The 57,671-nt window shown below is 58.0% G+C and carries 42 protein-coding genes (1 of these 42 running past the window's edge); 17 read left to right on the top strand and 25 right to left on the bottom strand.

Annotated features, from left to right (window positions below):
• The 4 genes from PKY88_11100 to PKY88_11085 form a co-directional block, all read right to left on the bottom strand.
• Window positions 1–156, bottom strand: part of the annotated coding region (locus PKY88_11100; GenBank protein ID HOQ05748.1) for a hypothetical protein (this coding region is incomplete at its 3' end). Its footprint begins 412 nt before the window's first position; 156 of its 568 annotated nt are in view.
• 10 nt (window positions 157–166) lie between these two features.
• Window positions 167–487, bottom strand: coding sequence for a hypothetical protein (locus PKY88_11095; protein ID HOQ05747.1), 321 nt, complete (start codon window positions 485–487; stop codon window positions 167–169).
• 30 nt (window positions 488–517) lie between these two features.
• Complete coding sequence (locus tag PKY88_11090; protein HOQ05746.1) at window positions 518–1,273, bottom strand: RHS repeat-associated core domain-containing protein; 756 nt, start codon at window positions 1,271–1,273, stop codon at window positions 518–520.
• Window positions 1,173–1,613: a hypothetical protein gene (locus PKY88_11085; protein ID HOQ05745.1), complete on the bottom strand. Its 441-nt coding sequence runs from the start codon at window positions 1,611–1,613 to the stop codon at window positions 1,173–1,175. Before PKY88_11085 ends, PKY88_11090 begins: the two co-directional genes overlap by 101 nt.
• A 616-nt stretch (window positions 1,614–2,229) precedes the next feature.
• Here PKY88_11085 and PKY88_11080 point away from each other — a divergent pair.
• A complete protein-coding gene (locus PKY88_11080; protein HOQ05744.1) occupies window positions 2,230–3,813 on the top strand; it encodes a hypothetical protein in 1,584 nt (527 codons plus the stop codon).
• 50 nt (window positions 3,814–3,863) lie between these two features.
• On the opposite strand, the gene waaC is transcribed toward PKY88_11080, so the two are convergent.
• On the bottom strand, window positions 3,864–4,928 hold the full coding sequence (gene waaC / locus PKY88_11075) for a lipopolysaccharide heptosyltransferase I (GenBank protein ID HOQ05743.1): 1,065 nt from the start codon (window positions 4,926–4,928) through the stop codon (window positions 3,864–3,866).
• Between the two features lie 270 nt (window positions 4,929–5,198).
• On the opposite strand from waaC, the gene PKY88_11070 reads away from it, so the two are divergent.
• The 4 genes from PKY88_11070 (at window position 5,199) to PKY88_11055 (ending at window position 8,793) form a co-directional block, all read left to right on the top strand.
• Window positions 5,199–6,272 (top strand): hypothetical protein, encoded by a 1,074-nt coding sequence (locus PKY88_11070; GenBank protein ID HOQ05742.1) that lies wholly within the window; start codon window positions 5,199–5,201, stop codon window positions 6,270–6,272.
• A gap of 253 nt (window positions 6,273–6,525) precedes the next feature.
• Window positions 6,526–7,422, top strand: coding sequence for a phosphoribosylaminoimidazolesuccinocarboxamide synthase (locus tag PKY88_11065; GenBank protein ID HOQ05741.1), 897 nt, complete (start codon window positions 6,526–6,528; stop codon window positions 7,420–7,422).
• A gap of 4 nt (window positions 7,423–7,426) precedes the next feature.
• Window positions 7,427–8,209: an ABC transporter ATP-binding protein gene (locus PKY88_11060; protein ID HOQ05740.1), complete on the top strand. Its 783-nt coding sequence runs from the start codon at window positions 7,427–7,429 to the stop codon at window positions 8,207–8,209.
• A gap of 5 nt (window positions 8,210–8,214) precedes the next feature.
• A complete protein-coding gene (locus PKY88_11055) occupies window positions 8,215–8,793 on the top strand; it encodes a hypothetical protein (protein HOQ05739.1) in 579 nt (192 codons plus the stop codon).
• Here the strand turns inward: PKY88_11055 and PKY88_11050 are convergent.
• The 3 genes from PKY88_11050 to bioA are packed head-to-tail and all read right to left on the bottom strand — an operon-like array spanning window position 8,788 to window position 12,262.
• Window positions 8,788–10,137 carry a DUF1080 domain-containing protein gene (locus PKY88_11050; protein HOQ05738.1) on the bottom strand — a complete coding sequence of 450 codons (1,350 nt, stop codon included), beginning with the start codon at window positions 10,135–10,137 and terminating at the stop codon, window positions 8,788–8,790. The two genes, PKY88_11055 and PKY88_11050, sit on opposite strands and share 6 nt — an antisense overlap.
• Window positions 10,138–10,154: 17 nt before the next feature.
• Window positions 10,155–10,895 carry a dethiobiotin synthase gene (gene bioD, locus PKY88_11045; protein HOQ05737.1) on the bottom strand — a complete coding sequence of 247 codons (741 nt, stop codon included), beginning with the start codon at window positions 10,893–10,895 and terminating at the stop codon, window positions 10,155–10,157.
• A complete protein-coding gene (gene bioA, locus PKY88_11040) occupies window positions 10,892–12,262 on the bottom strand; it encodes an adenosylmethionine--8-amino-7-oxononanoate transaminase (GenBank protein HOQ05736.1) in 1,371 nt (456 codons plus the stop codon). The genes bioD and bioA overlap by 4 nt, the downstream gene beginning before the upstream one ends.
• Before the next feature lie 172 nt (window positions 12,263–12,434).
• Here bioA and PKY88_11035 point away from each other — a divergent pair, with 172 nt between their 5' ends.
• Together PKY88_11035 and PKY88_11030 are read left to right on the top strand one after the other, a co-directional pair.
• Window positions 12,435–15,578 carry a glycoside hydrolase family 2 TIM barrel-domain containing protein gene (locus tag PKY88_11035; protein HOQ05735.1) on the top strand — a complete coding sequence of 1,048 codons (3,144 nt, stop codon included), beginning with the start codon at window positions 12,435–12,437 and terminating at the stop codon, window positions 15,576–15,578.
• Between the two features lie 145 nt (window positions 15,579–15,723).
• A complete protein-coding gene (locus PKY88_11030; protein ID HOQ05734.1) occupies window positions 15,724–18,288 on the top strand; it encodes a glycoside hydrolase family 2 TIM barrel-domain containing protein in 2,565 nt (854 codons plus the stop codon).
• 5 nt (window positions 18,289–18,293) lie between these two features.
• On the opposite strand, the gene PKY88_11025 is transcribed toward PKY88_11030, so the two are convergent.
• Genes PKY88_11025 through PKY88_10985 form a run of 9 tightly spaced genes read right to left on the bottom strand, consistent with a single transcriptional unit; the run spans window position 18,294 to window position 30,835 of the window.
• A complete protein-coding gene (locus PKY88_11025; GenBank protein HOQ05733.1) occupies window positions 18,294–19,886 on the bottom strand; it encodes a hypothetical protein in 1,593 nt (530 codons plus the stop codon).
• 37 nt (window positions 19,887–19,923) lie between these two features.
• Complete coding sequence (locus tag PKY88_11020) at window positions 19,924–21,192, bottom strand: L-rhamnose isomerase (protein HOQ05732.1); 1,269 nt, start codon at window positions 21,190–21,192, stop codon at window positions 19,924–19,926.
• 14 nt (window positions 21,193–21,206) lie between these two features.
• Complete coding sequence (locus PKY88_11015) at window positions 21,207–22,307, bottom strand: class II aldolase/adducin family protein (protein HOQ05731.1); 1,101 nt, start codon at window positions 22,305–22,307, stop codon at window positions 21,207–21,209.
• Window positions 22,300–23,766 (bottom strand): rhamnulokinase family protein, encoded by a 1,467-nt coding sequence (locus PKY88_11010; GenBank protein HOQ05730.1) that lies wholly within the window; start codon window positions 23,764–23,766, stop codon window positions 22,300–22,302. The genes PKY88_11015 and PKY88_11010 overlap by 8 nt, the downstream gene beginning before the upstream one ends.
• Window positions 23,767–23,776: 10 nt before the next feature.
• Window positions 23,777–25,444: an alcohol dehydrogenase catalytic domain-containing protein gene (locus PKY88_11005; protein HOQ05729.1), complete on the bottom strand. Its 1,668-nt coding sequence runs from the start codon at window positions 25,442–25,444 to the stop codon at window positions 23,777–23,779.
• A gap of 14 nt (window positions 25,445–25,458) precedes the next feature.
• Window positions 25,459–26,541 (bottom strand): SDR family oxidoreductase, encoded by a 1,083-nt coding sequence (locus PKY88_11000; protein ID HOQ05728.1) that lies wholly within the window; start codon window positions 26,539–26,541, stop codon window positions 25,459–25,461.
• A gap of 8 nt (window positions 26,542–26,549) precedes the next feature.
• Window positions 26,550–27,821 carry a hypothetical protein gene (locus PKY88_10995; protein HOQ05727.1) on the bottom strand — a complete coding sequence of 424 codons (1,272 nt, stop codon included), beginning with the start codon at window positions 27,819–27,821 and terminating at the stop codon, window positions 26,550–26,552.
• A gap of 10 nt (window positions 27,822–27,831) precedes the next feature.
• Complete coding sequence (gene lpdA / locus PKY88_10990) at window positions 27,832–29,262, bottom strand: dihydrolipoyl dehydrogenase (protein HOQ05726.1); 1,431 nt, start codon at window positions 29,260–29,262, stop codon at window positions 27,832–27,834.
• Window positions 29,263–29,275: 13 nt separating this feature from the next.
• Window positions 29,276–30,835, bottom strand: a complete 1,560-nt coding sequence (locus PKY88_10985; GenBank protein HOQ05725.1) for a 2-oxo acid dehydrogenase subunit E2 — start codon at window positions 30,833–30,835, stop codon at window positions 29,276–29,278.
• Window positions 30,836–30,973: 138 nt separating this feature from the next.
• Here PKY88_10985 and PKY88_10980 point away from each other — a divergent pair, with 138 nt between their 5' ends.
• Both PKY88_10980 and PKY88_10975 read left to right on the top strand, forming a co-directional pair.
• Complete coding sequence (locus PKY88_10980; protein HOQ05724.1) at window positions 30,974–31,753, top strand: DeoR/GlpR family DNA-binding transcription regulator; 780 nt, start codon at window positions 30,974–30,976, stop codon at window positions 31,751–31,753.
• Between the two features lie 16 nt (window positions 31,754–31,769).
• Window positions 31,770–34,241, top strand: coding sequence for a thiamine pyrophosphate-dependent enzyme (locus tag PKY88_10975; protein HOQ05723.1), 2,472 nt, complete (start codon window positions 31,770–31,772; stop codon window positions 34,239–34,241).
• 34 nt (window positions 34,242–34,275) lie between these two features.
• Here the strand turns inward: PKY88_10975 and PKY88_10970 are convergent, their stop codons facing one another.
• The 3 genes from PKY88_10970 to nfi all read right to left on the bottom strand — a co-directional run bounded on the left by PKY88_10970 (window position 34,276) and on the right by nfi (window position 39,203).
• Window positions 34,276–36,123, bottom strand: a complete 1,848-nt coding sequence (locus tag PKY88_10970; GenBank protein HOQ05722.1) for a rhamnogalacturonan lyase — start codon at window positions 36,121–36,123, stop codon at window positions 34,276–34,278.
• Between the two features lie 16 nt (window positions 36,124–36,139).
• A complete protein-coding gene (locus tag PKY88_10965) occupies window positions 36,140–37,891 on the bottom strand; it encodes a hypothetical protein (GenBank protein HOQ05721.1) in 1,752 nt (583 codons plus the stop codon).
• A gap of 637 nt (window positions 37,892–38,528) precedes the next feature.
• A complete protein-coding gene (nfi, locus tag PKY88_10960; protein HOQ05720.1) occupies window positions 38,529–39,203 on the bottom strand; it encodes a deoxyribonuclease V in 675 nt (224 codons plus the stop codon).
• A gap of 135 nt (window positions 39,204–39,338) precedes the next feature.
• Here nfi and uvrA point away from each other — a divergent pair, with 135 nt between their 5' ends.
• The 7 genes from uvrA to PKY88_10925 all read left to right on the top strand — a co-directional run bounded on the left by uvrA (window position 39,339) and on the right by PKY88_10925 (window position 49,838).
• Window positions 39,339–42,200, top strand: coding sequence for an excinuclease ABC subunit UvrA (gene uvrA / locus PKY88_10955; GenBank protein ID HOQ05719.1), 2,862 nt, complete (start codon window positions 39,339–39,341; stop codon window positions 42,198–42,200).
• A 108-nt stretch (window positions 42,201–42,308) separates the two neighbouring features.
• Window positions 42,309–43,496, top strand: a complete 1,188-nt coding sequence (locus PKY88_10950; protein ID HOQ05718.1) for a 1-deoxy-D-xylulose-5-phosphate reductoisomerase — start codon at window positions 42,309–42,311, stop codon at window positions 43,494–43,496.
• Window positions 43,496–45,739, top strand: a complete 2,244-nt coding sequence (locus PKY88_10945) for a site-2 protease family protein (GenBank protein HOQ05717.1) — start codon at window positions 43,496–43,498, stop codon at window positions 45,737–45,739. The genes PKY88_10950 and PKY88_10945 overlap by 1 nt, the downstream gene beginning before the upstream one ends.
• Window positions 45,740–45,745: 6 nt before the next feature.
• On the top strand, window positions 45,746–46,792 hold the full coding sequence (locus tag PKY88_10940; GenBank protein HOQ05716.1) for a glycosyltransferase family 2 protein: 1,047 nt from the start codon (window positions 45,746–45,748) through the stop codon (window positions 46,790–46,792).
• Window positions 46,789–47,814, top strand: a complete 1,026-nt coding sequence (locus PKY88_10935) for a glycosyltransferase (GenBank protein HOQ05715.1) — start codon at window positions 46,789–46,791, stop codon at window positions 47,812–47,814. Before PKY88_10940 ends, PKY88_10935 begins: the two co-directional genes overlap by 4 nt.
• Complete coding sequence (locus PKY88_10930; GenBank protein ID HOQ05714.1) at window positions 47,811–48,797, top strand: glycosyltransferase family A protein; 987 nt, start codon at window positions 47,811–47,813, stop codon at window positions 48,795–48,797. Before PKY88_10935 ends, PKY88_10930 begins: the two co-directional genes overlap by 4 nt.
• A 6-nt stretch (window positions 48,798–48,803) precedes the next feature.
• Window positions 48,804–49,838 carry a glycosyltransferase family 4 protein gene (locus PKY88_10925; protein HOQ05713.1) on the top strand — a complete coding sequence of 345 codons (1,035 nt, stop codon included), beginning with the start codon at window positions 48,804–48,806 and terminating at the stop codon, window positions 49,836–49,838.
• On the opposite strand, the gene PKY88_10920 is transcribed toward PKY88_10925, so the two are convergent.
• Genes PKY88_10920 through PKY88_10905 form a run of 4 tightly spaced genes read right to left on the bottom strand, consistent with a single transcriptional unit; the run spans window position 49,835 to window position 55,249 of the window.
• Window positions 49,835–50,977 (bottom strand): glycosyltransferase family 4 protein, encoded by a 1,143-nt coding sequence (locus tag PKY88_10920; protein HOQ05712.1) that lies wholly within the window; start codon window positions 50,975–50,977, stop codon window positions 49,835–49,837. The two genes, PKY88_10925 and PKY88_10920, sit on opposite strands and share 4 nt — an antisense overlap.
• Window positions 50,974–52,131 (bottom strand): glycosyltransferase family 4 protein, encoded by a 1,158-nt coding sequence (locus tag PKY88_10915; GenBank protein HOQ05711.1) that lies wholly within the window; start codon window positions 52,129–52,131, stop codon window positions 50,974–50,976. The genes PKY88_10920 and PKY88_10915 overlap by 4 nt, the downstream gene beginning before the upstream one ends.
• A gap of 8 nt (window positions 52,132–52,139) precedes the next feature.
• Complete coding sequence (locus PKY88_10910) at window positions 52,140–54,260, bottom strand: hypothetical protein (GenBank protein HOQ05710.1); 2,121 nt, start codon at window positions 54,258–54,260, stop codon at window positions 52,140–52,142.
• 5 nt (window positions 54,261–54,265) lie between these two features.
• The gene (locus PKY88_10905; GenBank protein HOQ05709.1) at window positions 54,266–55,249 is read right to left on the bottom strand and encodes a glycosyltransferase family 2 protein; all 984 of its coding nucleotides are present in this window, start codon (window positions 55,247–55,249) and stop codon (window positions 54,266–54,268) included.
• Window positions 55,250–55,389: 140 nt separating this feature from the next.
• Here PKY88_10905 and PKY88_10900 point away from each other — a divergent pair, with 140 nt between their 5' ends.
• Window positions 55,390–56,463, top strand: a complete 1,074-nt coding sequence (locus PKY88_10900) for a DUF4056 domain-containing protein (GenBank protein ID HOQ05708.1) — start codon at window positions 55,390–55,392, stop codon at window positions 56,461–56,463.
• A gap of 77 nt (window positions 56,464–56,540) precedes the next feature.
• Here the strand turns inward: PKY88_10900 and PKY88_10895 are convergent.
• The coding region (locus PKY88_10895; protein HOQ05707.1) for an ATP-binding protein at window positions 56,541–57,671 on the bottom strand (1,131 nt) is incomplete at its 5' end.

Genomic DNA, 57,671 nt, shown 5'->3' with positions numbered 1-57,671 from the left:
AAATGAATAATACAATAGAATCCCACAAATCACCCCAATGAAGGGCAAATCAACATAACCAGCAGTTGCAATTCGTATCGATCCTATTGTGACCTTATGCACCTTCATAAGCGATATTTGCTGCCATTCATTGAGAGAGAGAATCCCCCATTTCATTCAATAGGATTCAAGGAACCAATATTTTATCGGCATTTTCAATTAGTTCATAGCCTCCAATTTTTTCTTTGAGATATTTTAACTTTTCATCGGACAATCTTTTTTCATACATACGAAACCTGCAAACATGCTCGCGAGCTCTCATTACGATTCCCTCTCTTACTATATCGTATTTACTTTCATCTAAATTTTTCAATAGTATCAAATGAAACACTGCCATTATATAGTCGTGTCGAGGATCTATTAGGACTTTTCTTTTCCCGAAAGAATAGCCAGCTCCAAAAGACAACAAGCCGGTTATTGTGACTAAAAAGAAAATTATTGTAATCATCTTTTCCCTTTTTTGTTTAATTTGTTTAAGCTATGCACTTCCATAACCACATTTGATTTTTGCATAGATTCTGAACGTTACATAAATGGTACTGCCGGATAAAAGTATTAATAAAAAAATGTCATCGTTTACTCCTCCGGGTCCGTTGAAGTAATCCTTGCCTTTTTGTATGGCTTCACATGCAGTCGCATGTTCAAAAACAACAGCCGTCCAACAGGTAGCTTCAGCTTCGCTACAGATCTTGAATGCAGCGGGACTGCCTTCCATGGCTTTCATGCATGGATTGAAAACGAAGAGACGACACAATTCCTCCGCTGTGTAATGTATTAATCCCGAGGGATCGACCCATTTGATAGGATTATTTATGCAATATATATAAGCATTCAGAAAATCTGGAGATAACCGATTATACCATACAATTGTTTTGCCAGAAATACCTTTGAAGACAGGAAACTCAGGCAACAATAACGGATCCCTTGAAATGAATCTTCCCGTTCTGAGATCGTAATAGCGGGCGCGGAGGAAAATCAGGTTGTCCGCCTCGGTGAGCTGGCTTTCGCCCGTGAAGCCGTAGGGATTGTCGGCTGTCCCTGAAACCGCCCGCACATTGCCGAACCCGTCATACATATAGGATACCATACGCTGCCCGAAGGCATCCGTCAACTGCCGCACCGACCCCAGGCCGTCATAGTGATAATACGCATTGACGCCCGAGCGATTCACCGAAATCAAGCCATTTCCGTAGGTATATACCGCCTGCGGATTCCCGACCCCATCCGTCTCCATCAAGACCTCCACCAGCGGAAGGGCAACATCGTTGACATATCTTGTCTGGATTCCATTTTGTATCTTCCTGACCCGATTGCCCTCGCCGGCCGATTGCCCATACCATACCGGCATTGGCATCCTCCGCCCGGTCCAGAAGCCAGTTGAAATACACACACGCCGTCGCCGGCCGACCGCGAGCCAGATTTATTTCCCCCAGCCGCATCGCCGCATACAACGCCCCCCGATCGTCCGGATACCGCTCAAAGACCGTCTGATAGCCCCACTCCATCACGGCCTCGGCCTCTTCCGCCGAAACAGCCCCGTCGGCTTTTAGGTTCTCATAACAAACTCCGATCATCCAGTGCAGCGAACCGGCACAACCTGTTCAGAAAGGCCCTGGATGCATAGCCGAACTTCTTTTGTAGATAGACTCCGTCCCTGTCGGCTGCAAGGTGGGGGATAACTCTTACGCGAAGGACTCCTTATCCGTCTGTCTTGCCCTGATTCTCCTGCCTAATTTTTTTATTTTTTCACCGACGGCCCTGATGCTTGCCTTTTGACGCTGATTGTAAATATTACCCCTTCCCCGTTTGTCTTTGTCAAGAAAAAACAAAAATTCGAGCCGCTTTGAGACAATCAGGAACAATCCCTGCTCGTTTATCCGTATTTTCCCTGATAAAAACAAACAGATTCTCTATCAGGCATTGCGGCCCAATTTGCACACACAAGTTTTTCCTTGACAATTCCCCGTATCCGTGAAATACTTCCGTTATAGTTTGAAATTGCCCTAATTCACACCGATTGACCTGCCGAAGCGGTAATTTCAAGGAGGCGATTTTTACGACCATCAAGGAGCAAACAGCGTGTTGGGTGGCCAATTGCTCAAAATGCGGACGCCCTCTTTCCATGCATTCCGTTTTGCATCCTAAGTCGGCGTAAACAATACCGTTTCCTTTTTTATGGAGGGTACAAGTATGAAACACTGGCTGTGGATAGGGATCCTGTGCGCGCTGGGGCCGATGCTCTTTGCAGAGCCCTACTTCCTGCTTGATTCCCAAACCGAGTGGGAGGAAGCGCTGTACGGCACCGCCCCGGAGCAGAACAAGATTAAGCCCGCAATGCCTCACGAATGGACGGAGTATATGTTCCAGCGGGAGGAATATCTGGTGGAAGGAGAACTTCCCGCACCGAGCATCTTTCTGCCGCCGGAACTGCATGTTTATGACGGCGGGGGCGGAGGCGGCGGGGGAATCTGGCCCGAAGAAGCCTGTCTGGTCATGGCCTGGGGTGAACCGAGTCTGCCCGAGAACAATTACGCCTCCGCCTGGAAATTCGAATACGGTCTTGACCCCGACCTTCGCAACTGCACACTCAAACTGACCGTTCATCCGCCGGCGGCCATCGTGATGGTCTCCTTCGGTCTGACCGATATCAACGGCAACCAATGCTCGTGGACCTGGAACAATCCGGCCAATATCCCCACGGCCCCGCCGGCCACCACCATCACCATCAACACCGCCAATGTCCCCGGCCTGGGCCTGAACTCTTCCAATCCGCCGGCGGCGGCCTTCGCCTTCAATCCCAATTTCGACATGAGTCAGGTCGCTTCGGTCTTCATCAGTGAAACCTTTCACAACACCCCCGGCGTCTTTCCTCCGCCTGTTCCCGGCGGCTCCCAGTTTTTCTACTGGAACGCCTGGGACAATATGCAGGTGACACCCAATAACGGCGGAGGCGGCGGACTGGTCAACACCAAATCCTTTGTCAAGTACAGCCAGCCGCCGGTCGAAATGGCAGACGGCATCATCCTCGGCTGGGATGAGCCGTCCGTTTATATTCCCCCTCGAATGATTATGGCCGACGACTTCGAATGCAAAGACGAACGGCCGATTACGGATATCCACTGGTGGGGCTCGTTCCAGGGCTGGACGCAGCCGACCATCCCGGCATGGCTTCTGCCCAAGGCCTTCCACATCGGCATCTGGACCGATGTGCCCAAGGGCGCGGACCCGCAATTCCCCGGATTCAGCCACCCGGGAACGCTCGTATGGGAAAACTACTGCGATAATTTCGTCTGGAACTTTGCGGGCTATGACAAGGACCCCCGCGGCCAGATGGAAAACGAGGCCTGCTTCCAGTTCAATCAGCTGCTCAGTCAGGATGAGTGGTTCCGCCAGCCCCCGCTGGATGACCCGCAGCAGCCGCGCATCTACTGGCTGAGCATTGCCGCAATCTACGACCCGCAATATCCGCCGATGTACCCGTGGGGGTGGAAGACCCGCGAGCATTTCTTTATGGATGATGCCGTACGGATTCTGCAGGTGCGTCATCCGGACGGCTCCCTCTGGCCGCCCAATCCCCTGCAGGTCGGCAAATCAGTATTCGCCTTCGGCCAGCCCCTCGAGTTTCCCATCGGCGTCAGCTGGGATTTGGCGTTCGAACTGACGACCAATCAGGCCCCGCCCTGCTCTTCGCTGTCGGCAGACCTCAACCGCGACTGCAAAGTAGATATGCCTGACCTGGCGATCTTTGCTCAGCAGTGGCTGATGACCGAATAAGACAGCCATTTGAAAAACCCGAAAGGCCCTGAGTTTTCGCTCGGGGCCTTTTATCGTTTCAGAAGCGATTGAACAGCTCGGAGAACCTGTTCGACCGTGATGTTTTCAATCCGGTACTCAGGCTGCGGATTGTCAATCGACCGGCCGCGTCCCCACGGATTGACCGCCGCAATCGCACAAAGGCCGCTGCGCGGGAACAGCCGAGCCGGATTGGTCGGCCCAAACATCATCACCGTCGGCACATTCAGCGCCGCTGCCAGATGCGTCGGCCCGGTATCGTTGCCGATGACAATCGCCGCCCGCTCCAGCAGGGCCGCCAGCTGCGGGATGCTCGTGCGTCCGACCAGCACCGCCGCCGGCACACCCGACGCCTGCTGAATTCGCTCTGCCAAAGCCCGCTCGCCCGCCGTGCCGACGAGCACCGCGGCCAGCCCCGCCTCCCGATGCAGACAGGCGGCAACCCGGGCAAACCGCTCCGCGGGCCAGCACTTGCGCCCATGCGCCGACCCGGCCGCCAGCACCGCATACCGCCTGCCTGCAAGTCCCTCGGCCTTCAGCAAAGCATCCGCATCCTGACGGGCCTGCTCGCCGACCCGCAGTCCAAACTCAAGCGGCTCTATCGACATCCCGAGCATCTTCAAAAGAGCATCATAGGCATCAAAAATATGCGCCGATTCCGGCATCGGGGCTGTATGCGTATAAAACAGCCGGGCTCCTTCCCGTGCCTCCTGAAGCCCCAGCCGCACCCGACAGCCGCTCAGCCAGGCAAACAAACCGGACCGAAGCAAACCCTGCAGGTCAAGCACAAGGTCATAGCGTCCCTGCCGCAGCCGCCGGAGAAACGCCGCCGTTTCCCGAACGCCCGCCGCCGTCCACCAGCGGCCCATCGTCCGCCGGTCAAACAAAATCAGCTCATCGACGCCGCTTACACACTCAAAAAGTCCGGCCAGCTCCGTCCGCACCACCCATGAGATATGCGCCTTCGGACGTGCCCGCCGCAGCGCCGCCAATACCGGCAGGGCGTGCACAATATCTCCCATCGACGACGGCTTGAGAATCAGCACGCGTTTATTCCAGTCCGGCTGCCGGATGAATTGCAGTAAATCAGCACACATAGTCCGTTCATTCTACGCCGTTTCCCCCTTTTTTAAACCTCAAATCGCTCCTTACCCGGAAGCAACACTGGAAAAAATCGCTTCCTCAGGGCCGTTTTTAAAAAAACGAACACATCCTTCCCTTTTTTGCAACTACAATCTCATCAAAACCTTACGTCCTTCTTGGTCCGATAAACCCCTCAGACGCGAGTGCAAAAAGTTTCCAATTTTACAAAATTTTTTGTATAACTTTAGACAAAGGGTAAATCTGTTCAATCGGAGAAAGAGGCGATGATGAAGAAAACAATGACAGCGGCTCTGTTGTTTCTGGCAGGAATGGTTTCCGCAGGCGTTTACAGCGGGGGAGGCGACGGCACGGAAGAGAATCCTTATCGAATAGCCGCGCCCGCGGATTGGCAGGTCCTGATGGCCACGCCTCAGGATTGGGACAAGCACTTTCAGCTCACCGGAGATTTGGATTTGGCAGGAATCGCCCTTACACCGGTCGGCACCGTCACTACAAAGTTTACCGGTGTCATTCACGGAGAGGGATGGTCCATCAGCAATGTCCAGCTCAGCCGGCCGACGGAGGACAACGTCGGACTCTTTGGATGGCTTGCCGGAGCCAGAATCCGGGACTTGCGCATTGAGAATGGATTTGTCGAAGGCCGGTTCTGGGTCGGCGGACTGGCCGGACGCGCAGAGTCGTCCACTCTCGAGAACTGCGGCTGGACCGGAAGCGTCAAAGGAATCGCCTACGTCGGCGGAATTGCCGGATGCAGCATCGCTCCCCAATCAGCCCTGCTCGGATGCCGGGCGATGGGAACCGTAACCGGCAGCCGTTATGTCGGCGGGGTAACCGGCTATCTTGCGGACGCGGTGCTTTACTACAGTTATTCACAGGCCTCCGTAATCGGCGTCCTCGACTCATTGGGCGGTACAGCGGAAATCATAGGCGGCCTGGTCGGCTGGACGGCCGGTTCAGCCACCCTGACCGCCAAGTGCTACGCGGCCGGACTCGTCCAGCCGCCGAGCACAAGCACCCCGAATGTCGGCGGCCTGGTCGGCCTTAATAGCAGCGCCGTCATCACCAATTCCTTCTGGGATACGCAGGTCAGCGGGCAAACCGCCAGCGCCGGAGGCACCGGCAAGACAACCGCTCAAATGAAGCAAAGCATGACCTACATCGACGCCGACTGGGATTTCATTCATCTGTGGGACATTGGAGAACACCAGACCTATCCGTATATCCGAAACCGTCCCTCGGCGGATTTGAACCGGGACGGCCGGGTGGCTCTGGAAGACCTGTCAATCCTGGCTGAACAATGGCTCACGGAAGACATTCAGGCCCCCTCCGAGCCGTAATTGTCCTGCAAATGATTCTCCGTTCTCTGCGGCGGCTTCATTCATAAACACCGAACAGGACAGACCAATGGCGCTGCCCCGCAGAAGAACCCTGCGCAAAAGACAGCCCCGCGCTCAGACCCTCACTCTTCCCTCCTTACTGAACACTGATAACTGTCGACTGCATTGTACGAATTGCGGCATTTGTGTTGACGAACGGGTTCGAACCCCCTACTATGTCTGCCGAAAACCCTCAAAAGATAGGATAAACAATATGGCCAAGGTGATTTTACAAACGGATATTCCCGGCGCATCAGCTCGGCGGGGCAAGGTGCGGGACATTTACGATCTGGGCGACAAACTGCTGATTGCCGCCACCGATCGAATCAGCGCCTTTGATGTGATTATGAAGACCGGCATCCCCTATAAGGGGCAGGTGCTCACGCAAATCTCCAAATTCTGGCTCGACTTTCTCGGAAGCGACGTGGAAAACCACCTGATTTCGATGGAAGTTCAGGAGTTTCCGGAGCCGTTTCGAAGTCATCCTGCGCAGCTGACCGGCCGCTCGATGCTCGTCAAAAAAACCCGCGTCCTGCCGGTTGAATGCGTCGTGCGGGGCTATCTGGCCGGCTCCGGCTGGAAAGAATATCAGCAGAGCCGAACCGTCTGCGGAATCCGGCTGCCGGAAGGCCTCCGACAATGCGACAAACTGCCGGAGCCGATTTTCACCCCCGCCACCAAGGCCGAACAGGGACAGCACGATGAAAATATCTCTTTTGAGCAATGCGTAAAAATCCTGGGCCGCGACAGGGCCGAGTATGTGCGAACCAAAAGCATCGAAATCTTCCGCAAGGCAGGTGAGTATGCCCGTTCACGCGGCATCATCCTGGCCGATACCAAATTCGAATGGGGTGAGCTGGACGGTCGGATTATCCTGATTGATGAAGTGCTCACGCCCGATTCGTCACGCTTTTGGCCTGCGGACAAGTATCAGCCCGGCCGCGATCAGGAAAGCTTCGACAAGCAGTTCGTCCGCAACTATCTGGAGGACATCCGTTTTAACAAATCCGGTCCGGGGGTGGAGCTGCCCGAAGAGATTGTCGCGAAAACCTCCGCCAAATACATCGAAGCGTATGAGCGGCTGACCGGACGGCCCTTCCGCCGAATGTAACTTTATGGATTCCGTCATTCAGCTCGAAGAAGTTTGCTTTTGCCGGAAGAACCGGACGATTCTGGACGGAATCAGCTGGCAGGTCCGGCGGGGCCAGCACTGGGCCCTGCTGGGGGCCAACGGCTCCGGCAAAACCACGCTGCTGAAAATCCTGGCCGGCTATGAATGGCCGACCTTCGGACGAGTTGTCGTCCAGCAGCAGACCTTCGGCGCTACGGACATCCGAAAACTCCGCCGCACCATCGGGCTGGTCAGCTCGACGCTGCAGCAGCGGCTGCCCGCTCAGGACAAGGCGATTGAGGTGGTTGCCTCCGGGCTGGATGCCACGCTCGGGCTGTACCGCCGGCCCAGTCCTGAAGAAATGGAGCAGGCCCGGACAGCCCTGGCGCATCTTCGGGCGGATGCGATTGCAGAACAATCCTACCAGACCCTCTCTCAGGGCGAACAGCAGAAAGTAATGATTGCCCGGGCCCTGGTCTGCCGGCCGACGCTGCTGATTCTGGATGAGCCCTGTTCCGGACTGGACCCGGCGGCGCGTGTGCGGTTTCTGAAAGACATCGAATTTATGGTCTCCCAGCCGGACGCTCCCTCCATCCTGTTCGTGACGCACCATATTGAAGAAATCGGCCCGTGGATTTCGCACGTGCTGCTGCTCAAAGACGGCAAAGTCCTGGCCGCCGGCACCCAAGAGGAAATCATCACCTCCGAAAATATGGCCGCGATGCTCGGCTGCCGATGCGAGGCCTATTTCGTCCCGCCGCGCTGGCACCTGCTCATTGAGGAGTAAACACAATGTCTATACCAAAGAACTGCTTGCGGACGATTGTCTTAGGGGTCTTTCTGACAGCCCTGTCGGGCTGTTCACCCAGCCGACCCGAGGAGAATGCTATGGTTTCTCAAGACCGCCGCTCGGCCGGCTTTTTTCCAACCGTGACCGGCCGGAATCTGACCGGTCAGTCGTTCACGTTTCCCGACAATCTGCGCAAGGATTACAATCTGATTGCCGTGGCGTTTCTTCGGCAGCAGCAGGCCGATGTGGATACCTGGATTGCCCAAATGGAGCCGCTGGAGGCGCAGCTTCCGTCGTTTGCTTTTTTTGAGGTGCCGACTATCCGCAAAATGAATCCGTTCTCGCGATGGTTTATTTATCAGGGGATGCGCGGAGGAATTCCCTCTCAGGCGGCTCGTCAGCGAACCGTGACGCTGCACATTGATAAGGAGCCGTTTAAGAAGGCCCTCGGCATTGAGTCCGAAGAAACCATCTATCTGTTTCTGACCGACCGAACGGGAAAGATTCTCTGGCAGACATCAGGGTCCTGGTCCGAGGACAAACACCAACAGCTGCTGGCGGTTCTGAATCCTTCCTTATAATCGCCGCAGCTTGATGTTTTTGAACGAAACCTGGTTGCCGTGGTCCTGCAGCAGGATGTGTCCGGAATCCCATTCGGCAAAATCCGGCCAGATTTTGTATTTGCTCTCCTGCACCAGCTTGCGGAATTCCGGCGTTTTGCGTTCATATTCGAGGACCTTGCGGCCGTTGAGCCAGTGCTCCACGTGTGTGCCTTTGGACATGATGCGGGCGTGGTTCCAGCGTCCGATGGGCCGCAGGTCTTTGTTGTCGGCGGCAATTAAGTCATACAGAGAGGCCAGCGTCCGGCTGCCGGGCTGACTGCCCGCCTTGGCATCCGGATGCCGCAGGTCATCGAGCAGCTGGTATTCCAGACCGATGGCTGAACCGGGGCCCTTGTTCAAGTCCGGCTGGACGAAGTATTTGATGCCGCTGTTGGCTCCGGGGGACAGTTTGAACTCCAGCTGCAGCTCGAAATCGCTGTAGCGTTCGATGGTGATGATGTCGCCGCCGGCGGCGGACTCCTTGCCGCCGCTGTCCAGCACCGTCAGTACGCCGTTTTCAATCACCCAGCCCTGTTTGGGAAAGTCCGGCCCGCGGGCACTCCGCCAGCCGGTTGGGGTCTTGCCGTCAAACAGATAGATCCAGCCCTGCGGGGCCTCCAGATTGCCCAGCTGATAATCCATCGACGTCAGCGGCAGCGGCATGGGCTTCAGATACGCGGCGGCATTTTCGTCGATGATGCGGATGTTGCGCCAGCGGACCTGAATGCCCTCTTTGGCTTTGTCGGAGCCGACGGTGTGAACCTGCAGGGCAATGAAGCCGTTGGGAGTGAGCGAATCGGACAGATGGGCCGCCGGCACATCGTTGATCCACGTGCGGATGACATCCCCGACGGCTTCGATGCGCAGGTGATTCCATTCGTTCTGCCGGAAGGCCGCACGGGCCTGCGGGTTGTTTTCGAGGGTAGCCAGCCAGCCGCGCCGCGCCTCGTCGTAAATCCCCGCCGTCCAGGCCCGGTCCGACGGGTCGATTTCGACCTGATAACCGTGCACCCGACCGTTGTTATACTCCGGGACGCTGTGGGAGCGAATTTGGATGCCGGAATTGAGCTTGGGATCCACTTTGAACTCCAATTCGAGAATAAAATCGGAATAAAACTGCTGCGTACACAGAAAGCTGTTGGGTGTATCCAGCACGGTTGTGCCGACAATAACTCCGTCCTCTACAGTGTACACGGCCTGACCGCCCTTCTGCTGCCAGCCGGTCAGGTCTTTGCCGTTAAAAAGCGGCTTCCAGGGCTCCTGGGCCGATGCAAGAACAGAAACCATGCAAACCCATACCAAACCGACCGCCTGCTTAATCATTTGCGTTTCCTTTCCATTCAGCACTGAATCAGCGATTTCCAATCCCATATAGACAGGGCCCGGAGGGCGGCTGTTCCCAGCCGGCCTTCTTCGACGGACGCCTGCGGGTCATAGTCCACCACGCCGAACAGGGTCGTCTGACCCACCTGAGCAATCACATCGGGGCTGGTCTGCTCGGCAATATCGGCCTGCGCGGCATTATACCCGCTGATGACGACTCCCGCCAGCGGCAAACCGGCATCGCGGACGGCCTTGATGGTCAGCAGGGTATGATTAATCGTGCCCAGACGCGGACGAGCCACAATCAGGGTCAGCAGGTCAAACTCCGCCGCCAAATCGAGGACTGTTTCGCCCTCTGTCAGCGGAACCATCACCCCGCCGATGCCCTCGACGATGACGGCGTCGGCCTGTTCACACAACTGCCGCCAGGCCCAGCTGATGCGCCCGTAATCCAGAAAGCGGTTTTCCAGACGGCTGCACACAATCGGGGCGGCGGGAATCTCAAAGGCAGCCGGATTGACCACCTCCAGCGGCCAGTCGGCCTGCGAACAGGCGGTCAGAAACTCCGCATCCGTGCTCACCAGCCCCTGCGGGGTCCGCCGGCAGCCGCTGGCAACGGGTTTAAATACACCAACCCGAAGTCCCTGTTCGGCCAGCAGACGGGCGATCGCCCCGGCAATGAGCGTTTTGCCCACGCCGGTATCTGTGCCGGTGATAAACAGACCGGGTTTTCGCGGCAGATTCAGAGACAGCGTCATGGTTCAAGACCTCGAACGATTTTCGGGACATCATCCCGAATGGTTTCTTCCACGATGTCCAGCAGCGTCTGCAGGGTCGGCAGGTCCATTGCCGGAGCGGGCATCAGGACAATCACATTGCCCAGCGGACGCATCATCGCTCCTTTGGGCCGCATCGCCGCACAGACTTTGGCGCCGAGCGTATGCTTATACGCAAAGGGCTCCTTGGTTTTTTTATCGCAAACCAGTTCAATCCCCGCCATCAGGCCGCACTGACGGACATCGCCGACATAGGGCAAATCCTGAATCCGCTGAAGGGCGGCGCGGACAGCGTCGATTTTCGGAGGCATCCGCTCCAGGACCTGATGCTTCTCGAACAGCTGCAAAGACGCCAAGGCCGCCGCACAGGCCAGGGCATTGCCGGTGTAGGTGTGGCCGTGAAAGAAGGTCTTGAACTCCTCCGGACGGCCCAAAAAGGCATCGAAAATTTTCTGCGTCGTCAGCGTGGCTGCCAGCGGCAGATATCCGCCGGTGATGCCCTTGGCCAGACACATCAGGTCCGGACAAACCTGTTCATGTTCGCAGGCGAACATCCGGCCGGTGCGCCCGAAGCCCGTAGCCACCTCATCGGCAATCAGCAGCACATCATAGCGGTCGGCCAGACGGCGGACCTCCGCAAGAAATCCGGACGGATGGACGAGCATGCCCGCCGCCCCCTGCACCAGCGGCTCCAGGATAATCCCCGCAATCTGCCCCGGATGACGCCGAAGCAGAAACTCCAGATTCTCCAGAGAAAACTCCGCACACTGCTGCGGCGTGCCTTCGAAGCGGTACGGATGCGGACTGGGAACAAAATAGGTCTCAAACAGAAGCGATTTAAAGATGCCGTGAAACAGCTCCATTCCGCCGACACTGACCGAGCCGATGGTGTCGCCGTGATAGGCCTCCTGGACGGCAATAAAGCGGGTTCGTTCTTTGCAGCCGAGATTCTGCCAGTATTGATAGGCCATCTTCAGGGCGATTTCGACAGCGGTGGCGCCGCTGTCGGAATAAAAAACCTTGCAGAGGCCTTTGGGGGCAATCTGCACCAGTTTTTCAGCCAGTTCAATCGAACGGGTCTGCCCCAGCCCCAGCAGGGTGCTGTGGGCAATCTGCTCCAGCTGGTCTCGAATCGCCTGATCAATTTCGGGGACGCGGTGGCCGTGCACATTGCACCAGAGGGAACTGACCCCGTCGATATACCGGCGGCCCTCCGTATCCATCAGGTAAAACCCCTCGCCCTGTTCAATAATAACCGGTTCGCCGGCAAGCCAGACGCTCATCGGCGTAAACGGATGCCACAGGTATTGTTTGTCCAATTCAATCCAGTGTTCTGTCCTGCTGTTCATAGGGTTGATTGTATCGAAAAATTTTTTTTCCGAAAGAGCAAGTCTTTTCGAACCTCCGAAAAGATTGACATCCGACGCCGGGCCGGATATAGTCCCTTTCCGTGGTTGCGGGTTTGTTTGAAAAAAGGGAATGAACCATCAAAAGACCGCCGAACGGTCAGGGAGAATCACAATGAATCATTTCACAATCATCCGGAAACTCACCCTTTTGAGTTTGTTTGCTTCCGCCTGGGCTTTTGCCGAAGAAGCCCTGCCGGACTGGGAGAATGCGGCTGTTTTCCGAATCAACAAAGAGCCGGCTCATGCGACGCTGATGCCGTTTGAGAAAGCCGAACAGGCACGCACCCTTGACCGGGCCCAGAGCCCGTATTATCATTCGCTGAATGGCAAATGGAAATTTCACTGGTCCCCGGACCCGCAGAGTCGTCCGGCCGACTTCTACAAGCCGGAATTTTCCGTGAACGACTGGAATGAAATCCCCGTGCCGTCCAATTGGCAGATGCAGGGATATGACGTGCCGATCTACACCAACGTCACCTATCCGTTCCACAAAGACCCGCCCCGTGTGATGGGCACACCGCCGCAGCATTTCACCACGTTTAAAACGCGCAACCCCGTCGGGTCGTATCGGACAACCTTCACAGTCCCCGACGAATGGAACGGGCGGGAAATCTTTCTGGTTTTCGACGGAGTGGAATCGGCGTTTTATCTGTGGATTAACGGGCAAAAAGTCGGCTACAGTCAGGACAGTCGAACCCCCGCGGAGTTCCGCATTACGCCTTATCTGAAAAAAGGAGACAATATCCTTGCCGCCGAGGTGTACCGTTTTTCCGACGGTTCTTATCTGGAAGACCAGGATTTCTGGCGAATGAGCGGCATCTTCCGGGATGTGTACCTGTATTCGACTCCGACCGTTCACATCCGGGACTTCTTTGTCAAGACCGAGCTGGACAGTGAATATCGGGACGCCGTCCTGAAAGTCACGGCATCGATTATCAACTACGGAAAATCCGATGCTTCTCTCCCGAAACTGGAAGGAGTCCTGTTTGACAAAAGCGGCAAAGCCGTCGCGTCCGTAAAGGCGGCCTCGGCACCAAAGCGGATTCCGGCCGGACAGGAAATCACCCTCGAAATGCAAACCGAGGTGAAAAACCCGCTTAAATGGACGGCGGAAACGCCGCATCTGTATCGGCTGGTTCTGACATTGGGCAAAGAGGCCGTCGGCTGCAATGTGGGCTTCCGCAAGGTGGAAATCAAAGACGGCGTGCTGCTGGTCAACGGCAAATATGTGTACCTGAAAGGAGTCAACCGGCATGAGCACGACCCGGATACAGGGCATACCGTCAGCCGCGAATCGATGATTCGGGACATTTGCCTGATGAAGCAGCACAACATCAATGCAGTCCGCACCTGCCATTATCCGGATGTTCCGATGTGGTACGATTTGTGCGATGAATACGGGCTGTATATTATCGATGAGGCCAATATCGAATCGCACGCCCTGATGAACTATTCGAATCTGTTTGATTCGCTGGGCAACGACCCGCTGTGGAAAGAAGCCCATCTGGACCGCACAAAGAATATGGTCGAGCGGGACAAAAATCATGCCTGTGTGATTATCTGGTCGCTGGGCAATGAAGCGGGAGACGGGGCCAACTTTGAGGCAACCAGCGACTGGATTCATCAGCGCGACCTGAGCCGCCCGGTGCAGTACGAGCCGGCGCGGGAGCGTCCCCTGACCGATATCGTCTGCCCGATGTACGCCCGGATTCATCAGATTGAGGCCTATGCCAAACGGAAAGATATTTATCGTCCGCTGATTCTGTGCGAATATTCGCACGCCATGGGCAACAGCTGCGGCAATCTGGCCGACTACTGGGTCGTCATCGAAAAATACAGAGCCCTTCAGGGCGGATTTATCTGGGACTGGGTGGACCAGGGGCTGCGGAAAAAAGACCCGGACACCGGCAGAGACTTCTGGGCCTATGGAGGCGACTTCGGCGATCAGCCCAATGACGGCAACTTCTGCTGCAACGGTCTGGTTCAGCCCGACCGCAAACCCAATCCGCATCTGTACGAGGTCAAGAAGGTCTATCAGAATGTTGCGGTGCATCCGGCTGATTTGGCCAAAGGGCTGGTGGAGATTCAAAACAAATATGTCTTTACCAACCTGAAAGATCTGCTGGAGGCCGACTGGGAACTGACGGAAAACGGAGCGGTAATCGCCCAAGGCAAACTGGGACGCCTGGACATAGAACCGGCCGGACGAAAAACGGTTTCAATCCCCCTGCCCGACATTCGCTGGAATTCGGACTGTGAGTATCATCTGACGGTCTTCTTCCGGCTGGCAGAGGAACAGACGTGGGCCCCGCGCGGGCACCTGCTGGCGTGGGAACAGCTGGTCCTGAAGGAACGCACGCGTCCTGTGCCCCTGCCGCAGCCGAATCTCCAAAGCCCGGCCCTGAATGTTTCGGAAACCTATGAGGTCATCCGCATTCACGGCGAGGGGTTCTCGGCAATGTTCAGCAAGTCGCTGGGCGCACTGGTTTCCTACAAAATCAATGACCAAGAGATGCTCGTCGAACCGCTGGTGCCGAACTTCTGGCGGGTGCCGACGGATAACGATAACGGCAACAAAATGCCGCGGCGCCTTCGGGTTTGGAAGACCGCTGCTCAGGAACCGAAAGTCGATTCGGCCGCAGTGGAAAAAATCAATGACGGACAGGTGGAAGTCCGGTTCGAGCTGACCCTAAAGGCGGGCGATTCCAAACTGGCTCTGAAGTATCAGGTCTTCTCAGGCGGAGAAATCCTTGTCCACAATCAGTTTACGGCCGTCGGGGAGCTGCCGGAGATGCCGCGCTTCGGGATGCAGATGAAAATCCCGCGTCAGTTCGCCCTGCTCCGCTGGTACGGGCGGGGCCCGCATGAAAGCTACTGGGACCGGCTGGCCGGTGCGGCTGTCGGCATTTATGAAGAGATTGTGACAGACCCCAAACATATGTACGTCCGCCCGCAGGAATACGGCAACAAAACCGACGTCCGCTGGATGACGCTGACCAACAGAATGGGACAAGGACTGAAATTCACCGGTCTGCCGCTTCTGTACGTCAGTGCCTGGCCGTGGTCAATGGAGGACCTCGAAAAGGCCAAACATCCGGTCGAACTGCCGGTGCGGGATTTCCTGACAGTAAATATCGACTACAAGCAGATGGGTGTCGGCGGAGATGACAGCTGGGGTGCTCAGCCCCATCGGGAATACACCCTGCCGGCCAAGCAGTATGAGTACAGCTTCCTGATTGAACCCGTCCTGCCGTAACCTGCCGACACGGTGAAACAAAAAGAAAATCCGGTATCCGCTAAAAACAGATACCGGATTTTCTTTCTTCCTACATAATATATAAAATAAGATTTTCTACAATACCGCCGGTTTAAAATGGGAAACCTTTGAAAAAGGAAAAGCCATGAAAAACATTCTGTTCGGCCAAGGTCTATTGGTGCTGATTCTTTCAGCGGTCGGCTGCACAATGTCGGCTCAACCACGGGAAAAAACCGCTCTCCGACAATGGCAGTTTTGTGAGGACAAAACACCGGAAGGCGCTGAGCCGGTATTTCCCGCCGAAGCCCAATGGGAATCCGTCGCCCTTCCGCACGGCTTTCGCTTGTCCGGCCTGGATGAACACGCTTCCGGTTGGTATCGATGCACGCTTGACCTTCCCAAAGAGGGCGCCGGCAGGCGGTATTATCTGTATCTGGAAGGAGCCGCTTCGGTGACGGATGTCTGGGTGAACGGCACATGGGTCGGGCGGCATCGCGGCGGGTTTACGGCAGCGGCCTTTGACCTGACGGACGGACTGAAGTTCGGACAGTCCAATGAGCTGCTCCTTCGCGTAAACAATCGACTGGCGGAGGCCGCCAACTGCCTGTCGCATTCCAATCTGTATTATACCGACGGAGGGCTGTATCGCCCGGCCTGGCTGGTTCAGACCGGCGGTGTCCATATCTATCCGGACCTAGGCTCCTGCGGCGTGTATCTGACACCCAAAAACATCACCGACCAAAAGGCAGTCCTGCAGATTCAAACGGTCCTGCGCAACTCCCTGAACAAACCCGTAAAAGTCCAGGTCCGTCATCAGATTCTGGACCCGGACGGAAAGCCCTGCGGACAGATTAAAACCGCGGCGGACCTGCCGGCTCAATCCATTCAAAAAGCCGATGCGGAAACCGAAATTCCCTCTCCCCGACGCTGGGACATCCGGCAGCCGAATCTGTACACCGTTCGTACCGAGGTCGTGCTGGATGGACAGACGGTTGATGCCGTTACGGAGCAGACGGGAATTCGCACAATCGAATTCAAAGACGGACGGTTTCTGCTCAACGGCAGGGAGCTGCTGGTTCGCGGCGTCTGCAAGCATCATCAGGATGAGCACACCTGGAATGCGATGACGGATGAGCAGCTGCGGTGGGAATGGCAGGCGATGATGGACCTGGGGGTCAATACGGTCCGGCTGGCACACTATCCGCATCGGCGGCTGGAATATCAGCTGGCCGATGAATACGGTCTGGCTGTCTGGGCGGAAAACGGCCTGGCGGGCCAAAAATGGGACCGCGGGGTCAAGTACGAAACCGCCCCGAACGCCGACGGCGAGCGCATCACCCGGGAAATGGTCCGGCAGAACTGGAATCATCCGAGCATCCTGTTCTGGAGCAGCGGCAACGAGACCTATCAGGAGGTCGCCTCGTACTATGCCGACATCATTCGTCAGGAGGACACAACCCGACTGATTACCTATGCCTCCGCCGGCGAGAAACCAGCCAACGTGGACTTTGTGGCGGGCAACACCTATCAGGGCTGGTACGGCGGACATTATATGGATTTCGCCAAAATGCCCGACAACGCCTATACCTCCGAGACCGGCGCCGGAATGTGGCTGACGCACCATGTTCCCTACGGGACGATCCGCTGGGATGTGGACAAATTTGAACCGGAGGAATATGGCGAGCTGTTTGCCGAGTTCCGTTTTCAGGACCTCTTCCGGAACAATCCGGAAGGACACAAAATGTTCCTGTGGTGGAATTTCCGCGAGTTCTACAACAAAAAGTTCAAGAACAACCGGAACACCAAGGGCCTCATCACCCTGGCGGGGATGCCGAAGGACGTATCTTATCATTTCCAGTCCTTCCTGAAACCGAACCAGCCCGTCCTGCATCTGTGCGGACGGCATCACTTCTACCGCCAGTTTGAACCGGACAACGGCATTAAGGTCTATTCCAATGCGGAGCAAGTCGAGCTGTTCCTCAACGGCATTTCGCAGGGCGTCCGCAAAAACGGCGAATACAGGCATCCCGATTCCGTCAAGCGGGAGGGAAACCATACGATTCCGGTCAAAGGAATTGCCGTCAACAACGTCTTTTTCTGGAAAAGCCCGCTGGCACCCGGCAAAAACATAATTGAAGCGCGGGACAATCGAGGACTGCGGGCCTCGATGGTGATCTATCAGAAGGCGCCGGACGGACAGCAATGGCCCGAGCAGCCGGATGCACTGGTGTCATCGCTGACCAGCTCTAACCCGGACAATCCGGCGATTTTCATCGACCGTCCCATCGAAAGCCAGGGGCCGTTCTACTATGAGGTCAACGGCCAGTCCGACAATACGTTCGACGAACTGCCCGAGCCGGTCCGCGGGGCTAAGTGGATTGCCACCAAGCGGCTCAGCCGGGAAAGCAGCCGTACAGACCTGTCTTTCCGGGTCAATCGTCCGGCGGAGGTGTTTGTGATGTACTCCACGGGCACCTTCCCCAAACACACCCTCAAAAAGCCGGATGAAAAAGCGATGTCGGCGGCAGCCCAGCTCGAAAAAGCCCTGAAGGGAGCCGGATTTGCCGACACCGGCATTCGCGGCATCTGGCGGGCGCACGATTTGTGGCTGGCCGACTGCGCCCTGATGCGCCGAACCGTTCCGGCCGGACAGACCGTAACGATTCCCGGACAGACGCTGGACTACGTGGTGCTCATCAAAGAGCGGTAAAACGCTTACTGCTCTTTCCACATCCACAGCGCCGCGGCGGCAAACCAGACAATCGTCATCAGGCCGATAACCTGCTTGACCCAGTCGAGGTCTTTGGAGCCCGCCAGAAACAGCACGGATGCCAGCACCAGCAGAACCAGCGAACCGTAGCCGAAGAGGCGTGCCAGAAACTTCACTTCGGGCTTTTCGGTTATCTGCTTCTGAAGCATCGCACTGAGGATGACGTACAGCACAGCCGCCATAAACCAGCCGGGCAGCGAGACAAAATAAATCTGCACCCGTCCGGTCAGAACCAGCCAGCCGCAGATGGCCAGCGTCACAAACCAGGCCAGACCCGCGGCCCAGTTAAAGGCAATGCGGCGCTTCTCCGCGTAGTTGTCCTCCAGACCGAACTTCTTCATCAGCCAGAAATCGACAAAAATAACCGCCCCCATCGGCATCAGCAGCAGACCGTAAAAGGCGACGAAGTCCAGCAGCTTCATCGCAAAGGCGGGGAACATTCCGGCAATCGTCGCTACCGCACCGGTAAACAGAGTCACGGTAAAGCGGGAGCGTTTGGGCATGATGGCCTGAAAGGCCAGACCGGCCCGGTAAATCGTCGGGTTGGCGGTCGTCCAGCCCGCAATAATCACGCACAAAAGCCCGGCTACCCCTGCCGCCCGATAGGACAGCGGCCCGGGCAGAACCGCCGTATCGTTCGGGTTCAGATGCAGCTGATAGGCATACAGAATCGAAGCACAAATCCAGGCCATAAAATGCCCGACATACATCCCCGCCGCCGAGGCAACCCCGTACCAGGACTTGCGGGCAAACCGGAACACCGACAAATCAGACATCCCGATATGCATCGCCATATTGCAGAACCAGGCAAAGAACATCACATGCCAGAAGGTAAACTTCACCTGGCCGGGCAGCGGGTCGCCGCCCTTCCAGATATGGGTTTTGGCCAAATCCCACAAATCAGCCGCAGAACGAATGGTCACCCCCGTTACGTCAATAAACTGCTTGAGACCGACGATGCCGAATACGAGAAAGACCAGCACCATCCACGGCACAGCCAGATTGGCAAACTTGGCGACGGTCTGGTACCCGTAGGCGGCGACGATGGTAATCAGCCCGCCGACGACGGCGGAGGCAACCACCCAGCCGACGCTGTTCGGATACAAATCATTCAGGGCGGGCATCGGAAACTTAAACCAAACGCCCGCGGCGGTGGCGGAAACGGTAATCATCGCACCGGCCAGAAAGCAGAACATCACCCCGTTGGCCAGGTTGTACAGCGTCACCAGCTGCCGGCCGCAGATTTTTTCCAGCTGATAATACAGGGTCAGCCGCGCCCGTGTAGCGATGGGGGCGCACATCAGCATCCAGCTCAGAACCGCCAGAGCGTTGCCGACAATCAGACCCGCCAGCAGGTCAAAGGCGCTGACGCCGGCGGCCACAAACAACGGACCGAGCATCAGTTCGGTCCCGGCGCAGTGCTCGCCCGCATACATCCCCACAAAACTCTTAAAGCCGAGCAGAGCGCTTTGCGGCACCGGCTCCCGCTCAAACTCATCTCCTACAGAATGCTTCTGCTGCTCCTTTTCGGTCTGCATAAAGGGCCTCCTGCATCATAAGGGTTCAAAGGGTTCGCTATGAAATCCGTTTGCTGAGGACGTCCGTCTCATAGCGGCGGACTTCCTCCAGCCAGCGGCGCTCGGACGGAACATTATTTTTCAGACAATAATACTCCCAGACGGCGGGCCAGGGCATCGTCTTGAGCATCTCCATCCAGGCCAGCCGAGCCGTATAATCAAACCGCCCTTCGAATTGACGGAGCGTATCCGCCGGCTCCAGCAGGGCTATCAGCAGGGCCTTGAGCAGATTTCGCGAGCCGATGACCCAGGCGGCGATGCGGTTGATGCTCGCATCGAAAAAGTCCAGCCCGATATGAATGCGGTCCAGTCGGCCGGAGCGGACGATTTCGCGGGCGACGGCCCTCAGCTCCTCATCCAAAATCACCACATGGTCGCTGTCCCACCGCACAGGACGGCTCACGTGAAGCAAAAGGCCCGGCACAAACGCCAGCACCGAAGAGATTTTGTCGGAAATGACCTCCGTCGGATGAAAATGCCCCGCATCCAGACAAAGCAGCTTCTGACGCGAAACGGCATAGCCCAGATAAAACTCGTGCGAACCGACGGTATAGCTTTCCGCCCCGATGCCGAACAGTTTCGACTCCACTGCATCCAGATTGCATCGCGGGTCAAGCCGTTCGGCAAAGAGGGCATCCAGCGACTCCTTCAGACGTTCGCGCGGGGCCGTTCGGTCGGCGGGGATGTCCTTAAAGCCGTCGGGGATCCAGACATTGGTCACGGTCGCTGAGCCCAGCTGACGGCCCATCTCCGCCCCGATGCGCCGGCAGCGGATGCCGTGCTCAATCCAGAACTGACGAATCGCCTTGTCCGGATGGCTGAGCGTAAAACCGTCGGCGGCCTTCGGATGTGAAAAGAAAGTCGGGTTGAAATCCATTCCCATCCGCCGTTCTTTGGCCCAGTCAATCCAGGACTGGAAATGCCGCAGCTCGATTTGGTCGCGGTCCACGAACCGGCCGCCGTTATCCAGATAACAGGCGTGCAGATTGAGCCGGTGTCGGCCCGGAATCAGCGACAGGGCTTTGTCCAAATCCTCCCTCAGCTCCTCGAGGGTGCGGGCCTTGCCGGGATAATTGCCTGTGGCCTGAATGCCGCCGCCGGACAGTTCCGCACCGGCCCGCTCAAACCCGCCGACATCATCCCCCTGCCAGCAGTGAAGCGAAATCGGGATCCCGGCCAGCTGTTCGAGGGCCTTTTCCGCATCCACTCCGAGTTGGGCATACTGTTCACGGGCGAGGGCGTACGCCTGTTCAATTGTTTTTTCCATATTCTCTCTCCTGCTTACTGAATCTGCCGGCTTCGGTACGTTTCCACTTCCCAGCCCTCGATAAATCGACGGGCGGGTTCACTCATATATTCGACGCCGCCGAACGCCTTTGCCAGATGCACCACCAGCGCCCCATTCAGGGCCAGCTCGAGTGCCAGGGCCGCCTTTTTCTCTGTCGAACCCAAACCGAACACAACATTGTTCCAGACGAGAATCTGCGGCGTGCAGCCGCAGCGGCGGCGATAGTCCTCGAGGGCCTCCGGCGTCGGCTCCGCCGTCAGCGGAAACGAGCGGGCATAAACGATATGGTCGGGCGTCAGCGGGCCGGCGGGCGGCCGGAAAAAGCCCGACGCGGCAATGCCGTCGGCATCCGAACCGAAAACACTCCGAATGCGGGCAAAAGCCCCTTCGCAGTCAAAACCCTTCGGCAGCGGAGCCGGCTCCATTTTTGTTGACAGCCCCGCCCGGGCGTACTCGGCCTCCAGACGCCGGAAAATCTCCTGATACAGCTGTTCGAGCCGCTCCGGATTATCGGCGGCGACAAACACCCCGTGATTTTTCAGGAAAATCATCTCCGGCTGCCGGCCGTGTGCCTTTTCAAACCGCTCCACCTCGTTTCGAACCGCCATACAGAGCGTATAGCCCGGGTCCACATAGTCCATCCAGAGGGCGTCGGGGAAAAGCCGCTGACAGACCGCCCGGCCGTCTTTGGCGCAGGTCATCCCGTTAACCAGGGCCGGATGCGTATGAACGACATAACGGGCCGACAGCGAATCGTGAAGCGGCGACTCGACCGAAGGACGTCCGGCGGCCCCGTTCAGAACAGCCGACGCCATCACCTCCTTGACCAGCTGCTCGCGGGCGGACGGCTCCTGCGGCGGACGGGTCGTGTACAAGGCGGCCAGACGGCTGCGGCTGATGGGCACAAACAAATCGGGCCGCAATCCGGCCAGCGTGGTGCCGGAGGGCTTCACCCACAGTGTGCTTTCATTCTTGGCGGAGGTATTGCCGCCGCCCCCGCAGACATAATCCGGCGTGCCGAACCGATGCGACAGGGCTGTAATCGTCTCCAGCAAAACAGACGGCGAATCGGACACGGTATTCCTTTCAGGCATTGGGAAACTGCTTCAAAAACGTCTGCCATCCGGCACTGTGCCGGGGCTGATATTCACGAATCTCAAACGAACGGCGGATGATTTCACGCCCTTCCTCCAGCGACCGAATCCGGCCGCTTGCCCTGGCCTGCATCAGCACATTGCCGAGCACCGTCGCCTCGACGGGTCCGGTCAGGACGCGTTTGCCTGCGGCATCGGCCGTGAGCTGATTGAGCAGCTCATTCTGCGAACCGCCGCCGACAATGTGAAGCACTTCGATGGGCCGGCCGAGCAGCTCCTCCAGCCAGTCCAGCACCTGCCGGTACCGGGCGGCCAAGCTCTCCAGAATGATGCGAATCATCTGCCCTCGGCCGCCCGCCGGACGCTGCCCCGTAGACGTCAAATACTGATTGATGGCCGCGGGCATATCCTGCGGCGAAAGAAACCGGATATCATCCGGATTGACCCAGCCCGCAAACGGCTCGGCCTGCGCCGCCAGCTGCGTCAGCTCCGAAAAACTGTATTTTTCCCCCTGCTGCATCCAGCAGCGCCGGCACTCCTGCACCAGCCACAGGCCCATAATGTTCTTCAAAAGCCGAATTGTATTCTCCACACCGCCTTCGTTGGTAAAACTGCGTTCAAAGGTGCGCTGGTCAATAATCGCCTGCGGTATCTCGATGCCCATCAGACTCCAGGTGCCGCTGGACAGATACGCCCATGTCCGCCCGCTTTCGGCCGGAACGGCGGCCACCGCCGAAGCCGTATCGTGCGTGCCGACGGCAATCACGGGCACCGGCCCGCAGCCCCAGGCCTGCTGAAAAGCGGGTTTCAAGACGCCCGCCTGCGTGCCGGGCTGCATGATGTCCGGCAAAAGCGATTCCGGCAGACCAAAGGCCTCCAGCAGCCGTTTCGACCAGCGGCCGCTCTTCATATCCATCATTTGCGATGTGCTGGCAATCGTATATTCGGCGCCGATTCGGCCGGTCAGAAAATACATTATCAGGTTGGGCATAAACAGCAGCTTGGCCGCCCGCGAAAAAATCGGCTGCTGACGATACGCCAGCAATTGAAAGAGCGTATTAAACGGCATAAACTGAATGCCGGAGTGAAAATAAATTTCCCGTTTGGGCAGGATTTCGGCGGCCTTTTCAATCATCCCCTCCGTGCGGCGGTCGCGGTAATGATACGGATTTTCCAGCAGATTGCCGTCCGCATCCAGCAGGCCGAAATCCACCCCCCAGGTGTCGATGCCGATACTCCGAACAGCCGGCTGTGCCCGAAAGGCCTTGCGCAGCCCCTCCTGAACCTCACCGAACAAACGCCGGAAATCCCATCGCAGCGAGCCCTGCTCCTCGACCGGGCCGTTCTCAAAGCGGTGAACCTCCTGAATCGAAATCGTCTGTCCGTCCAGACAGGCCAGCATCACCCGTCCGCTGGAGGCGCCCAAATCCACCGCCGCATAGTACTCTTTGCCGCTCATAATCAACCTCCTATTGAGCCGTCCGAAGCAGCTGACGCTCGGCTTCCTTCGTCCAGATGCCATCGGGCATCTTCTCGGCCACCTGCGGCCATGTCCGGCAGACCTGCTCGAGCGTCATCAGGGGCATCTTTTCGAGGGCCGGATAGACCACAATCTTGCCGGACAGGGTGCGGTTTTTGACGGCCTCGATTCCGTCCGCCGCGCCGGCCATCCCGCAGACCGCATCCACCGAACAATTGGTATCCAACTGTCCGGAAAGGACTTTGTCCAGCACAATCTGCATATCGCGCAGGCGCGAACCGCTGGTGCCGAACAGATAGCACCGGTTGGCGATATAGCGGTCCAGGTCGATTTCCTGCCGGACGGCGGCGGGAATGCCCGCAAAGACATTAATCAGCGCATTGGGGCGGCTTCGGGCCACGGCATCCGCCGCCAGCGCCCCGACCGGCGCCATCAGGGCAAAATAACTGTACGTCTCCGTGTCGGGCTGCTCGGCCGTCAGCACCGAACGGTACTCGGCCGGGCGAGTCTTCAAAATCGGCCGCACCTTCTTTTCGAGCGAAGCCAGACGCGCTGCATCCAAATCCGCCGCCGCCACGGAAAGCCCCGTTCGGCCCGAACAAAGAATGCGGATAACATGCATCTGCCCCATCGGGCCGCCGGCCCCGATGACAGCCGCCCGCTCGCCGTCGCGGATTTCGCCGGTCGCCGGAATCGTACGATAACTGTCCGAGGCGTCATCCGACGTCGTGCCGATCCAGCGGGTCATCCCGTAGTGCACCCGCCCAATCCCGATGGACACGGACTGGCCGATGCGTCGGCCCCCCAGAACAATATTGATCAGGCCGCCGGCGGCCAGCTTGTCATTGAGCATCTCAATCATCTCCCGCCGGCTCCCGAAATACACAATATCATCAAAAGTCCCGTCCTCCAGTCCGGCCGGATTCTGACAGTGCGTCAGGGCAATCCCCGCCGCCCACTCGGTCGGCTGACCGGCCGGACCGCACAGCACCGCCTGCGCCGGCGGACGCGGACCGAAACTTTCACGAAGGCCCTGAATGCGGCAGCCCTCATCGACCACAACCAGCAGTCGTCCGCCCGGACGAATCGTGCGGCGCTCTTCCGTCACATAGGAACTTTCCACGCACGCCCACGGCTCTACCAGTGCCCCGGCGGAATAGGAAATATCCGCCTGAACGGGAAGAAGAAAGCTTTCGCCGCTGTCCGGGTCCACATACACCCGCTCATCGAAAAGGATGTACTGCTGGAGTGCCCCTTCAAAATTGTAGCCGATAGCCGCATTCGACGAGGCCGTCTTCAGCCAGCGGTAATCCGTCTGCACCAGCACGGTTTGCCCGACCCGATGCCGGCGGACCTTCTCGCCGACCGCCGCAATCACACACGAAATCTCATGGCCCGGCACCGTGGGTTTGGCGCCCGGACAGTAGCTGGGGATTTCCGACAGAACCGACGGGGCAATGCCGGAGAGAATCTCGCTTTTGCGGGGGTGCTTGTCAAACTGGGCCAGCAGCTTCAAATCGGAAAAGCACAGCCCCACCGCCTCCACTTTGGCCAGCACCTGATAGGGCCCCGGCTTATAAACGGGCCTGGCCGGGTTGAGCCGCAGCTGTTCGGGTCCGATTAACTCGATGGCCTGCTGAACAGACGGAATCTTCATAATCCTTCGCTTTCTTAATGAAGCATGACCTGGCCGCCGGTGACGGGCAGGGCCTGGCCGGTTTCGTATTCCTGTTCCATCAGATAATAAATCGCCTTCATCACATCGGGAGTCGTGCAGCCCCGCCCCATCGGAATCATCGCCTCATACGCCCGCCGAACATCTTCAACGGTCTTTGCACCGGGCACCTTGCCCGCCCGCAGATATTGAACAAACAGCCCGTTGTTCGGGTCCGACCAGAGCGGCCCGTCAAAGAAATTGCCCGGACAGACGGAATTGACCTTGATGCCGTCCTCGACCAGCTCGAGGGCGAACGACTGCGTCAGGCCGATGCCGCCGAACTTGCTGCCGGCATAGGCAAAATTGCGGTTGGAGCCGCGAAGACCCGATTTGGAATTGATTTGAATGATGTCGCTTCGATAGGATGCATCCGCCTGATGCTGCAGCGCCAACACAGGGGCCGCGGCCTTCACGCACAGGTAATAGCCCCTGTAATTGACCGCCGTGACAAAATCAAAATCCTTCACCGGCTGCCGCTTGACGCTGTCGGCCTTGAGCACCCCGGCATTGGAGATAAACACATCGAATCCGCCGTAATGCTGGACGGTCTGGGCAACGGCCCGGCTGACGGACTCCTCGCTGGTGACATCCGCTTTCAGTGCCAGCGCCGTCTCGGGACCGTACTGCCGATTGAGCTCATCAGCGGCCCGCCGGACACCGTCTTCGTTAATATCCAGCAGCACAACCGCGGCCCCCTGTGCGGCAAAATCCTGCGCAATCTCTAAGCCGAATCCCTGCGCCGCCCCTGTCACCAACGCAATTTTCCCCGCCGCCCGTCCCTGCATCGGACGAGGCCATGGGAGAATCTGAAAACAGCCGGCCTCCTCCACACAGACGGCCTGTATGGCCGCTCCGTTCGTCCGTTCGGCGGCCCGGCGAATCCGCTCGGCGGTCTCTTTGGGGTTGTCCCAATCCGCACAAACGGAAAACGTGCAGGCCGAACAGGTTTCCGCAAAACGAACCAGCGGAGAACAGCCGTCCCTTTTTAAAACAATCCGAAGCAGCGGAGCAATGGAAAGAATCTTTTCCGTATTCATAACACAGCTCAACCCCGACCCAATTTTTCAAAATACCGTTGCAGGACCGCCGCACCCAACCGGGCAAACCGCTCAATCTGATCACATCGCCGGGTGCCGTCGGACATTTTCTCCGGACGAACAAATCCTTCTTTCCCGTGCGCTGAAAGAAACTGATGGGCCGCCAGCACACAGGTGCCCTCCCAGAAAAGCGTTTTGACCTCTTCCGGCAGCGGCACCCCTTTCAGACAGGCCGGCTCCAGCGGCGGCTTCTCAAGCATATTGTGTTCCGTCCCGACGGTCACGGCAATTCCGGCCTGCCGAAGGGTCCGGACATACCGAACCAGCACATCCGGGCTGTTGCGAATGGAAATAAACTCCGCCATCCGATACCCCCGCTGCAGAAGGGTCTTGGCCAGTTCCTCCGGCGATGCCTCAAACTCGCAGACAGGGCTGGCCCCGTCCGCCAGAACCGGATAACAGACAATCCCGCCCAAATGCCCAATCAGCTCCTCCGCCTGCGCCGGCGATAAGAACGTTTCCGGCACAAAACAGGGCTTGCCCGCCTTCATCAAATGAGAACGAATCTCATTTTGAATCCCGACCGCATCCTGCGGAGCAGACTTGGGAGCTGTTCCGAACAGGGCCGTCAGCCGCCCGATGCGTTCCGCCGGCGGGACCTTCTCAAACAACACCTCCTGAAACGCCTGAGCAGCATGGCGCTCCTGAAGCGTGACGGTGGAGGGTTCGCATCGATGGCGGTTGACAACCCGCTGGATAACCGCCCGGTCATCCAGCTCGATAGGCAGACCGCAGCGGCGGAAATGTTCACTCAGTTTGTCAATCATCTGCCGCATCCGCTCCGCATCATTCCGGCGAATCGCCGCAAGCAGCTCCCGCCCGCGCGGATTCAGGGCCGACCAGCGGCTGATGCCCTTGCCGCACAGATACATCTTGCCGGGATTGCCCGGGTCATTGATGCGGATGCCCTTGCGCAAAAGCGGCTCATCCAGTGTGATAATCTCCGTATGAAAGAGGGGAAAAATGCCCCGCCTCCGGCAGCCCTCCGCAAAGGACTCATAGACGGTAAAATCATAATAATTGCCCGCCCCGAGCACCTTCAGCCCTTCTGCGGCGGCCTGCTCAATCGCCTCCTGAACCGTTTCGAAGGCCGAAAAATTCGGCGGCAGATGAATATGCGTGTTGAAAGCCGGCCCGGCATCCCGGCCGCCGCAGGACTGGGCGGCCTTTTCGAGCTCTTCGACAGAGCCGATTTGCCGGATAATCTCCAGTGCGTCCACAAAGCCCTCCCTATCCAACCGTTTCCGTTTCGGCGGCCATCTGGACAACCTTGCGCGGCGGCAGGTGCAGGGCCTGTTCATACACATCCTCGGCGGCCTCTTTGACGGCCTCGCTGAGCGTCGGATGGGCAAAAATCATTTCGCCCAAATCCTTCGCCTTGGCCTTCATTCCGAGCATTGCAACGGCGCTTTCGATGATTTCCGTCGCATTATGACCGACGATATGCACGCCCAGCAGCGCTCCGTCATCCCGCCGGCTGATGACCCTTGCGAAGCCGAATTCTTCGCCGACGGCCATCGCCTTGCCCAGATAGCCGATGGGAAACTGCCCGATGCGAATCGGGATATTCTGCCGACGGGCCTGCCGGCTGGTCAGTCCCACCGAGGCAATCTCCGGGAAGGTATAAACCGCATAAGGAACCGGCAGCGTATAGGCCGCCGACCTGCCGACGGCGTTTTCCGCCGCCGTGATTCCCTGAGCACTGGCGGCATGAGCCAAAAGACAAATCCCGTTGGCATCGCCGATGCAGAAAATCCCCTTGGCGGACGTCTCCATCCGTTCGTTCACACGAATAAACCCGCGGTCCGTCTGAAGGCCGACCGTCTCCAGCCCCAGCGACGGCGCATTGGGACGGCGGCCGGTCGCGATCAGCACCTTGTCGGCCTCGACAGTCTGCCCATTGGACAAAACCGCCGAAATCCCCTTCTCGCCGGCAGTCAGGGACTCTACTTTGGTGCCGGTGAAGATGCGGATGCCTCGCTGGGTGAAAAGCCGATTCAGGGTGCGGCCCAGTTCCGGCTCCATCTCCGGCAGCAGCTCCTCCATCATCTCCACCACAGTCACCTTGACGCCGTATTCGTGCATCATACAGGCAAACTCGCAACCGATTACGCCGCCGCCGACAATCAGCAGACGGCCGGGCAGTTCCTTCCAATGGAGGGCTTCATCCGAGGTGCAGATTTTTTCCGGGTCGGTCGGCCAGCCGCTGATTCGCGCCGGCACGGAACCGACCGCAAGGATGATTCGCTCCGCTGTAATCGTTTGGGTCTGCCCCCGGCCGTCGGTGATGCGAATCTTCCCGGGGCCGTCGAGGACGGCGGTCCCTTCATAAAGCCGCACCTGACGGGCGGCAAAGAGCCCTTTGATGCCGCCGCGAAGCTTGGCCAGCACCTTGTCTTTGCGTTTCTGGATTGCGGACCAGTCAAACCCGACCGAACCGTTCACCTGCACGCCGAGCGTTTCACAATGCCGAATCCGATGCAGCAGCTCCGCCGACGCCAGCAGGGCCTTGGACGGGATGCAGCCGTAGTTCAGGCAGGTGCCCCCGAGCAGATGCTTTTCAATGACGGCTGTTTTGGCCCCCAGCTGCGCGGCCTTCAGCGCCGCCACATACCCGCCCGGACCGGACCCAATCACCGCAACAGAAAAATGCTCTGTCATACTATGCTCCTGTTCAGACCTGCGCCAGCGCCTGCGGATTTTCCAGCAGATTTTTGAGTGTCTGCATAAATTGAGCCGCCAGCACACCGTCGATAATCCGATGGTCGCTGCTGAGAATCATCGTCATCAGACGGCTGGGCTTCATCAGGCCGTTCTCGACCCAGACGCCCTCGCGGACTGCCCCGACCGCCAAAATCGCCGACTCCGGCGGATTGATAATCGCCGAAAACTCCTCCACACCAAACATCCCCAGATTGGTAATGGTAAAGATGCCCTGGCCGACTCCCTCCAGTTTGCCCTGACGGGCGTTTTCCGCCAGCCGGCGGGTCCGCACGGCCAGTTCCCGCAGCGGCAGCTGATCCGCCTTCAGCAGCACCGGCACGGTCAGCCCTTCGTCCGTGCCGACGGCAATCCCGATATTTACATCCGGAAACTCAACAATTTCATTGTCCTTCAGCTGGCTGCGAAAGGCCGGGTATTGCCGAATCGCCTTCGCCGCCGCCAACACCACAAAATCATTGATGCTGCAGGGGTATTTTTCCTTGGTCTGCTTGTATGTTTCAAACAGCGGCTGGGCATGAATCGTCAGTTTGGTGTAAAAATGGGGAATATTCTGCTTGGAATACAGCAGGTTATTGGCAATCGCCCGACGCATCTTGCTCATCGATTTTCGCTGAACACCGCCGGCAGCGGGCTGCGCCTTGGCCACATCTGTGGACAAAATCCGTCCGCCCGGTCCGGAACCGACGGAAACTGCGGACAAATCAATCCCCCGCTGGGCTGCGGCCTTTCGAGCGGCAGGCGAGGCCTTGATGCGGCCGCCTTCCGCCTGCGCCGGTGCAGTCTGGACATTCTCATACGCCGGAGTTTCGACGGCCGGCGCTTCTTTGGGCTCGGCGGCGGCCGGCTGCCCGCCGGATTGACCCGCCAGATACGCCTCCACATCCGCATCGTTTTCCGCCAGATACGCCACCGGTGTCTTTACCGGCACGGTCTGGCCCTCTCGAACAACGATTTTTGCCAGCCGACCCGCCTCGACCGCCTCAACCTCCATCGTGGCCTTGTCGGTCTCTATCTCGAAAATGACCTGCCCGACGGAAATTCGGTCCCCTTCCTTGACCTTCCAGGCCAACAGGGTACCTTCCTCCATCGTTTGGCCTGCCTGCGGCATTAAAACAGGAACAACCTTTCCGGCGGGAATTGAAGAAGCAGTTTGAGGAGCCATTTTGACCTCTTTGGGCTGCGAGGGGATTTCTTTCTGTTCTGAAACAGTTTCAACTGGTTCAGATTTCTTTTCTATCTCCTTATCACAAAGCAGGTTAAGCGAAGAAGCGTCTTCGCCTTGTTCGCCGATTACAGCGGCGGCTTGCCCGCCTGCGACCCAAGCCCCCTCCGGCTCAAGAATCTTCAGAAGAAATGCATCCTGTGGACATTGAATCTCCACAATCTCATCTGCACTCTTCAGAAAGAAAAGCGGCTGCCCTTTTCGAACAGGTTTCTTTTCTTCGGCAACCCATCGGTTAATGACCGCTTCAGGAGAACGCAGTTTCCGGGGTATCTTTATCAAAAACATCCAATGTCCTTTTCAAAAAAACGCACTTAGATTTTCAAAAATATACCATTTTCTTTCATATTTCAAGCATATTTTTTCAATTTTCTGTTGATTTTATGAAAGAAAGTGTTTTAATTATACTGATAAAACGGCAGCAGTGTGAACAAAAGAATTATGATTCCCACGATTCAGCAAAGACGAGAAGGCATCCTGACCCTCGCCTACCGGCAGGGACACGTGAGCATTCGGCAGCTGGCTGAACACCTGAAGGTGTCCGAAGCAACCGTCCGACGAGACCTGCACAATCTGGCCGCCGAAGGACTGCTCGAACTGTCGCGAGGGGGCGCTGCGGTCGCGCGAAACTCCGACTACTCCTTCCTGTCCAAATCGATGCGCAACATCGAGGCCAAACGCGTCATCGCTCAGCTGGCGGCCAACCTCGTCCAGGACGGCGACCAAATCTTTATCGGCTCGGGCACAACCTGCTTTGGAATGGCCGCCCATCTGCGGGGGCGCAAGGGACTGTCCGTCATCGTCAATTCCGTCCGCACGGCCCTCGAACTTCAGTCCCCCGGCATCGATATGCTCCTGCTGGGCGGGCAGTACCGCCCCGAACGAATGGATACCGTCGGGCCGCTGGCCTCCGAAACCATCGAGCGGCTTCGGGGCTATCGGGCCTTCCTCGGCACCGACGGCATCAGCCAGGACTTCGGGCTGACCTCCATCGACATCGAAAGCGCCCATCTGCTTCGGCTGGCGGCCCGCAACGCCCGCGAATGCATCCTCCTGGCCGACAGCAGCAAATTCGACCGCCCAGCCCTCTACAAAATCATTGACCTGCAGATGCTCTCAGCCGTCATTACCGAAAAAAAACCGGAACCCAACTGGTTAGACTATTTCAACCGTCATCAAATAACCGTTCTGTATCCAAAATCTTAAAAGACGAGGTCTTTTTATGCCCAAATCAATTCGCATCTGTCCGAAAGAAAACCGAGCCCCCGGCTGGCTTCAGTTTCAGCCGATTCCGCTCAACCAATACAAAAAAAACATCCGCGAGGAGCAGAGCCGCTACAGCCGTGAGCAGCTGGTGCGGATTCAGCGGGATATGATGATTATCCGCACCTTCGAAACAATGCTCAATGAAATCAAGCTCCGCGGCTCCTATCAGGGGATTGAATACAACCACAAAGGGCCGGCGCATCTGTCGCTCGGCCAGGAAGCGGCCGCCGTCGGGATGGCCTTTCATCTGAACATCGACGACCATATCTACGGCAGCCACCGAAGCCACGGCGAAATCCTCGCCAAAGGGCTGTCCGCCATCGAAAAACTCGATGACGCCGACCTGATGAAAATCATGAAAACCTACTTTGACGGCGAGTGCCTTCGCATCGTTGAAAAGGATGCCGAGGGCTCCGTCAAAGATTTGGCGATTGATTTTCTGATTTACGGAACCCTGGCGGAAATCTTCGGACGGCAGGCGGGCTTCAACAAAGGGATGGGCGGTTCGATGCACGCCTTCTTCCCGCCGTTCGGGGTCTATCCCAACAACGCCATCGTCGGCGGCTCCGGCGATATCGCCGTCGGGGCGGCTCTCTACAAAAAAATCAACCAAAAAAGCGGCATCGTCATCGCCAACATCGGCGACGCCTCCTCCTCCTGCGGGCCGGTCTGGGAGGGCATCTGTCTGGCCGCTATGGACCAGTACAAAACCCTCTGGCAGCCGCCGTATCGAGGGGGACTGCCGCTGATTTTCAATTTTATGAACAACTTCTACGGCATGGGCGGCCAGCCGCAGGGCGAAACGATGGGATTCGGCGTCCTGGCCCGGTTGGGCGCCGGCGTCAACCCCGAACAGATGCACGCCGAGCGCGTGGACGGCTTTAATCCGCTGGCGGTCGCCGACGCCATCCTCCGCAAAAAAGAAATCCTCAGCCAGGGCGGCGGCCCGGTCCTGCTGGATACCGTCACCTACCGATACAGCGGGCATTCTCCCTCCGACCAGAGCAGCTACCGCGACAAGGAGGAAGTGCAGGCCTGGCTCGAACAGGACCCGACGGTTCACTACGCCAAAGACCTCGTCGAAGCGGGCATCTGCACGCAGCAGACCATCGACGACATTCGTCAGAATGCCGAAAAACTGATTTACAAAGCCTGCAAAAAAGCGGTGGATTTGAGCATTTCTCCCCGCGCCGACCTCAAAAAGCACCGCTGCCTGCTCGATCAGACGATGTTCTCCAACCAGCGCATCGAGTCGATGGACCCGAGCCGAACCCCTGAGACGCTTCTGCCGAAGGAGCAAAACCCGCGAATCCTCAGTTTGAAAGACAAAAGCCGCAGCGCCTTTGATGCGGCGGGCCAGCGGCTCAAAGATACCCGCTGTGTCGTCTTCCGCGACGCCCTGTTTGAAGCCATCCTCGACCGGTTTTACGCCGACCCGACGCTGGTTGCCTACGGCGAAGAAAACCGCGACTGGGGCGGGGCGTTCGCCGTCTATCGGGGCCTTACGGAGGCCCTGCCGTATCACCGGCTATTCAACACGCCGATTGCCGAAGGGGCGATTGTCGGCTCGGCGGTCGGCTACGCCCTCGAAGGCGGCCGGGCCCTCGTGGAGCTGATGTACTGCGATTTCCTGGGCCGGGCCGGTGATGAGGTCTTCAACCAGCTGTGCAAATGGCAGTCGATGAGCGGCGGCCTGCTGAAGATGCCGGTTGTGCTGCGGGTCTCCGTCGGCAGCAAATACGGCGCCCAGCACAGCCAGGACTGGACCTCGCTGTGCGCCCATCTGCCGGGGCTGAAGGTCGTCTTCCCCGCCACGCCCTATGATGCCAAAGGGCTGATGTATTCGGCCCTGGTCGGCACAGACCCTGTGGTCTTCTTCGAAAGCCAGCGGCTGTACGGCATCGCCGAAGAGTTCCACCCGGGCGGCGTGCCGGAAGGATATTACGAAGTGCCTTTCGGTCAGCCGGCCCTGCGGAAACAAGGCAAAGACCTGACCATCCTGACCATCGGCGCCACCCTGTATCGGGCCCTCGAGGCCGCCAAAATCCTCGAAGACAAGTACGGCCTGTCCTGCGAGATTATCGATGCCCGCTCGCTGGTGCCCTTCGATTACTCGCTGGTGCTCGAGTCCGTCTGCAAGACCCGAAAGATTCTGCTGGCCTCCGACGCCTGCGAACGCGGCAGCTATCTGCACACGATGGCCTCCACCATCACCCAGCTGGCCTTCGATGAACTGGATGCGCCGCCGGCGGTGTTAGGCGCCCGCAACTGGATTACCCCGCCGGATGAAATCGAGGATGCCTTCTTCCCCTATCCGTCGGACTTTCTGGATATGATTCACGAACACATCCTCCCGCTGAAGGGCTATACCGTCCAGCGGGTCTGCAGCCGCGAAGAACTGCTTCGACGAAACCGCGAAGGCGTGTAGCGGATGAAACAATACCCCTCCGCCCCCGGGCCTTTCAGGACCTGGGGGTTTTTATTGGGGGCCGGGGCGGAGCGGACATCCCCTCGCCCAGAGTAAAACTCACCTGCGTCGGCTGGTTGTAGCCGACATTCTGCCAGGCGGCGCTGAGCCGATAAATCGGGTCGTGCATCAGAGTATAAAACCGATGCTCCGTCGGATGCGTCGAAACAAAAATGCGAAGCTCTTTGCCGTCCAGCGTCGGCCAGATGACCTCCTCCCGCCAGTCGCCCAGGATATCCCCGTAAAAACAAGGGGTGGATTTGGAGCCGTTTACGCGGACACAGTCAGAATCCCAGCCGTCCAGCAGAATCGTTTCCGTCAGATTTTCGAAATCCCACTTCGTAATGCGGGTTCCGTTGAGCAGCTCCCGCAGCAGGTCGCCGTCCCACCAAATCCCCATATTGCAGGAGCGAGGAGACCGCTCGGCAATCTTTTGGCCTTTGCAGCTGTACAAGCCCTGCAGGCCGCTGCCGAAGGCCCAGCATTCATATCCCCGATGCCGCGGGTCAATATCCATCGCAATCCCTCGCACAACATCTCTCGAATCCAGCCCCCAAAGGACCTTTCCGGTCGCCGCATCGCGCAGATTGGCCCCGTTCGGATGACGCGGGTTTTCATGGACGGCAAAGATTTCCAGCCCCGGCCGGTCCGGGTCAATCTCCGCCAGATGCATCGCATCCCCGTGCCCCAAACCGGTGGAATACAGGCCCTTGCCGTCGTGGTCGATCGCACAGGCCCCGTAGAGGATTTCGTCTTTGCCGTCGCCGTCCACATCCCCGACAGCCAGATTGTGATTGCCCTGTCCGCGGTAAGCCCGATTGCTCTCCGGGCCCGCATCGCTGTCAAAAACCCACAGATTCGTCAGCTTCCCATCCCGCCAGTTCCAGGCCGCCAGCACCGCCCGCGTGTAATACCCGCGGCACATCACCAGCGAAGGACGCTCCCCGTCCAGATAGGCCGCGCAGGCCAGAAACCGGTCCGAGCGGTTGCCGTTTGCATCGCCCCAGTCCCGCACATTTCCGCGCGGCGGAAGATAGGGAACCGTCACCCGTTCCGCACCGGTGCGCCCGTCAAAAATCGTCAGATATTCCGGACCGCGGAGGATTCGTCCGTTCTCCTCGCGCCAGTCGGCATTCGGGTCGCCGATGACCTTGCCGGTGCCGTCCACCGTGCCGTCAGATGTGCGCACCGCAACCTCCGCCCGTCCGTCTCCATCCAGATCATAGACAAGAAACGGCGTATAATGGGCTCCTTCGCGGATATTTTTCCCCAAATCAATCCGCCACAGAAACCGTCCGTCCAAATCATACGCCTCCAGTTTGGTCTGGCCGGTCAAGCCGTTGTGCGCATTATCCCGCGGACGCATCTCCTGCTTGAGGACGATTTCGTAGCGTCCGTCGCCGTCCAAATCCCCCACCGCCGCATCCGAAGGACGATGCTGCGGCAGAGTCTGAATCGGAATCGACAAAAACGGCCGCACCGGCGGATTGGCCTTCACTTCCGCGGGCCGACACGGCGGCCCCTGCCGCCCGTCCGGAACCGCCCGCACAAAATAGCGGTTCATCCGCGTCAAATCCGCCGTCTCATCCGAAAACCACGTTCCGCCGGTCAGCGGCTTTTCATTCAGCCGAACCGGTTCGCCGTCTTCCGTCTGCCGATACACATCAAAGGCAATCGACTCCGGCTCGGTCCCCAGAATCCTCCAGCTCAGAAAGACCCGGCCGGGCTTGTCCACAAGGACGACCAGCCCCCGGTCAAGCGCCTCCATCTGCCGTTGGTATGGGGCAGCAGACAAGCCCGCCCCCGTCAGCAAAAGCCACACACACATCCAGCGAACATTCATAGGCAAGCCCCCTAATTCAGGGTTTCTGAACCGCCGGCGGGACATCCAGCGCAAAATACTCGCTCCGCTGCGGCGGATAAAAATAACCCATCGAAACCATCGCGACATCCAGCCGATAAATCGCATCCTGCATCAGCGATATCCGGCGCTGCCGGGACAGATGCGTCGTTGTATAAATCCGCAGTTCACCCGGCACGGTCGTAATCAATTCCTCCCGCCAGTCGCCCAGAATATCCGCTGCAGCCAAAATGCGCCCTTCGTAACGGCCCACCGCTTCGCCTTTATACCGGCGGATTTGTCCCTGCTCGGCAATCATCTTCAGGGGCCCGTCCAGCCAGTACAGCGGCGTCGGCGCCAGCGTGCTCATCGATTCCTCCGAAAGCAGACGTCCGTCCACACTGTACGTCCAGTGTCGGGAGCGGTCCTTTTCGCCGGTATAAAACTCGTATCCGGGATTGTCCGGGTCAAACTCGCCGAACAGGCCCTGGCTGTGGACGTGCACCGTCGGATGCTCACAGCCCCAGAGAATTTCGCCGGTTTTGGCATCCGCGATACAAATGCCGTTTTTCTCCTGCGGCGGCTCGATCCCGTAAAGGATTTCCAGCCCGGGCCGCTGCGGATAAATATCCGTCACATAGCAGCCGTCCGGATGCCCCAGGCCGGTATTCCAGAGGATTTTGCCGTTGTCATCGAGCACCGCCGCTCCCAGAATGATTTCATCCCGTCCGTCGCCGTCCACATCCGCCGCATGCATCCCGTGCATGCCCTGCCCGCGCACCGGCGGCACCTCTGCATCGCCGTCCCAGCTCCAGACCTTCTGCAGTTTGCGGTCGGCCACATTGTAGGCATCCACCCGCATTCGCGTGTAGGTGCCGCGCAGAACAATCAGACTCGGGCGAACTCCGTCCAGATAGGCCGCCCCGAGCAGATGCCGGGAGGCGCGGTTGTTTTTCTCATCGCCCCAGTCCTCCACGCGTCCGCGGGCGGGCCAGTCAGCCCGGTCCAGCTCCCGGCCGGTCATCCCATCCAGAAGCGATACATACTCCGGCCCGGACATCACACGGCCCGGGTAGGGATGGCCGTCGGGGTTGCGGTAATCGACATCGGTCGGGGCGGTCTTGAGGGCTGCCTCCGCCCGGCCGTCTCCGTCAAAATCAAAGACCACCATCGGCGACCACCAGACCCCCTGTTCAATATTCCACCCGAGGTCCTTGCGCCACAGAAACGTGCCGTCGTGAAGATAGGCCTCGACCTTGAACGTATCGGTGCTTTTCTGCCAGACCCCCGGGTCGGTTGTCTGTTGCGGCTGCTTGATGACAAAATCATATCGTCCGTCGCCGTTCAGGTCGGCTATAGCAACTTTGCTGCACACATAATTGCCCTGAAATGGAATGGAGATATAGGAACGCACGGGGGGATTGGCCGGCAGGTCAACCGTCGCCGCCTCTTTTTCTTCCCCGCCGAGAACCATCGTCAGCCGCCAGCGGTTGGGCTTATCAAGCGGGGCGGATTCATCCGCAAAATTCGTGGAATTCGTAATCGGTTCGGAATGGAGCTTGACGGGTTCGCCGCCGTCGGTAATCCGATAAAGATGAAAGCCGATGTCCGCCGGGTCCGTTTTCAGCAGCCGCCAGCCCAAATAGACCCGCGAAGGAGACTGAACCACGGCAATCAATCCTCTGTCCAAATTCTCCGCGGGCTGCCGGGCCGCCGGAACCAGCGAACCGCAAAGAAAAACAAAAATCCCCAGATATCCTATTCGGTTCATCCGTTTTTGCCTCTCAAAAAGGGACTCTCTCAAGGACAAAACTCTTTGTCCTCTCTGTGTATTGCAGAAAAACCCCGTTTGTGAGAAACTTTTTGAAAATAATTTTAGTCACGAATTTACAGGATTACTGATGACTGGCGTCTGGATCCTGGCAACTGGGCACTATCCGCCGGAAGATAGCCCCGCCCGCCAGGGCGGGGAAAAAAGAGAATGAAACCCCTATCCTCTTTCCCTCGGGCTTATCGCCCGGGGCTATTTTTCTCACCAGCCCTTGCGACGCTTGTGCCCGGGGCTAATTCCTACGTCAGGCCCTTATCCTTCGCGCATCCCCCGTCATTTCCGCGTTCGCTGTCATTCCCGCGAAGGCGGGAATCCATTCCTCCTCTCCCCGCGTCCTGTCCTCCGAAGCTTTAGCGAAGGAGGAAGACGGGAATCCAGCAACCGAGTAAATCCGAAATTCGAATCTCGAAATCCGAAACAGTAAACCACAGATTACGCAGATTTCACAGATTTGAAAAAAGTGAAGAAGGAAAGCAAATGAATTTACCTGCTCACTGATAACTGATAACTGATGACTGATAACTGATGACTGATAACTGATGACTGGCGGCTGGACACTGGATGCTGATTTGCTGATTTAAAGCTGTTTCTTCAGCAGGCTCACCTGCTGGTGGGCCAGGCGCGTCGGCTCCGGCAGGCGGCACCGCCGGCAGCATCCCAGCACAAAGTCAACCGCCTCCTCCAGAACCGCCCGATGCCCGACGGAAACAAACAGAGGTTTTACGCCCCTGCGGGTTCGCACCACAGCCCCCGCGGGCTGACCATCCACCCAGAGCGGACTCCAGCTGCCCTTTTCTGTTTGGGGTTCTTCATACACCCCGCACAGGCGGCTTTTGGCACAGCCGATTGCCGGGGCATCCAGACACAGCCCCAGATGCGAAGCCAGCCCCAGCCGTCGGGGATGAGCGACACCCTGTCCGTCAATGAGAAACACATCAGGCCGGATTTTGAGTTTCTCGGCGGCCTTCAGACAGACCGGCGCTTCGCGAAACGAAAGAAGACCCGGCACATACGGAAACCGCACCTTATCCTGCGCCTGCACAACCTCCAGCACCTCCAGCTGCGGAAACGACAGCACCACAATCACCGCCGCCATCTGCAGCCCATCCCCGCTGAAGGCACAATCCAGACCGGCCGCCGTCTGAATGCGTTTCGGAAGCGGACAAAACTGAACAAGGCCGGCCAGCCGGCTCTGAATCGATGCCGCCTCCTTCGGGCTGACCTGCCACGAATGTAAGTGTTTGATTTGCACAGCGTTATCGCATCCTGCAAAAAACCCGCCCGGCTATTGTACACGCCCGACTTTTCCGGTACAATGGTAAGTTTGGCGTATTCTCTTTAAATAGAGATAAGAGAGCAGCAACCTCAAGAAGCGAGTTTGACAGCGATGAATGATTCGCAGAAATACATCCGCATCCGCGGTGCGGCCGAACATAATCTTAAAAACATCAACGTCGATATTCCCCGCGACAAACTGGTTGTCATTACCGGTTTGAGCGGTTCGGGAAAAAGCTCGCTGGCCTTTGACACCATCTACGCCGAGGGCCAGCGCAAATACGTCGAATCCCTCAGCGCCTACGCCCGCCAGTTCCTCGAACAGATGCAGAAACCTCACGTTGAGCACATCGAGGGGCTGCCTCCCACCATTGCCATCGAACAGCGAAGCGCCTCCAGCAACCCCCGCTCGACCGTGGCAACCACGACGGAAATCTACGACTACTGCCGTCTGCTGTTTGCCCGCATCGGACAGCCCCACTGCTGGAAATGCGGCCGGCCGATTCAGTCGCAGCACGCCACCCAGATTGTCGATTCCATCCTGTCTTTTCCGGAAAATACCCGCATTCAGATCTGCGCCCCGATTGTCCGCGGTCAAAAGGGAGAACACCGGGACATCTTCGCTCAGATTCAGCGGGACGGTTTCGTGCGAGCCCGGGTGGACGGCGTCATCTATGACATCAAAAACATCCCCAAACTGGACAAAAACAAAAAACACGACATCGCCGCCGTCGTGGACCGGCTGATTCTAAAAGACAACATCCGCATCCGGCTGGCCGATTCCATCGAAACCGCCCTGAAAATCGGAGATGGACTGGTCCTGGTGATGGTGCAGACGCCCGAAGAGAAAAAAGACAACGGCGGCGACGGCCAGTGGCGCGACGTTATTTACAGCGAAAAATTCGCCTGCCCCGAACATCCGGAGGCCTCCCTGCCGGAATTGAGCCCCCGGCTGTTCAGCTTCAACAGCCCTTACGGCGCCTGTCCGGCCTGCGACGGACTGGGAACCATCCTCGAGTTTGACCCGGACTTAATCGTGCCGGATAAAACCGTCTCGCTCGAAAACGGCGCTGTCGAGGCCTGGCGCAAAGGCGGCAAACGGATGAACATTTACTACAATCGGCTCATCAACCGATTCTGCCGGCAGTTCGGCATCAGCAAAAGCGAACCCTACAGCAATCTGCCCGCACCGATTCGGCAGATTCTCCTGTACGGAACCACCCCCGAAGACGAGGCCCGTTACGGAATGGCGTTTGAGGGGGTCATTCCCAATCTCCGCCGGCGGTGGGAAAACACCACCAGCGAATACGTCAAAGCCCGCCTGCACGGGTACCTGTCCGAAACGCCCTGCCAGACCTGCAAAGGAACACGGCTGCGTCCGGAGGCCTCCGCCGTAACCATCTGCGGCAAAAACATCAGCCAAATCACCGAAATGACCGTGCAGACCGCCCAGCAATTTTTCGCCGAACTGCCGCTGAATCCCGAACAGGCCGTCATCGCCGAACAGCCCCTGAAGGAAATCCGCGCCCGGCTTCAATTCCTGATTGATGTCGGGTTGGGCTACCTGACGTTAGACCGCACCAGCCGCACGCTCTCCGGCGGCGAAGCCCAGCGGATCCGTCTGGCCACGCAGGTCGGCAGCGGGCTGGTCGGCTGCTGCTACGTGCTCGATGAACCGACAATCGGCCTGCACCGGCGCGACAATGACCGGCTTCTGAGCATCCTCAAACGGCTGCGCGACATCGGCAACACCGTGCTGGTTGTCGAACATGATGAAGAGGTCATCCGCCAGGCCGACTACATCATCGACATCGGGCCGGCCGCCGGAAGCCACGGCGGCCAAGTCGTGGTTGCCGGCTCGCTGGAGGACGTCTGCCGCTGCCCGCAGTCCATCACCGGTCAGTACCTCAGCGGCGCCAAACGCATCGAAATGCCCCCGCGCCGGCACAAAGTTAAAATGTCTTACTGCATCGAAGTCCGGGGAGCCGCCGAACACAACCTGAAAAACATCGATGTCAAATTTCCGCTCGGTGTCCTCACCTGCGTCACCGGCGTCTCCGGCTCCGGCAAAAGCACTCTGATTACCGAAATCCTTCTGAAAGGGCTCAAACGCCGGCTCTACGGCTCCCGCGAAAAACCGGGCAAACACAAAAACATCCTCGGCATCGCCAACATTGACAAAGTCATTGAAATCGACCAAACCCCAATCGGACGGACGCCCCGCAGCAACCCGGCTACTTACACCGGCGTATTTGACCTAATCCGTCAGCTGTTCGCCATGACCCGCGAGGCCCGCATCCGCGGCTACAAGCCCGGCCGGTTCAGCTTCAATGTCAAAGGCGGCCGCTGCGAATTCTGTCAGGGTCAGGGCACCCGACGGATTGAAATGCACTTTCTGCCGGATGTGTACGTCACCTGTCAGGAATGCAAGGGCAAACGGTACAATCCCGAAACCCTCCAGATTACCTACAAAGGCAAGAATATTGCGGATGTTCTGGATATGCGGATTGATGAATCGCGGCAGTTTTTTGCCAACTTCCCCAAGATTCTCCGGCTTATCAAGGCCCTCTGCGATGTCGGGCTGGGCTATATGACCCTCGGGCAGTCTTCCACCACGATGTCCGGCGGCGAAGCCCAGCGGGTCAAGCTGGCTGCTGAATTGGGCAAACCCGGCACCGGTCATACCTTGTATATCCTCGACGAACCCACCACCGGTCTGCACTTTGCTGACATCGACAATCTGATGACCGTGCTGCGGCGTTTGACCGATATGGGCAATACCGTCATCGTCATTGAACACAATTTAGACGTCATCAAAATGGCCGATTACATCATCGACCTGGGCCCCGAAGGCGGGGAGGAAGGCGGGCGTGTCATCGCCGCCGGAACTCCGGAAAAAATCATCGAAAATAACCACTCCTACACCGCCCGATACCTGCGGGAGAAACTGGCCGAAGAAGGCATAGGAAAGTAAAAATGTCCTGTAGAAATCAGCCATATTCGACCTATATTCCCTGTTTTATCGGATTAAGACAGGACCTTTCTTGACGGGGTTCGTATATTTTGAGATACTGACCGGTTTATGGGTAAACGTGTTGCAATTTTAGGTTCGACCGGCTCTATCGGCCAGAATGCCCTGCAGGTCCTGGCGGCCCTGGGGCCGGAGTACGAGGTGGCGGCGCTGACCACCCACAGCCGAATCGACCTTCTGGCGGAACAGGTCCGGCGCTTTCAGCCCCAAATCGCCGCCGTCACCCATCCGGATTTTTCAAAAGGAAACATTCCCGCTCTGGACGGTTTCCGGGGGAAACTTCTCTTCGGCCCCGAAGCCCTGACCGAGATTGCCTCGCAGGAAGACATCGACATTATCCTCTGTGCCGTGGTTGGTGCGGCGGGACTGCCGGCCCTGCTGGCAGCCGCCCAAGCGGGAAAGCGCCTGGCAATCGCCAACAAAGAACCGCTGGTGATTGCCGGCGAACTGCTCACCCGCCAGGCAGCCGCCGGCGGGGCGGAAATCCTGCCGATTGACAGCGAACACTCCGCCGTCTTCCAGGCCCTTCAGGCAGGCCGTCCGGAAGAAGTCCGCCGGATTGTCCTGACCGCCTCGGGCGGGCCCTTCCTGCGCAGCCGGCCGGAAGAAATCGAGCAGGCGACCGCCGCCCAAGCCCTGGCTCATCCGACCTGGCGGATGGGACCCAAAATTACCGTCGATTCGGCCACAATGGTCAACAAGGCCCTGGAGGTGATGGAGGCCCGATGGCTGTTCGGCCTGCCTGTGGACAAAATCGATGTGCTGATTCATCCGGAATCGGTCATCCATTCGATGGTGGAATTTATCGACGGCTCCGTAATCGCCCAGATGGGCACGCCGGATATGAAAACCCCGATTCAGTATGCCCTCACCTATCCGCACCGAAGACCGGGCCTTTCGAAAGGCCTTCAGCTGGAAACGCTCGGACGGCTGACCTTTGAGGCACCGGACCTGAACCGGTTCCGAGCCCTGGCGGTCGGCTATGAGGCGGCCCGGCTGGGCGGTTCGGCACCGGTGGTCTTCAACGCCGCCAACGAAGAGGCCGTCGCCGCTTTTCTGGAAGGCAGAATCCGCTTCGGCCGAATCATCGAACTGATTGAACAGTGTCTTCAGAATCATTCCGTTCAAACCCATCTGTCCCTGGAGGCCCTGCTTGAAATCGACCGCTGGGCTCGACAGGAGGTCCATCGGAATCTCGAACACAGAACCGTACTGACTTCTCAAAAGGAAAAACGATAATGACAGACCAACCGTTTTCTATTCCTGAACCGTCCGAATCTGCCGCGTCTTCTCCCGCTTCCGCCGTGTCCGGAGAGACGAAAGGATCTCCGCAGCCGCCCCAGAGCCGTCTGAGCAAGCTGCTGGACCTGGCCGCGGCGCTGGCAATCGTGGCTGCCGTCACGGCCTTTATCCTGCGCGCCCCCGGCATCGCCGGCACGACGGCCCTGGTCCTGCTCGGTTTCGGCGGCGTCATCTTCGTCCACGAATTAGGGCATTTCCTGGTTGCCAAACTCGGCGGCATCAAAGTCGAGGCCTTCTCCATCGGGTTTCCGCCGACCATTCTTTCCATACGGAAACTGAAAAAAGGGTTCCGCATACGCCTCTTTCCCCGAAAAAACAGCGAAGAGGTGCTTCAGGAAGGCGACTCTGAAACGGAATATTGGCTGGGCCTGATTCCCTTCGGCGGATTTGTCAAGATGCTCGGCCAGTCCGATTCCGGTTCGGCGGAGAAAACCGATGACCCCCGCTCGTTTGCCAACCGCCCTGTCTGGATACGCATCTGCGTGGTAGCGGCGGGCGTTTTGTTCAACGTCCTCAGCGCTGTTATTCTCTTTATGGGCCTGTATCTGCACGGGCTTGACCAGCAGCCCGCCGTCGTAGGAGGCGTTGTGCCCAATTCTCCCGCCGAAGCCGCCGGATTTCGCCCCGGGGACCGCATCATCGCCGTCAACGGCAAATCTTTTGTCGGAGATTTTGTCGATTTCTCGATGATTTCGCTGGCCGCCGCCTTGGGCCCCAAAGGCGAAACGACCACCTTCACCGTGCGCCATCCGGACGGGCGGGTCGAACGGCTCAAAGCCGTCTCCGAATTGGCCGCCGCCGATACACAGCGGCTGCGCCAATTCGGCATCGAACCGGCCTCCACGCTCGAAATCCCCAACTGGGAGGAACCCGAATGGAAACAGCAGCTGACTGAGTCCGGCTTTGAACCCGGCGATGTCATCCTGGCCGTAGACGGAAAAAGCGTCAAAACATCCTGGGAGCTCAAAGAAGCCATCCGCCGCTCCGTCAAACCGGAAGTGAATCTGACTGTCCAGCGCAAAGGGGCCAAACCCGGCGAACCGTTAACCACAGTCGCCATCCCCCTCGAACCAAAAATCCTCTACCCGAATTTCCGCAAAGAATATGACCTGGCGAATTTCTACTCTCTCATTCCCCGACTTCAGGTGGAGCAGGTCTTTGAACCGACCACCTCAGAAGGATTCCTGCAGCGAATCCTCGAATGGTTCTCCACAGCAGTTCTCCGCCGGCCGGTCCAAAAAGAATTGCAGCCGAACCCATTTAAAAAAGGAGACATCCTCCTTCAAATCGCCGACTGTTTCTGCCCCACCTTCGCGGAATACAGACAGGCCATAGAAAATCACAAAGACAAAACCCTTTCCGTCAAGGTGCTTCGAACCGACTCCGACGGACAAAACCGCATCGTGGACATCAGCACTCGTCCCACCGTTCAGCCCGGCACAAAGAACCGCCTTTGGCTGGGTATTTCTTTACGTTTTGATATGGAAAACCCCGTTGTGGCCCAGACCCTCGACACCGTTTCCGTCGATGCCCTTCCGATTCCGCGCGGGGCACGGATTGAACGCGTGGACGGACAGCCGGTCAAAAACTTCTATGAAATCGCAGAGATTTTCCACCGAAACGCCGGCCAGCAAATCGGCATCGATTATCGACTTTCGGAAACGGAGGCCGGCTCCGCCGCCCTGCTGATTCCGAACATCGAAGGCCTGATGCACATCTGGAGCGAAACTACCCGTCCGATTCCGCTGACGCTCCTCGAAGAAAAGGTCAAGACCTCCAACCCCGCTAAAGCCGTAGCCCTTGGCGCCAAAAAGACCTGGTATTTTATCGCAACGACCTACCTGACCCTCAAAGGGCTCTTCACCCGCGATGTGCCGACCTCCGCCCTCAGCGGCCCGGTGGGCATTCTGTCCATCAGTTATCAGGTCGCTCAGGAATCCTTCATCAAATTCCTTTACTTCATGGGCCTGATCAGTGCCTGCATCGCCGTGATGAACCTGCTGCCGATTCCCGTTGTGGACGGAGGCGTCATCCTCTTTCTGCTGATTGAAAAAATCAAAGGCAGCCCGATTCCAGAAAAAGTCCAGGCCGGTATAACCTACGCCGGCGTGGTCTTTCTGCTGGCCGTCTTTTTGTGGATTACCTACAACGACATTCATCGAATCTTTTTTGGTTCCTGATGCCGAATGGTCGAACGAAACGCCAGTCCGCAGCCGAACCAGCCGTCGGAACAGACAGCCGCTCGGAGCGTTCCGGCCCCTGCGGGCGGCATCAGCGCCGTCATTCCGGCCTACAACTCCGAAGCGTTTATTCGACGGGCCGTTGAGAGCGTTTTAGCTCAAACCCTCCCGCCGCAGGAGATTATCATCGTGGATGACGGCTCCACCGACGGCACCCGCCAGGCCGTCCAATCCTGCGGCGGCATCGTTCGATATATCCGTCAGGACAATCAGGGTGCCAGCGCCGCCCGCAACGCCGGCATTCGGGCCGCTTCGGGAGAATGGATTGCCTTTCTCGATGCCGATGACGAATGGCTCCCCGACCGGCTGGCCCTTCAGGTACGACTCCTTCAGCAGTATCCTTTTCTCAACTGGGTCACCGGCAATTTCTACCGATGCCGATGCCGGCGCGGACATCGGCAAACACTCGATTTGCCCGGACATCGACAGCAAGACCTGTTGAGATTCCTGAACGGTCGCCCCGTGTTCGACAGTTATTTTTCCGCCCATCAGCACGGCGCGATGGGCTGTACGGATACGATGCTGATTCGACGGGAGATTCTCCTGAAGGCCGGACTCTTTCTGCCCGGACAGAAACGGATTAACGACGCGGACCTGTGGCTGCGGATTGCCTATCTCCGCCAGCCGCTCGGGTATGTCTTCGAGCCGCTGGCGGTCTATCATCTGGACACCGAAGGCAGCATCCTGAAAGCCCACCGAACCGCCGAACATATCGACCGGTTTCTTCAGCGGCATCTGGAGCTGGCCGAAAAGGCCGGTCTGCTCGACTCCTTTCTTCCCTGTGCTGCCGCGATGCTGATTTGGTGGCTGGGCTGCCGGCTCGAGGACGGCAGCGGCGCACAAATCCGTTTCCTGCTCCAAAAATACCGCCGGCTCCTGCCTCCGGCGTCTTACAAAAAATTCCTGATTGCCTCCTTTTGCCCGCAGGCCGCCGCCTGGTACAATCGCTTCAAAAAAATCCTCCGGGAGATTCGAAAAAGCAGAACCCTATGAAGCCGGTGGACGTCATCATCCCGCTGTACAACAAGGAACGGACGATTCTTCGGGCCGTCCGCTCCGTGCTGCATCAGACCTACCCCCACTGGCGGCTGATTGTGGTGGACGACGGCTCCACAGACCACGGCGCTCAACGCGTTCAGCAGATGAACGATTCCCGAATTTTCCTGATTCGTCAGGACAATCAGGGCCCCGGCGCCGCCCGCAACCGGGGCATCGAAGCCGCACAAGCCCCCTACATCGCCTTTCTGGACGCCGACGACCAGTGGTACCCCGATTATCTGCAAAACGGGATTGCGGCCCTCGAAAGCCGGCCGACGGCCTCTTTCGCAGGCACCATGTACGAAGAATGGCCGCGGCAAATCGAAATGACCGGCTATTGGCTCCGGCGCGGCGTCTATCCCGGCTTTTACCGCCTGACCGGCCGCGAACCCGCCCCGCTGGCGGAGGCCCTGATGATGTTTTTTCACGTGGGTACCACTATTCTTCGCACGGACATTGCCCGTAAATACGGCGGCTTCTATACCGAAAACAAATGCACCTTCGGCGAAGACACCGTCTTTTTCGCCCGGCTGGTGTTTAATGAACCCTTTCTGATTCTCCCCAGGGTCTGTGTGCGGCACAACCGCCAGGACAGTTCGCTGTCCCATTCCGTGTCCGGTGCCGTCGCCCCGATTCTCCGGAATCCCTCTCTGCTGCTGGACTGGTGCCCTCCGGAGAAAAAGAAGCTGGCGGAGGACGTGCTCTGTTATCTGGCGCTGCGGACCGCTCATCATCAGGCCCGAAACGGGTTTCGAAAAACCGCCGCAGAACTGCTGGAGCGTTTTCCGGATGCCCGGCGGTTCAAGGGCCTGTATCAATTCTGTCGGCTCCAGATTGCCTTCAGCCCGCTGCTGAAATACTGGGTTCTTTTCAAGCGGTTCGGCGGATTGTATATTCGACCGCCGATTCAGCGCTTCTGGCGGAAGCTGACGAGAAAACCGATTCGAGACCCGGAACAAACCCGGGAGCCCTTATGACAATCAGTGTAATCATTCCGGCTTACAACAACGAGCAGCATCTGAGCCGAGCGATTCACAGTGTGCTGGCCCAGAGCCGTCCGCCGGATGAAATTATCGTGGTGGACGACGGTTCGACCGACCGGACCGCCGAGGCCGCAGCGGCCTTCGGAGAGAAAATCCGCTGTATCCGTCAGGACAATCGGGGCCCCGGTGCCGCCCGCAACACCGGCATCCGGGCGGCCTCGGGCGAATGGGTTGCCTTCCTCGACGCCGATGACGAATGGCTGCCGGATAAATTGGCCGTGCAGACCGAACTCCTGCGCCGACACCCCCAGCTGCAATGGACCTGCGGCAACTACATCGAATGCCTCTGCGAAAGCGGACGGCAGGCCCCCGCCCTCCCGGAGCAGCGCATTCTTGCGGTCCTAAACGGCGGACAAATCAGTCCCGATTATCTCAAAACCTGCGCCGAAGACCTCACCGGCCATACGGATACGATGCTCATCCGACGGTCGGTTCTTCTGGAGGCCGGCGGCTTTTCGGATTTGCGGCGGTTTGAAGACCTCGACCTGTGGCTCCGCATCGCCTACAGACACCCGCAAATCGGCTATTCGGCCCGTCCGCTGGCGATTCACCACCTCCAGGCAGGCCGGCATACGTCCGTCATCTATCCCGCCGCCCAGGCAGCCCGGCTCCTGATTGAGCAGCATCTGGAAACGGCCGCTTTGATGAATCGGCTGGATGCTTTTCGTCCGCTGGCGGTCTTTCTCCTGCGCCGCTGGATGCGGGCCCTGCTCTTTGACCCCTCGCAGGCCCGGGAGATTCGCCGTCTGCTGAATGACTTCGCCGCCCTGCTGCCCGGACGGGTCCGCCTGCAATATACGCTGCTGACCGCCTTTCCGTTTCTCACCGCCGTCGGCTGCCGCGGCCTTTCATTTGTTGTCCGCACGCTGGGACTTCGCCGACGGGCTGTCCGCAAACCGCCGCCTTTATCCGGATAAACTGCTATGACCGCTCAATCCCCCATTCAAATCGCTGCCCTGACCGGCGGGCTGAAAACCGCCTCTACACGCTTTCGCGTCCGCCAGTACATCCAGCCTCTGAGCCGATTCGGCATCACCGTCACCGAATACATCCCCCGCTGGGGAGAAAGCTGCGGCCTGCCCAGTCCGTTCAAAATGGCCGCCCGAATCCCCGCCCTGTTTCAATCCCGCCGGGCCGACCTCATCTGGCTCAGCCGCGAGCTGGTGCAGGGATACGCCACCTTTGAGCGGCTTCTGAAGCGTCCCCGCATTCTCGATGTGGACGATGCCATCTGGCTTCGCCCGCCGCTGGGCCGCCTCGGTCAGCCCTGGGTCGCCCGCGGGATGGATGCCGTCATCGCCGGCAACGACTATCTGGCCGACTACTACAGCCGGTACTGCCGAAGCATTTTCGTCGTCCCGACCGGAATCGACACCCGGCGCTTTACTCCCAAACCCGCCTCCGACAATCCGGAGCAGCCCTTCGTCATCGGCTGGACCGGCTCCCGCTCCAATCACAAATACCTTCAGATGATTGAGCCGGCACTGGAGCGTTTTCTGAAAGCGCATCCTGACAGCCGTTTCCTGATAATCTCCAACGGACTTTGGAAGCCCGAACATATTCCGCCCGACCGAATCGAGTTTCACTTTTGGAATCCGAACGATGAAACCCGCCTGCTTCATCGGATGAGCGTAGGCCTGATGCCGCTTGCCGATGACCCCTGGACGCGGGGCAAATGCAGTTTCAAAATGCTTCAGTACATGGCCTCCGGTCTGCCCGCCGTGGTCTCGCCGGTCGGAATGAACAAACAGGTGCTGGCCAAAGGCCCGGCGGCTCTGGCCGCCCGGACAATCGACGAATGGGTGGAGGCGCTCGAAACCCTTTCCCGCAATCCCTCTCTGCGGCAGAGCATGGGACAGACAGGCAGGCGAATCATCGAAGAGTTCTTTTCCGTGGAGATTCTCAGCGAACGTCTGGCGGAAATCTTCCGGCTGGTCCTCGGCGGCGGAAAGTGTTAGCCGCCCCTTCGAGCGGAGTCCCTGCCGTTCTTCCCCGCCGCAAGACCCCTCAAAATCTCCTTGTACCGCTCGGCCAGCACAGAAATATCATGGTGCTCGCGCACATACCGCAAGCCGTTTTGACCGATTTCTGAATACCGCTGCCGCTCCAGCAGAAACTCGAGCCCCTTGACCAGACGCTCCATCGCCCCGCCGCAGGCCAGACCGCACTGGTACTTGGTCAGAAAGTCATCCGGATTGACCCGCCAGGACAAAATCGCCGTCCCGCCCGCTGCCGCCTGAATGAACGTATTGGGAAACCCCTCCGCATCTGATGTATTCACGAACACCTTGGCGGCGGCAAAGAAACGTCCCAATTCAAAAAAATCCACATCCGGATAAAACCGCAGGTTGGGCGTCGATTCGGCCTGCCTGCGCAGGGCTTCATACTCCATATCTCCGGTGGCCGGACGGCACACCATCACAAAGGATTCCTGCGGAAAACGCCGAGCCAGCTCCACAAACCGCTCCGGGTGTTTGACCTTTGCCGAGCGGCCCACCCAAAGGATAAAGGTCTTCTCCTGTCCGGCCGGCTCCGTCAGACGCTGTCCGTTCGGCATCACGATGGACTCGGCGCCTGCCGCCCTTCGGAGCTGTTCCTGATCCTGGTGATTCTGGATAAACACACAGTCGGCCTTGCACAGCACCCGGTAAAACAAACGCCCCAACACCGGATGCTGGGCCCGATATGTTCCGTCAAATTCCATCTGACTGGCCGTCCGGTACAGGAAACGCCGCCCGTGCAGCCGACAGAAGGCATAGACCAGCGGCACCCCCGGTGAGGCCGTTTCGAGCATATAAAACTGCGCATCGGCTTTCATCAGAGTCCGCCACAGCCGCCAGGCCGAACAGACCGGATTGCGGCGAAAATCCATCCCGGTCAAAAGCCGCACATTCTCCCGCACCTGCTCGTCAGGCTGCCCGTAATCCGCACAAATAAACGAAACCGAAAAGGCGGGGTCTTTGGCCAGCTCCGTTGCCAGCATATACAAATCCACCTCCGCCCCGCCGTAATAGGTCTTGACCGACGGGTCAAACAGACCATAGGCCTTCGGACAAACAAAACAAACGGAAATGACCTTTTTTTCATCTGTATTCATCGTCGTTCCTGTCTTGAACCGCCGGCTGAATCCTTCCGCAGAAGGCCTTCAAAAAGTTCCAGATACATTCGGGCAATGCCCGGCCAGGAAAAATCCGCCGCTCTTGCTCGGGCCTTTTGAGACCACTGCTCCCGAAGATGCGGATTCGCAATCAATTCCAGCAATTGCGTCCGCAGCCCCTCGACATCCCGCGGCCTGACATAGAGGGCGGCCTCTCCGGCTGCTTCCGAGCACCCCCCTGCATCCGTCGTAATCACGGCGCAGCCGGCCGCCATTGCCTCCAGCAGCACCGTCGGAAAGTTCTCCGCCTCCGAGGGAAAAACAAAGACGGCGCTGGACTCATAGAGCTCCTTAAAACGCGAATCGCCGCGTTCCAGCCAGCCGTGAAAATGAATCGGGGTCTTCGACCCCTCCGCCAGCGCCCGCAGGGTCGGCAGATACGGGCCGTCTCCGACAATATGCACCGGCCAGCCGAGCGGCACATCCCGAACGGCCTCAATCAGATACTGAATCCCTTTGCGAGGCAGCAGCCGGCTGCATGCCAAAATCTGCGGCCTTTTCGGAGCATCCGGAGCAAAAAAACCGCTTTCAATTCCATTGGGAATCACCCGTACATCCAGCATCGGACAGGAACGCTTCAAAAGAGCGCGAAGAGACCCGCTGGGACTGACCACCCCATCGGCCTGCTGCACCAGACGCCGCCAGTAGGGAAACAAAAGCCGATGCGCTACACGAAACCGGTCCGGATTGTACCCGGGCACATCGCTGCCGTGGACGGTAATCACCCACGGACAGCCCGCCTTTCGACGAACCCGCAAACCCAGCGGACCGGTTGGAATGATAAAATGCGTATGGACAATATCATATCGAGTTTCCCGAAGAAGCCGATCAACGGCGGGATATGCCCCAATAAGATAAGAGGCCATCTCGTGGATGCGGCACAAATCCGCCCGCCGCCGGATACACGGCGTTCGAAACACGCGAACCCCCTCTATCTCTTCATAAGCGGGCAAACCGCGAAACCGCATCGTTACCACATCCGTGCGGTGCCCCAGCCGGACAAACTGGCGGCACAGCTCCAGCGTCACCGGCGCCGCCCCCCCGCCGATGGGTGGAAATTCATAATTCAGCGTCAGAATCTTCAGTCTGGGCATCCGACGACCTATCTGCCTTTCCGCTCCAGCAGCACATGGCTGTAGGGCGACGAAACCTCCTGCACAATCCGATAATGCGCCATCACATAATCCCGCAGGGGCTTCATCGCATCAAACCGCCGGGCTTCCTCCGGTCCGAACTGCTTTTCGAGAAACGCCCGCCAGGATTGTTCATACGTGCCGAGGACCGCCGGGTCCGACGGGACAAATGCCGGCATCTGTCCGCCCTGTCGGCTGGGCATCACAGGCCACAGCTCCAGCGGCGGCCGGTCAAACGGGAAGTGCCGCTTCCGGCTGTCCACCAGAAAAATCGGCGGCTGCTTCTCAAAGCATTCGATTAGATGCAGAACAAAACCGGCCAGACGCTCCGGCGGCAGAATATGCATCCCCTGCTCGAAGGCACGGGGCGTCGGAGCCAGACGCTGCGCCCGCACATAAATCCCCGGATACCAGCCCCAGACGTAGATGCGGTCCTGCGGAGTCGAATGCGTTCGAATGTAATCGCCGATTTTTTCCCACAGCCCCGTTTGACGCGGCTCCTGAAAGGCCTGCACATAGCCGCGCTGGCGCATCGGCTGTCCCGTCCGGGGGTCCTGATAGGGCTGCCCGGAATAGGGGCTTCTCGAAAAGCCGAACACCAGCGGCCAAACCATCGCCGTCATCACCAGCACGGCCGCCGCCGCTGTCACCCAATAGGGAAGACGAAACTCGCTTTGCTGCATCCGGCAGCCATACAGCCATACGGCATAGGCCCCTGCCATCGCCCCGGAGGCACACAGCGGCAGATAATATTGTTCATACGAATGCGGGCTGATCCACACAAACGCCGCATCCAGCAGCCACCAGAGCCCCAGCAGCCAGATGATTCGCTCCGGAAGCGGAATCGGCCGCACCTTGCGGATTTTCACGAGAAACCGAACCAGGGCCGCCCCCAGCGAAACCAAAGCCGCCGCAATCGGCAGCGCAACAGAACCATAATAACGAAAAACAATCGGCGCCTGCCTGGAAAGAGGAAAAACTCTTCGGCTGTCCGCAATATAGGGGGTATCCGCGCCCGCCGCTCGGACAACCGCATGCAGATGCCCGGATACCCAATGCCAGCCGTTAAGAGGAATCTTCACAAAAAAAAGGTTCGTCAGATACGAACGAACATCATTCATCTCACTGCCGTCGGCCTGATAAACCAGAACAGAGCCGACCGCCGCCGCAGCCGCCAAGGCGATAAGACCCGCCGCCCAGACCAACGGACGCACCCGACGGCACAGACCAACCGCCCGCGACAATACAGAAGTCCGCCGAATCCCCCAGACCGCCAGAACCGCCGCATCCGCCAGCACAACCGCTTTTAAAACCAGCACGGGAAAACTGTTCCACAGCCAGCCCGCCTGACGCTGCCAGAAGAAAAACAGCGCCAGCGGAAGAAGACCCGCCGCCGCCCCCGCCAGCAGCAGTCCCAATTCCTCCTGAAAGCGGCGAAATCCGATTTTTCCCCCGAAAGCCCTCCCCAGAAAATATACTGCAAAGGCCGCATCAACCGACAGCCCCGTCGCCTTGAAATAATACGGCCAAATCAGCGCCGCCCCCGTCAGAATCAGCCAGACCTTCCGGTCGGTCTGCTCATAAAAAATCCACAGGCACACCGACAGCACCATCATCGCAATCATATACTGCTCTTTGGTGTTGCCGAACTTGGCCAGATGCGGCGATGACAAATAAGCGGCCGCCGCCGTCACGGAAAAAACCGCCGCCGTCATCCCGTACAGCAAACGCACCGCCCCAAACATCGCCGCCAGGGCCAGCACCTGCAGGAAAGTCTGAATAATCTGCGGACCGGTTTCATTGAATCCGAAACAGGCAACCCCGAGAACATTGACCAGCAGCGTGCCGGGCTGAGCGGACGGAGCTTCATCAACCCCCAGTTGTCCTCCATTTAAAAGATGAGCCGCAGAATAGACGTACGCCCCGCTGTCAAAAGGGTCATCCTGGCGAAATTCCAGATACTTGCCCGCCGCAAAAAACAGAATCGCCGGCAGCAGCCCGGCCAGAAGTCCAAGAGAAGACAGGCCTCTCCGGTTTGCCTTTTCCGGGGGCGCTGAAGCCGCCGTTTTCCTCCGCCGTTCGGCCCGCATTCCCTTTACCCCTTGTCCTGTCCGGCAGACCCCGCCGGCTCCAGAATCCGTTCAATCACATAGGTTGGGCGGTCCTGCGATTCATGATAGGTCCGCACCAGAATCTCCGCCAAAAGCCCCATCAGCACAAACTGAACCGCCGTCGTCATCAGAATCAGCGAAACAATCAGCAGCGGATTGCGGTTCATCGAGTACTGCAGGGCAAGCTTCATATACAGAACCACCGCGCCCGAAACAATCGAACCAAGCAGACAGACCATTCCCAGACCCCCGAACACGTAAATCGGCTTGGTCGAAAAAGAGGCCAGAAACTTAATCGTAATCAAATCCAGCAGAACCTTGAAGATCCGGTTCAGTCCGTATTTCGTTTTGCCGTGCCGCCGAGGCCGATGGTTAACGACAACCTCCGCAACCTTCTCGCCGCCCCACCGCGCCAAAGCAGGAATAAACCGATGCATCTCCCCATACAAACGAATGGACTTAAGCGATTCCGCCCGATACGCCTTCAGGGTGCATCCGTAGTCGTGCAGCCGCACCCCGGTAATCCGCCCGATGAGCCAGTTGGCAATCCGGCTGGGCAGTGTCCGGGTAACGGGGTTGTCCTTGCGCTCTTTCCGCCAGCCGGAAACGATGTCATAGCCCTCCTGGAGTTTCTTGAGCAGACGCGGAATATCCGCCGGGTCATTCTGCCCGTCCGCATCCATCGGAATAATCACCCGACCCCGGGCATGCTTAAAGCCGGCGCTTAAGGCCGCCGTCTGGCCGAAATTCCGCCGAAACCGGATAATCCGAAGATGGGGTTCGGTCTTCTGAATCTTCTGAAGCGTTTCAAAACTTTCGTCGGTACTTCCGTCATCAACGGCCAAAATCTCATACGTCAGCCCCTGCCCGGACAGCACCGACTCGATCTCTCGATGAAGAGGTTCCAGATTTGATTCCTCGTTAAAAACCGGAATCACAATCGACAAATCCAGCTTGGGTTCTTCCATATCAGCGCGATTATACCTTCCAAAAGTCCTCGAAACCAGTCTTTTGTACCAAACCCGTTTTCCCTGGACTTTATCGGCTTTTTGAGATTGTCGATTTGCTTTTTGAACTCCGTTGAGGTATGTAAATAGAGGAACGAGATATGAAAACCTCAACGTCCCATAAAAAGTTCCGTCTCTCAATACAGCTGATGGTCCTGCTGGCCATGCTGCTGGAAGCCGGCTGTGCCGGCCCCCGACAGCCGCGCCGCCGGCTCGGGGCCTTTTTCGGAGCTCCGGGAGGAATGACTTTCCTCGAACCGGACCGGCTCGGCAGGCATCATTATCAGTCTTCCAGCGGCGAGAAAGTCGGCATGGTGTACACGTGCCGAGGCGGCTTTATTGACATCGGGCATGTCCGGGAGGCTGCCGACCGTACGGCTTATCTCCAGCAGATTCTTTATTCGGCCCTCCTGGAGGGAAAAACCCAAATCTCCTACCACATCATCGAACCCTCACACTATACCGCCCTGATCACCTATCCGCCCGGATGGCACACCTTCCCCGAAGAAAAGAAAAAGGCCCTCGCCTTCGAAACGTCCGTGCGGATGGCCCAGACCTTCACACACTGGAGTCTGGTCTGGCACGAAATCCTCACCTGGTTCGGCTTTGCCTCCAGCGGGATCTTCTCCGAACACATTTCCGCTTTCTCGTGGGAGGATACCTACTCCGACCTGCTCGGCATTTCTCTGGCCGGATACGTGCTTCGTTCCGAACAGCCCTACAACAAAGGAATGACGGAAGCCCTCCAGCGTGCCCTGGCTCATTTGGAGGTCCAGCCCGCCTCCGTCGCGAAGGAAGCAGCTCACCAAATCGAAGGCAATTGGTACAGCGGCGGATTCTATTTCTTTGTGGAAATGAAAAAACGGAATTTCTCTACCGGACTGGGCTTTCGACCCGTCGTCCCGCTGCTGGTGCCCGGAATCTGCCCGGATGCCGTTCCTTCGCCTCTGCCGGCCCCCCTGCTGTCCTCCCCGACACCGGAAGGATTTGAGGCCGACCTGCTGATTTATCCGGTGGAAACCGAACGCTGGAAAATCTACCACATCCTAAATCTCGAGCCCGAGATGCCCATCCGGCCGACCCTGCATTTCCCGCCGCTGCTGGAGGAAATCCGCAGCCAGGCCCAGCCCCAGTCCCGCTCCGGCCTGTCCACCCGAAACTCCGCCTCTGGATAAACCCCAAACTATCCGGCTGCGCCGAGGCACGTCTTTTCGCAAGGAAACAGTTCCGACACACAAGCCCTCAAATCCTGCTAAAGCATATACCAGGGTACTACCGTAAATCCTTTGTACTCAAAGAATTGGTCTCCGCCGTAAATGACAACGCCCGGATGTTCGTCACAGCCGGTCAGCCGCCGCCAGAAGAGCAACTCTTTAATAAAATCCTCGCTGAAGGTTTGCCCGGATTTGACGGAAATCGGCAGCAAAGCAGTACCCCGACTGACCACCAAATCCACTTCATGGCCGTTTGAATCCCGCCAATAATAAAAATCCGGTTCTCGCTTACGGTGACAGCAGTTTTTTATGAATTCCTCGACAACCCATGTCTCAAAAACCTGCCCCCGCAGCTCACTCTTTTGCAGTTCATCAGGAGACCGAATTTTTAACAGGCAGCACAGCAACCCCGTATCAATAAAATACAATTTTGGAGTTTTGATCAACCGCTTATTAAAATTTTCATAGTAAGGAGTCAGAAGTTTAATAAGAAAACTGGTTTCGAGTATCGAAAGCCATTTCCTGGCGGTAAGCACCGTGATCCCGCAGTCACGAGCCAGAGAGGAAAGATTCAGCAGTTGTCCGCTGCGGGCAGCACATAGACCCAAAAAACGCCGAAACGTCTGAGCATCCCCGATGTTGGAAATCAGCCGAACATCTCGCTCAACGTATGTCGATAAATAATCGCCCAGCCATTCCTGAGGGTCCAGACCGCGGTCATGAATGCGAGGATAGAATCCCGCAAACAACATCTCATACAAGTCCCCCTTTTTTTCAGGAACCGTCAGGGTTTTGGGGGTATCCAATTGTTCAATATCAATCGGTTCCCTTCCTCTCAACTCCGCCTGACTAAACGGCAGCAAATAAAATATGGCGCAACGGCCTGCTAAAGATTGGCTGATGCCTTCCATCAGCAAAAAATTGTGAGAACCTGTCAGCACAAAACGTCCCGGACGATTATCCAAGTCCACTATTGTCTGAATATAAGAAAGTAATTTCGGTACCCTCTGCACCTCGTCAAGAATCATTGGGTCTGTAGATTGGCTCAGAAATCCTCGCGGGTCTTCCTGTGCAATGTGGGCCTGATCCGGCTCTTCGAGAGAAAGATATAGATAATCAGGAAAAACTTTTCTGGCCAAAGTCGTTTTGCCGGATTGCCGGGGACCAGT

This window comes from Anaerohalosphaeraceae bacterium, from assembly GCA_035378985.1.
Taxonomy (GTDB): Bacteria; Planctomycetota; Phycisphaerae; order Sedimentisphaerales; family Anaerohalosphaeraceae; genus JAHDQI01.
This window is presented reverse-complemented; position numbering and strand designations above follow the sequence as displayed.

What these genes read in the sequence shown, in the direction of transcription:
- PKY88_10925 (HOQ05713.1), top strand. Translation starts at nt 48,804, where the DNA reads ATGACCGCTCAATCCCCCATTCAAATCGCTGCCCTGACCGGCGGGCTG.
- PKY88_10940 (HOQ05716.1), top strand. Translation starts at nt 45,746, where the DNA reads ATGGTCGAACGAAACGCCAGTCCGCAGCCGAACCAGCCGTCGGAACAG.
- waaC (HOQ05743.1), bottom strand. Translation starts at nt 4,928, where the DNA reads ATGTGTGCTGATTTACTGCAATTCATCCGGCAGCCGGACTGGAATAAA.
- PKY88_11010 (HOQ05730.1), bottom strand. Translation starts at nt 23,766, where the DNA reads ATGAGCGGCAAAGAGTACTATGCGGCGGTGGATTTGGGCGCCTCCAGC.
- PKY88_10920 (HOQ05712.1), bottom strand. Translation starts at nt 50,977, where the DNA reads ATGAATACAGATGAAAAAAAGGTCATTTCCGTTTGTTTTGTTTGTCCG.
- PKY88_10935 (HOQ05715.1), top strand. Translation starts at nt 46,789, where the DNA reads ATGAAGCCGGTGGACGTCATCATCCCGCTGTACAACAAGGAACGGACG.
- PKY88_11095 (HOQ05747.1), bottom strand. Translation starts at nt 487, where the DNA reads ATGATTACAATAATTTTCTTTTTAGTCACAATAACCGGCTTGTTGTCT.
- PKY88_10900 (HOQ05708.1), top strand. Translation starts at nt 55,390, where the DNA reads ATGAAAACCTCAACGTCCCATAAAAAGTTCCGTCTCTCAATACAGCTG.
- PKY88_10910 (HOQ05710.1), bottom strand. Translation starts at nt 54,260, where the DNA reads ATGCGGGCCGAACGGCGGAGGAAAACGGCGGCTTCAGCGCCCCCGGAA.
- PKY88_10965 (HOQ05721.1), bottom strand. Translation starts at nt 37,891, where the DNA reads ATGAACCGAATAGGATATCTGGGGATTTTTGTTTTTCTTTGCGGTTCG.
- bioA (HOQ05736.1), bottom strand. Translation starts at nt 12,262, where the DNA reads ATGAACAGCAGGACAGAACACTGGATTGAATTGGACAAACAATACCTG.
- PKY88_10985 (HOQ05725.1), bottom strand. Translation starts at nt 30,835, where the DNA reads ATGTTTTTGATAAAGATACCCCGGAAACTGCGTTCTCCTGAAGCGGTC.
- PKY88_11020 (HOQ05732.1), bottom strand. Translation starts at nt 21,192, where the DNA reads ATGGAAAAAACAATTGAACAGGCGTACGCCCTCGCCCGTGAACAGTAT.
- uvrA (HOQ05719.1), top strand. Translation starts at nt 39,339, where the DNA reads ATGAATGATTCGCAGAAATACATCCGCATCCGCGGTGCGGCCGAACAT.
- PKY88_11015 (HOQ05731.1), bottom strand. Translation starts at nt 22,307, where the DNA reads ATGCCTGAAAGGAATACCGTGTCCGATTCGCCGTCTGTTTTGCTGGAG.
- PKY88_10930 (HOQ05714.1), top strand. Translation starts at nt 47,811, where the DNA reads ATGACAATCAGTGTAATCATTCCGGCTTACAACAACGAGCAGCATCTG.
- PKY88_10945 (HOQ05717.1), top strand. Translation starts at nt 43,496, where the DNA reads ATGACAGACCAACCGTTTTCTATTCCTGAACCGTCCGAATCTGCCGCG.
- PKY88_11060 (HOQ05740.1), top strand. Translation starts at nt 7,427, where the DNA reads ATGGATTCCGTCATTCAGCTCGAAGAAGTTTGCTTTTGCCGGAAGAAC.
- PKY88_10915 (HOQ05711.1), bottom strand. Translation starts at nt 52,131, where the DNA reads ATGCCCAGACTGAAGATTCTGACGCTGAATTATGAATTTCCACCCATC.
- PKY88_10950 (HOQ05718.1), top strand. Translation starts at nt 42,309, where the DNA reads ATGGGTAAACGTGTTGCAATTTTAGGTTCGACCGGCTCTATCGGCCAG.
- PKY88_11005 (HOQ05729.1), bottom strand. Translation starts at nt 25,444, where the DNA reads ATGAAGATTCCGTCTGTTCAGCAGGCCATCGAGTTAATCGGACCCGAA.
- PKY88_11090 (HOQ05746.1), bottom strand. Translation starts at nt 1,273, where the DNA reads ATGGAGACGGATGGGGTCGGGAATCCGCAGGCGGTATATACCTACGGA.
- PKY88_11030 (HOQ05734.1), top strand. Translation starts at nt 15,724, where the DNA reads ATGAAAAACATTCTGTTCGGCCAAGGTCTATTGGTGCTGATTCTTTCA.
- PKY88_11050 (HOQ05738.1), bottom strand. Translation starts at nt 10,137, where the DNA reads ATGATTAAGCAGGCGGTCGGTTTGGTATGGGTTTGCATGGTTTCTGTT.
- PKY88_10975 (HOQ05723.1), top strand. Translation starts at nt 31,770, where the DNA reads ATGCCCAAATCAATTCGCATCTGTCCGAAAGAAAACCGAGCCCCCGGC.
- PKY88_11035 (HOQ05735.1), top strand. Translation starts at nt 12,435, where the DNA reads ATGAATCATTTCACAATCATCCGGAAACTCACCCTTTTGAGTTTGTTT.
- PKY88_11025 (HOQ05733.1), bottom strand. Translation starts at nt 19,886, where the DNA reads ATGCAGACCGAAAAGGAGCAGCAGAAGCATTCTGTAGGAGATGAGTTT.
- PKY88_11070 (HOQ05742.1), top strand. Translation starts at nt 5,199, where the DNA reads ATGATGAAGAAAACAATGACAGCGGCTCTGTTGTTTCTGGCAGGAATG.
- bioD (HOQ05737.1), bottom strand. Translation starts at nt 10,895, where the DNA reads ATGACGCTGTCTCTGAATCTGCCGCGAAAACCCGGTCTGTTTATCACC.
- PKY88_11000 (HOQ05728.1), bottom strand. Translation starts at nt 26,541, where the DNA reads ATGAATACGGAAAAGATTCTTTCCATTGCTCCGCTGCTTCGGATTGTT.
- lpdA (HOQ05726.1), bottom strand. Translation starts at nt 29,262, where the DNA reads ATGACAGAGCATTTTTCTGTTGCGGTGATTGGGTCCGGTCCGGGCGGG.
- PKY88_11080 (HOQ05744.1), top strand. Translation starts at nt 2,230, where the DNA reads ATGAAACACTGGCTGTGGATAGGGATCCTGTGCGCGCTGGGGCCGATG.
- PKY88_11055 (HOQ05739.1), top strand. Translation starts at nt 8,215, where the DNA reads ATGTCTATACCAAAGAACTGCTTGCGGACGATTGTCTTAGGGGTCTTT.
- PKY88_11085 (HOQ05745.1), bottom strand. Translation starts at nt 1,613, where the DNA reads ATGATCGGAGTTTGTTATGAGAACCTAAAAGCCGACGGGGCTGTTTCG.
- PKY88_10970 (HOQ05722.1), bottom strand. Translation starts at nt 36,123, where the DNA reads ATGAATGTTCGCTGGATGTGTGTGTGGCTTTTGCTGACGGGGGCGGGC.
- PKY88_11065 (HOQ05741.1), top strand. Translation starts at nt 6,526, where the DNA reads ATGGCCAAGGTGATTTTACAAACGGATATTCCCGGCGCATCAGCTCGG.
- PKY88_10905 (HOQ05709.1), bottom strand. Translation starts at nt 55,249, where the DNA reads ATGGAAGAACCCAAGCTGGATTTGTCGATTGTGATTCCGGTTTTTAAC.